The sequence below is a fragment of the Bradyrhizobium sp. BR 1433 genome, from assembly GCF_051547665.1.
Taxonomy (GTDB): domain Bacteria; phylum Pseudomonadota; class Alphaproteobacteria; order Rhizobiales; family Xanthobacteraceae; genus Bradyrhizobium; species Bradyrhizobium australafricanum.
Genome location: NZ_JBPUGG010000001.1, coordinates 3855635 through 3912362, shown reverse-complemented (window position 1 = coordinate 3912362; position 56728 = coordinate 3855635). Strand labels below are relative to the sequence as shown.

49 protein-coding genes and 4 pseudogenes (2 of these 53 cut by a window edge) are annotated in these 56728 nt (G+C 65.3%); 38 read left to right on the top strand and 15 right to left on the bottom strand.

Features of this window, described 5'->3' with window-relative positions; genetic code table 11:
• Window positions 1–554, bottom strand: partial view of an acyl-CoA dehydrogenase family protein gene (locus ACSKB9_RS19180; protein WP_438074933.1) — the beginning only. The gene continues 619 nt to the left of window position 1, outside the view; only the first 554 of its 1173 coding nucleotides appear in the window; it begins with the start codon at window positions 552–554; the stop codon falls past the left edge of the window.
• An 89-nt stretch (window positions 555–643) separates the two neighbouring features.
• Between ACSKB9_RS19180 and ACSKB9_RS19175 the strand changes: the two genes are divergently transcribed.
• Window positions 644–1060: an AMP-binding protein gene (locus ACSKB9_RS19175; protein ID WP_438074931.1), complete on the top strand. Its 417-nt coding sequence runs from the start codon at window positions 644–646 to the stop codon at window positions 1058–1060.
• Between the two features lie 112 nt (window positions 1061–1172).
• Window positions 1173–2267, top strand: coding sequence for an asparaginase (locus ACSKB9_RS19170; protein WP_438074929.1), 1095 nt, complete (start codon window positions 1173–1175; stop codon window positions 2265–2267).
• On the opposite strand, the gene ACSKB9_RS19165 is transcribed toward ACSKB9_RS19170, so the two are convergent.
• Entirely contained in the window at window positions 2246–2776 is a 531-nt protein-coding gene (locus tag ACSKB9_RS19165; protein ID WP_438074927.1) for a sigma factor-like helix-turn-helix DNA-binding protein, read from the bottom strand. The genes ACSKB9_RS19170 and ACSKB9_RS19165 overlap by 22 nt on opposite strands.
• A gap of 185 nt (window positions 2777–2961) precedes the next feature.
• Between ACSKB9_RS19165 and ACSKB9_RS19160 the strand changes: the two genes are divergently transcribed.
• From ACSKB9_RS19160 to ACSKB9_RS19140, 5 genes and pseudogenes are all read left to right on the top strand, one after another.
• Window positions 2962–3942: an AraC family transcriptional regulator gene (locus ACSKB9_RS19160; protein ID WP_438074925.1), complete on the top strand. Its 981-nt coding sequence runs from the start codon at window positions 2962–2964 to the stop codon at window positions 3940–3942.
• Window positions 3943–4002: 60 nt separating this feature from the next.
• Window positions 4003–4809, top strand: coding sequence for an MBL fold metallo-hydrolase (locus ACSKB9_RS19155; protein ID WP_438074923.1), 807 nt, complete (start codon window positions 4003–4005; stop codon window positions 4807–4809).
• A 91-nt stretch (window positions 4810–4900) separates the two neighbouring features.
• Window positions 4901–6765, top strand: a pseudogene (gene htpG / locus ACSKB9_RS19150) (molecular chaperone HtpG).
• Between the two features lie 261 nt (window positions 6766–7026).
• Entirely contained in the window at window positions 7027–8232 is a 1206-nt protein-coding gene (gene zigA / locus ACSKB9_RS19145) for a zinc metallochaperone GTPase ZigA (RefSeq protein WP_438074921.1), read from the top strand.
• A gap of 171 nt (window positions 8233–8403) precedes the next feature.
• Window positions 8404–9552, top strand: a complete 1149-nt coding sequence (locus tag ACSKB9_RS19140) for a DUF3095 domain-containing protein (RefSeq protein ID WP_438074919.1) — start codon at window positions 8404–8406, stop codon at window positions 9550–9552.
• Between the two features lie 246 nt (window positions 9553–9798).
• Here the strand turns inward: ACSKB9_RS19140 and ACSKB9_RS19135 are convergent, their stop codons facing one another.
• From ACSKB9_RS19135 to ACSKB9_RS19125, 3 genes are all read right to left on the bottom strand, one after another.
• Window positions 9799–10242: a DUF2147 domain-containing protein gene (locus tag ACSKB9_RS19135; RefSeq protein WP_438074917.1), complete on the bottom strand. Its 444-nt coding sequence runs from the start codon at window positions 10240–10242 to the stop codon at window positions 9799–9801.
• 261 nt (window positions 10243–10503) lie between these two features.
• Window positions 10504–11874, bottom strand: coding sequence for an MATE family efflux transporter (locus ACSKB9_RS19130; protein ID WP_438074915.1), 1371 nt, complete (start codon window positions 11872–11874; stop codon window positions 10504–10506).
• A gap of 136 nt (window positions 11875–12010) precedes the next feature.
• Entirely contained in the window at window positions 12011–12541 is a 531-nt protein-coding gene (locus ACSKB9_RS19125; protein ID WP_438074913.1) for a GNAT family N-acetyltransferase, read from the bottom strand.
• Between the two features lie 139 nt (window positions 12542–12680).
• Between ACSKB9_RS19125 and ACSKB9_RS19120 the strand changes: the two genes are divergently transcribed.
• The 14 genes and pseudogenes from ACSKB9_RS19120 to ACSKB9_RS19055 all read left to right on the top strand — a co-directional run bounded on the left by ACSKB9_RS19120 (window position 12681) and on the right by ACSKB9_RS19055 (window position 28535).
• The gene (locus ACSKB9_RS19120) at window positions 12681–13280 is read left to right on the top strand and encodes a superoxide dismutase (RefSeq protein ID WP_016846956.1); all 600 of its coding nucleotides are present in this window, start codon (window positions 12681–12683) and stop codon (window positions 13278–13280) included.
• Window positions 13281–13526: 246 nt separating this feature from the next.
• Window positions 13527–13913: a fluoride efflux transporter CrcB gene (gene crcB / locus ACSKB9_RS19115; protein WP_057018130.1), complete on the top strand. Its 387-nt coding sequence runs from the start codon at window positions 13527–13529 to the stop codon at window positions 13911–13913.
• Between the two features lie 573 nt (window positions 13914–14486).
• Entirely contained in the window at window positions 14487–15200 is a 714-nt protein-coding gene (gene tolQ / locus ACSKB9_RS19110; protein WP_016846954.1) for a protein TolQ, read from the top strand.
• A gap of 34 nt (window positions 15201–15234) precedes the next feature.
• Entirely contained in the window at window positions 15235–15702 is a 468-nt protein-coding gene (locus tag ACSKB9_RS19105; RefSeq protein WP_016846953.1) for a biopolymer transporter ExbD, read from the top strand.
• Window positions 15703–15732: 30 nt separating this feature from the next.
• Window positions 15733–16665, top strand: a complete 933-nt coding sequence (locus ACSKB9_RS19100) for a cell envelope integrity protein TolA (RefSeq protein WP_438074909.1) — start codon at window positions 15733–15735, stop codon at window positions 16663–16665.
• Window positions 16666–16702: 37 nt separating this feature from the next.
• A pseudogene (gene tolB / locus ACSKB9_RS19095) lies at window positions 16703–18062 on the top strand (Tol-Pal system beta propeller repeat protein TolB).
• A gap of 183 nt (window positions 18063–18245) precedes the next feature.
• The gene (locus tag ACSKB9_RS19090; RefSeq protein ID WP_438074907.1) at window positions 18246–20570 is read left to right on the top strand and encodes a putative bifunctional diguanylate cyclase/phosphodiesterase; all 2325 of its coding nucleotides are present in this window, start codon (window positions 18246–18248) and stop codon (window positions 20568–20570) included.
• Between the two features lie 172 nt (window positions 20571–20742).
• Window positions 20743–21477 carry an N-acyl amino acid synthase FeeM domain-containing protein gene (locus tag ACSKB9_RS19085; RefSeq protein ID WP_438074905.1) on the top strand — a complete coding sequence of 245 codons (735 nt, stop codon included), beginning with the start codon at window positions 20743–20745 and terminating at the stop codon, window positions 21475–21477.
• A gap of 271 nt (window positions 21478–21748) precedes the next feature.
• Window positions 21749–22231 (top strand): peptidoglycan-associated lipoprotein Pal, encoded by a 483-nt coding sequence (gene pal, locus ACSKB9_RS19080; RefSeq protein ID WP_016846948.1) that lies wholly within the window; start codon window positions 21749–21751, stop codon window positions 22229–22231.
• A gap of 250 nt (window positions 22232–22481) precedes the next feature.
• A complete protein-coding gene (gene ybgF / locus ACSKB9_RS19075; RefSeq protein WP_438074903.1) occupies window positions 22482–23522 on the top strand; it encodes a tol-pal system protein YbgF in 1041 nt (346 codons plus the stop codon).
• 52 nt (window positions 23523–23574) lie between these two features.
• Entirely contained in the window at window positions 23575–24609 is a 1035-nt protein-coding gene (tilS, locus tag ACSKB9_RS19070) for a tRNA lysidine(34) synthetase TilS (RefSeq protein ID WP_438074901.1), read from the top strand.
• Window positions 24610–24867: 258 nt separating this feature from the next.
• Window positions 24868–26790 carry an ATP-dependent zinc metalloprotease FtsH gene (gene ftsH, locus ACSKB9_RS19065; protein WP_018268750.1) on the top strand — a complete coding sequence of 641 codons (1923 nt, stop codon included), beginning with the start codon at window positions 24868–24870 and terminating at the stop codon, window positions 26788–26790.
• Between the two features lie 86 nt (window positions 26791–26876).
• Window positions 26877–27215: a DUF3052 domain-containing protein gene (locus ACSKB9_RS19060; protein ID WP_438074899.1), complete on the top strand. Its 339-nt coding sequence runs from the start codon at window positions 26877–26879 to the stop codon at window positions 27213–27215.
• A gap of 120 nt (window positions 27216–27335) precedes the next feature.
• Complete coding sequence (locus tag ACSKB9_RS19055; RefSeq protein WP_438074897.1) at window positions 27336–28535, top strand: ABC transporter substrate-binding protein; 1200 nt, start codon at window positions 27336–27338, stop codon at window positions 28533–28535.
• A gap of 206 nt (window positions 28536–28741) precedes the next feature.
• Here the strand turns inward: ACSKB9_RS19055 and ACSKB9_RS19050 are convergent, their stop codons facing one another.
• Entirely contained in the window at window positions 28742–30241 is a 1500-nt protein-coding gene (locus ACSKB9_RS19050; protein ID WP_438074895.1) for a hypothetical protein, read from the bottom strand.
• 372 nt (window positions 30242–30613) lie between these two features.
• Between ACSKB9_RS19050 and ACSKB9_RS19045 the strand changes: the two genes are divergently transcribed.
• Window positions 30614–31288 carry a TetR/AcrR family transcriptional regulator gene (locus tag ACSKB9_RS19045; RefSeq protein WP_026191806.1) on the top strand — a complete coding sequence of 225 codons (675 nt, stop codon included), beginning with the start codon at window positions 30614–30616 and terminating at the stop codon, window positions 31286–31288.
• Window positions 31289–31370: 82 nt separating this feature from the next.
• A complete protein-coding gene (locus ACSKB9_RS19040) occupies window positions 31371–31799 on the top strand; it encodes an OsmC family protein (RefSeq protein ID WP_438074893.1) in 429 nt (142 codons plus the stop codon).
• Window positions 31800–32086: 287 nt separating this feature from the next.
• Here the strand turns inward: ACSKB9_RS19040 and pyk are convergent.
• Both pyk and ACSKB9_RS19030 read right to left on the bottom strand, forming a co-directional pair.
• Window positions 32087–33524 (bottom strand): annotated as a pseudogene (pyk, locus tag ACSKB9_RS19035) (pyruvate kinase).
• Window positions 33521–34129, bottom strand: a complete 609-nt coding sequence (locus ACSKB9_RS19030) for a DUF1036 domain-containing protein (protein ID WP_438074891.1) — start codon at window positions 34127–34129, stop codon at window positions 33521–33523. The pseudogene pyk and the gene ACSKB9_RS19030 overlap by 4 nt, the downstream one beginning before the upstream one ends.
• A 196-nt stretch (window positions 34130–34325) precedes the next feature.
• Here ACSKB9_RS19030 and ACSKB9_RS19025 point away from each other — a divergent pair, with 196 nt between their 5' ends.
• The 3 genes from ACSKB9_RS19025 to ACSKB9_RS19015 all read left to right on the top strand — a co-directional run bounded on the left by ACSKB9_RS19025 (window position 34326) and on the right by ACSKB9_RS19015 (window position 37073).
• Complete coding sequence (locus ACSKB9_RS19025) at window positions 34326–34628, top strand: DUF1244 domain-containing protein (protein WP_438074889.1); 303 nt, start codon at window positions 34326–34328, stop codon at window positions 34626–34628.
• 248 nt (window positions 34629–34876) lie between these two features.
• Window positions 34877–35149: a DUF2312 domain-containing protein gene (locus tag ACSKB9_RS19020; RefSeq protein WP_016841616.1), complete on the top strand. Its 273-nt coding sequence runs from the start codon at window positions 34877–34879 to the stop codon at window positions 35147–35149.
• Window positions 35150–35309: 160 nt separating this feature from the next.
• Entirely contained in the window at window positions 35310–37073 is a 1764-nt protein-coding gene (locus ACSKB9_RS19015) for an adenylate/guanylate cyclase domain-containing protein (protein ID WP_438074888.1), read from the top strand.
• Between the two features lie 39 nt (window positions 37074–37112).
• Here the strand turns inward: ACSKB9_RS19015 and ACSKB9_RS19010 are convergent, their stop codons facing one another.
• From ACSKB9_RS19010 to ACSKB9_RS19000, 3 genes are all read right to left on the bottom strand, one after another.
• Window positions 37113–38708 (bottom strand): DUF882 domain-containing protein, encoded by a 1596-nt coding sequence (locus tag ACSKB9_RS19010; RefSeq protein ID WP_438074886.1) that lies wholly within the window; start codon window positions 38706–38708, stop codon window positions 37113–37115.
• A 265-nt stretch (window positions 38709–38973) separates the two neighbouring features.
• Window positions 38974–41271, bottom strand: a complete 2298-nt coding sequence (locus tag ACSKB9_RS19005; RefSeq protein ID WP_438074884.1) for a L,D-transpeptidase family protein — start codon at window positions 41269–41271, stop codon at window positions 38974–38976.
• Window positions 41272–41576: 305 nt separating this feature from the next.
• The gene (locus ACSKB9_RS19000; RefSeq protein ID WP_438074882.1) at window positions 41577–43067 is read right to left on the bottom strand and encodes a sigma-54-dependent transcriptional regulator; all 1491 of its coding nucleotides are present in this window, start codon (window positions 43065–43067) and stop codon (window positions 41577–41579) included.
• A 142-nt stretch (window positions 43068–43209) separates the two neighbouring features.
• Here ACSKB9_RS19000 and ACSKB9_RS18995 point away from each other — a divergent pair.
• The 10 genes and pseudogenes from ACSKB9_RS18995 to ACSKB9_RS18950 all read left to right on the top strand — a co-directional run bounded on the left by ACSKB9_RS18995 (window position 43210) and on the right by ACSKB9_RS18950 (window position 52231).
• Window positions 43210–45125, top strand: a pseudogene (locus ACSKB9_RS18995) (M3 family oligoendopeptidase).
• Between the two features lie 268 nt (window positions 45126–45393).
• Window positions 45394–45546, top strand: coding sequence for an aa3-type cytochrome c oxidase subunit IV (locus ACSKB9_RS18990; protein WP_092080774.1), 153 nt, complete (start codon window positions 45394–45396; stop codon window positions 45544–45546).
• A gap of 144 nt (window positions 45547–45690) precedes the next feature.
• Window positions 45691–46815, top strand: a complete 1125-nt coding sequence (locus tag ACSKB9_RS18985; protein ID WP_225162440.1) for a Re/Si-specific NAD(P)(+) transhydrogenase subunit alpha — start codon at window positions 45691–45693, stop codon at window positions 46813–46815.
• Window positions 46816–46826: 11 nt separating this feature from the next.
• The gene (locus tag ACSKB9_RS18980; RefSeq protein WP_016841609.1) at window positions 46827–47144 is read left to right on the top strand and encodes a proton-translocating transhydrogenase family protein; all 318 of its coding nucleotides are present in this window, start codon (window positions 46827–46829) and stop codon (window positions 47142–47144) included.
• Between the two features lie 43 nt (window positions 47145–47187).
• Entirely contained in the window at window positions 47188–48585 is a 1398-nt protein-coding gene (locus ACSKB9_RS18975; RefSeq protein ID WP_028335992.1) for an NAD(P)(+) transhydrogenase (Re/Si-specific) subunit beta, read from the top strand.
• Between the two features lie 10 nt (window positions 48586–48595).
• On the top strand, window positions 48596–48766 hold the full coding sequence (locus ACSKB9_RS18970) for a hypothetical protein (RefSeq protein ID WP_438074879.1): 171 nt from the start codon (window positions 48596–48598) through the stop codon (window positions 48764–48766).
• A gap of 15 nt (window positions 48767–48781) precedes the next feature.
• Window positions 48782–49600, top strand: a complete 819-nt coding sequence (locus tag ACSKB9_RS18965; RefSeq protein WP_438074877.1) for an alpha/beta hydrolase — start codon at window positions 48782–48784, stop codon at window positions 49598–49600.
• 53 nt (window positions 49601–49653) lie between these two features.
• On the top strand, window positions 49654–50751 hold the full coding sequence (locus tag ACSKB9_RS18960; protein ID WP_438074875.1) for a calcium:proton antiporter: 1098 nt from the start codon (window positions 49654–49656) through the stop codon (window positions 50749–50751).
• A 37-nt stretch (window positions 50752–50788) separates the two neighbouring features.
• The gene (locus tag ACSKB9_RS18955) at window positions 50789–51073 is read left to right on the top strand and encodes a cupin domain-containing protein (protein ID WP_028340624.1); all 285 of its coding nucleotides are present in this window, start codon (window positions 50789–50791) and stop codon (window positions 51071–51073) included.
• 264 nt (window positions 51074–51337) lie between these two features.
• The gene (locus ACSKB9_RS18950) at window positions 51338–52231 is read left to right on the top strand and encodes a hypothetical protein (protein WP_438074873.1); all 894 of its coding nucleotides are present in this window, start codon (window positions 51338–51340) and stop codon (window positions 52229–52231) included.
• Between the two features lie 48 nt (window positions 52232–52279).
• Here the strand turns inward: ACSKB9_RS18950 and ACSKB9_RS18945 are convergent, their stop codons facing one another.
• Entirely contained in the window at window positions 52280–52942 is a 663-nt protein-coding gene (locus ACSKB9_RS18945) for a tetratricopeptide repeat protein (RefSeq protein ID WP_438074871.1), read from the bottom strand.
• Window positions 52943–53055: 113 nt separating this feature from the next.
• A complete protein-coding gene (gene rpsU, locus ACSKB9_RS18940; protein WP_021078544.1) occupies window positions 53056–53352 on the bottom strand; it encodes a 30S ribosomal protein S21 in 297 nt (98 codons plus the stop codon).
• 264 nt (window positions 53353–53616) lie between these two features.
• On the opposite strand from rpsU, the gene aqpZ reads away from it, so the two are divergent.
• Complete coding sequence (aqpZ, locus tag ACSKB9_RS18935) at window positions 53617–54339, top strand: aquaporin Z (protein ID WP_283067983.1); 723 nt, start codon at window positions 53617–53619, stop codon at window positions 54337–54339.
• Window positions 54340–54508: 169 nt separating this feature from the next.
• Here aqpZ and ACSKB9_RS18930 read toward each other — a convergent pair whose 3' ends face one another.
• Together ACSKB9_RS18930 and purE are read right to left on the bottom strand one after the other, a co-directional pair.
• Complete coding sequence (locus ACSKB9_RS18930; protein WP_438074868.1) at window positions 54509–55615, bottom strand: 5-(carboxyamino)imidazole ribonucleotide synthase; 1107 nt, start codon at window positions 55613–55615, stop codon at window positions 54509–54511.
• Window positions 55612–56100, bottom strand: a complete 489-nt coding sequence (purE, locus tag ACSKB9_RS18925) for a 5-(carboxyamino)imidazole ribonucleotide mutase (RefSeq protein ID WP_438074866.1) — start codon at window positions 56098–56100, stop codon at window positions 55612–55614. The genes ACSKB9_RS18930 and purE overlap by 4 nt, the downstream gene beginning before the upstream one ends.
• 145 nt (window positions 56101–56245) lie before the next feature.
• Here purE and ACSKB9_RS18920 point away from each other — a divergent pair, with 145 nt between their 5' ends.
• Window positions 56246–56728: the 5' portion of a GGDEF domain-containing protein gene (locus ACSKB9_RS18920; protein WP_438074864.1), read on the top strand. It continues 243 nt past the right edge of the window; the window shows 483 of its 726 coding nt (coding positions 1–483); its start codon is at window positions 56246–56248; its stop codon lies beyond the right edge, outside the window.

Sequence of the window (56728 nt, the reverse complement as noted above, 5' to 3'; positions counted from 1 at the left end):
ACAAAGGCCGCGATGCCCTTGGCGCCGGCGGAGGGATCGAGCGTGGCGAACACGGTGAAGACGCCGGCTGCGGGCGCATTGGTGATGTAGGTCTTGCGGCCGTCGAGCACGTAATGATCGCCGTCCCGCCGCGCCCGGGTCTGGATCCGGGCGGCATCGGATCCGGCATTGGGCTCGGTCAGCGCGAACGCGCCGATCACCCGTCCGCTGGCGAGCTCCGGGAGCCATCGGTCGCGAACCGCCGGCTGGGCGTAGAACTCGATCGCCTTCGAGCCGATGTGAACGTTGACCCCGCTCAGATAGTAGAAGGCGGTGTGGGCCTTCGCGAGCTCCTCGATCGCGATGCAGCTGCCCAGCATCGAGAGGCCGACGCCGCCGAATTGCTTCGGCGTGTTGGTGCCGAACAATCCCATCCTGCGCAGGCCGGCGATGGCGCTGTCCGGCACCTTGCCGGTCGCCTCGATCGCGGCATCGTACGGCTGCAGCTCGCGGCGCACGAATTCGCGCACCCGGCCTTGCAGAACGCGGAGGTCGTCGGGAAGCTCAAAATGCATGGCGCACCAAAAGTCGAATAATCTTCGAAAAATGTTGCGCCGCCTTCCGGCAGATGTCAAGGTTTTGCGGAAGTTCCGGAGGACACGGCATGCTCGCAGGCTTGATGCAGCAGGTCCCGCTCACCCTCAATCTGATGAGGGAACGGGTCGCGGATCTCTATCCGAACAAGACAGTGATGACGCGGTATTGCGACCGCATCCATGTCATCAGCTATGCGGAGCTGCTCGGCCGCGCGGGCCAGCTCGCCAACTTCCTCGCCGAGATCGGCGTCGAGCGCGGCATGCGCGTTGCCACGCTGGCCTGGAACTCGCACCGTCACCTCAAGCTTTATGTCGCCGTGCCCTGCATGGGCGCGGTGCTGCACACCATCAATGCGCGCCTGCACGCGCTTGATATCGCAAGACTGCTCCCCCACGCCGAGGATCGGGTGCTGTTCGTCGATCGTTCGATCTGGCGAACCGTCGGGACGGAGATCGAGCTGCGCAACACGTTTGAAGCTCACTAAACGCTTCAACCCAGCTTCCGACCATCGCATCTTCCGCCGCAACTTTGTCCACTTGTTACGGGACAAAACCACGAGTTGTGGACTGGTGACCTGTCGCTTTGGGGAGAAGATCATGCCACGTTCGTTTCAATCCAATTATTCCGTTCGGCTCTTCCTTGGCCTCGCCGCCGCCCTCACGATCGGGCTTGCCTCGCCGGTATCAGCACAACAGGCCACCGGCACCGCGCTGGCCCGCGTGCTCGTGCTCGGTACCGGCGGCACCATCGCCGGGCAGGCCAGCGCACGCGCCGGCAACGCCTATGACTCAGGCAAGGTCAGCGCAGCGAACCTGGTCGCGGCGATCCCGGGCATCGACAAGCTCGCCCAGATGTCGGCCGAGCAGATCTCGTCGATCGGCTCGCAGGACATGAACGACAACGTGTGGTTCGACCTCGTCAAGCGCATCCGCGCGGCCACTGACAACAAGGAGGTCGACGGCGTCGTCATCACCCATGGCACCGACACGATGGAGGAGACCGCGTTCTTCCTGCAAAACGTGCTCGACACCGACGTCCCGATCGTGCTGGTCGGATCGATGCGGCCCTCGACCGCGATCGGCGCCGACGGTCCGGCCAATCTCTACGAGGCGATGCGGGTCGCCTCCGCGCCGGAATCCCGCGGCCGCGGCGTGCTCGTGGTGCTCAACGACACCATCCATGCCGCGCGCTGGGTGCAGAAGACCAATACCACCAGCGTCGAGACCTTCCGCTCGCCCGACGCCGGGCCGGTCGGCTATGTCGACACCGGCTCGCTGCGCTTTCTGCAGCCGGCCGCTCCAGCCAGGGGTACCAAGCTGAAATTGCCGGATGCGCCGCCCTTGCCGCGGGTCGACATCATCTATTCGCACGCCAACATGGACGCCGCTGAGGTCGAGGATGCGGTCAAGCGCGGCGCCAAGGGCATCGTGCTGGCCGGCGTCGGCGACGGCAATTCATCGAAGGGCGCGATCGATGCGCTGGCCGTCGCGGCGAAGCAGGGCGTCGTGGTGGTGCGTTCGACCCGGGTCGGCTCAGGCTTCGTGAACCGCAACGTCGAGGTCGAGGACGACAAGCTCGGCTTCGCGGTCTCGCTCGATCTCAACCCGCAGAAGGCGCGGGTATTGCTCGAGCTGCTGATCGCGAACGGCATCACCGAGCCGTCGGCGGTTCAACAGGCGTTCGCGCGGTAGACCACCGGTTTTGAGGCGCCTGCCGGCTTCGCCTGCGCGGCCTTTTTCGCCGCGCGCCGCGCCGCGAGCAGCAGGGCGCGCGCTTCCGCGATGCGCGACATCACGGTAGTGACGGGAATGCCGGTGACTTCGGCGATCTCCTTGTAGGAGAGATCGATCATTTCGCGCAGGGCGATGACTTCGCGGAGCGGCGCGGGCAGGTCGGCGACCAGTTGCCGGATTGTTGCGCTGTCGCGCCGTTCTGGCGCTGCATTCTCGCCGGCTGGTTCTTCGAGTTTCTCCTGGCAGACGGCTTTGAGGATCGCGAGCAGCCACGGCCTGATGGCCGGGCCGCGAAGGCCGTCGAACCGGCGCAGTGCGCGCCGATAGCATTCCTGCACGGCCAGTTCGGCGTCCGCCTCGGTCCGCATCAGCACCTGGGCGAACGCATAGGCATCGTCGAGACACGGCAGCGCCGCGTCGCGAAACTGCTGCGCCGTTTTATTCCCGGCTTTCGCACTTCGCATCATAGGGTTGCATCTCGTGAATAGCTTTACCGGCAATCGGCGCAGTGGTATCAGGCTCCGCGCCGGAGTCGTGGACCGTCGCGCCAAGCGTAGGGACAGGAACGACGTGCGCACACGACATGCGCGCGGCGGGCAGCAAGCGAGCGATCGTGTCAGCCTTGATCGATCGGGCGTTCGGAGCACGGATCATGTCCGAGACACAGGTGCCCAACCGGTTCTCGATCTTCCATCATGGGCTGGCGAAAGGGCCGGCCTATGAGGCTTGGCGCGAAGGGATTTGTCGCGGCTTTTGCCGGCTCGACGTCGGACCGACCGACGACAACCGCATTGACTGCCACAACGAGTTCACGCTGCTGCATACCGTCGCCATCGCGACGCCGCGCGGCGGCTCGGCCCGCTTCGCCCGCACCCGCGCGCTTCTGAATGACGGCTGCGACGATCTTGTCCTGATCTTCGCGACGCGCGGCACGGTGCAGGTCACGCAGGCAGACAAGGCGATCGAGCTTCAGCGCGGCCAGATGTGCCTCACCGAAATGAATATCGTCGGCACCGCCGATCTCACCCGGTCGGGCAGCTTTACGACGACGCGGTTTCCGCGGCGCCTGCTGCTCCAGGTCGCACCATCGGCGGAGACGCAGCTGGCGCGGGTGCTCGGGCGCGAGCCGACCCTGGGCGCGATGATCGAGCGCTATTCCGCGCTCTGCACCGAGCTTGCCGGCGATCTCGACGTGCCCGGCCAGCGGGCAGCGGCGCATCATCTTGCCGACCTGGTCGGTCTCGTGCTCGGCAGCAGTGCCGAAAGAAAGGAACTGGCGGGACGCGACGGCGCGGCGAAGGCGCGGCTCGATTTGATGAAGGCCGATGTCCTGAAGAATCTCGACAATGGCAAGCTCACGATCGAGGCCATAGCAAAGGCGAATGCGCTGAGCACCCGCCAGGCGCAGCGCCTGTTCGCGTCCGCAGGGACGACGTTCTCGGAGTTCGTCCTCGAGCAGCGCCTGCTGCGGGCGCGCCGGCTGCTGCTGCACGAAGAGGGCGCCGGCCGCAAGGTCAGCGACATCGCCTATACGGTCGGCTTCAACGACCTCTCTTATTTCCATCGCGCGTTCCGCCGGAAGTTCGGCATAGCGCCGGCGGAGATGCAGATGGAACTGGGTCGCAAGCATTGAACACCTGCTGCCGCGGCGCTAGATCAGCAGACCAGCTTCATCGCAACGAGGGCGCTGCCCATGCCTCTGTGGACCTGCGAACAATGCGGCGCGCAATTTCCTGAAACCGCGGCGCCACCGCCGGCTTGCCCGATCTGCGAGGATGAGCGGCAATATGTGAGCTGGAAGGGGCAGGCGTGGCTGACGCGCGAGGAGCTCGCAGAGCGGCACAGACTGGTCTGGCGCGACGATCTCGGTCTCGTTGGACTTGCGCTCGAGCCGTCCTTTGCGATCGGGCAGCGCGCGCTGCTGGTGCCGGACCGCGGCGGCTGCGTGATGTGGGACTGCGTGCCGCTGGCAACCGCCGAGGCGATCGCGCATGTCAGATCGCTCGGCGGGCTGAAGGCAATCGCGATCTCGCATCCGCATTATTATGGCGCGGTCGCCGACTGGAGCGCGGCGTTCGACAATGCCCCGGTCTATCTCCACGGCGACGACGCGCAATGGGTGACTCGGCCTTATCCGTCGATCGTGCCGTGGCAGGGCGACAGCCATCGCATCTCCGACGACATTCTGCTGGTGCGCGGCGGCGGGCATTTCGCCGGCGCCACCATGCTGCATTGGCGCAAGGGCGCCGACGGGCGCGGCGCGCTTCTGACCGGGGATATCGCGATGGTGGCGATGGACCGCCGCTCGGTCAGCTTCATGTATTCCTACCCGAACTATATCCCGCTCAATGCATCGGCGGTCCGCCGCGTCGCGCGGGTGGTCGAGCCGCTGGCCTATGATCGGATCTACGGCGCCTGGTGGGGCAAGAACATCGCCTCCGACGCCAGGGCGGCGTTCGACCGCTCGGTGCAGCGCTATCTCGCGGCGATCGCGGACTGACGGTTCCGGCCACTTTTGGCAACCTTGCCACGCGGCGCGATCGCGCTATATCAGGGCTTTCCCGCCCCTTACCGATTGTCCGAGTTTCCGCATGACCACAACTGCCGCTGCCGAATCCCAGCCGTTCCAGGCCGAGGTTGCCGAATTGCTGCACCTGATGGTGCATTCGGTCTATTCCGAGACCGATATCTTCCTGCGCGAGTTGATCTCGAACGCGTCGGATGCCTGCGACAAGCTGCGCTACGAGGCGATCGCCAATCCGTCCCTGATCACGGACGGCACGCCGCCGGAGATCAGGATCGTCCCGAACAAGGCGGCCAACACGCTTGCCGTGGTCGATACCGGCATCGGCATGGAGCGCCAGGAGCTGATCGACAATCTCGGCACCATCGCGCGCTCCGGCACCAGATCGTTCCTGTCGAAGCTCACCGAGGCCAAGGACGGCGCCAACCTGATCGGCCAGTTCGGCGTCGGCTTCTATGCCGCCTTCATGGTCGCCGAAAAGATCGTCGTCACCAGCCGCCGCGCCGGCCCGGACGAGGTGTGGGGGTGGACGTCGGAAGGCGGCAGCGGCTTCGAGATTGCACCGGCGGGCGAAGAGGCCGCCCAGCGTGTCGCGCGCGGCACCGAGATCGTGCTGCATCTGAAGAAGGACGCCGCCAAGTATCTCGAGGCCTACGAGATCGAACGCATCGTCCGCGAATATTCCGATAACATCCAGTTTCCGATCCTGCTGTTGCCGGAAGAGGGCGAGCCGCGCCAGATCAACTCGGCGAGCGCGCTGTGGCAGCGCTCGAAATCCGAGCTCAAGCCGGAGGATTACGCCCAGGCCTACAAGCAGATCGCCGGCGCGTTCGACGAGCCGGCGATGACGCTGCATTACCGTGCCGAGGGCCGGCAGTCCTACGCCGTGCTGCTGTTCGCGCCGTCGCAAAAGCCGTTCGACCTGTTCCAGGTCGAGCGCAAGGGTAAGGTCAAGCTCTACGTCCGCCGCGTCTTCATCGCCGACGATGCCGAGCTGCTGCCGGCTTACTTGCGCTTCATCCGCGGCGTGATCGACAGTGAGGATCTGCCGCTCAACATCTCGCGCGAGATGCTGCAGAACAATCCGCAACTCGCGCAGATCCGCAAGGCCGTCACCGGCCGCGTGATCGGCGAGTTGGAGACGCTCGGCGAGAAGGAGCCGGAGACCTTCGCAAAGATCTGGAACGCGTTCGGCCCGGTGATCAAGGAAGGCCTGTGGGAGGATTTCGAGCGCCGCGAACAAGCTGCTGGCACTGGCGCGCTTCACCACGACGTCGGGCGAGAACCGCTCGCTGAAGCAGGTTGTTCGACGACTTCAAGCCGAACCAGACCGAGATCTATTATCTGGTCGGCGACAGCGTCGAGCGGCTGAAGTCGAACCCGAAGCTGGAATCGGCGCGCGCCCGCGGCATCGAGGTGCTGCTCCTGACCGATCCGGTCGATGCGTTCTGGACCTCGGCGCCGCTCGATTTCGGCGGCAAGCCGCTGAAGTCGCTGAGCCAGGGCGATGTCGATTTTGGCCTGATCCCGCTTGCCGACGACAAGGACGACAAGAAGGACGAACCCGCGGCCGACGCGGCGACCACGATCGCCGTGATCAAGGACGCGCTCGGCGAGCGCGTCTCCGACGTCCGCGCCTCGCAGCGGCTGACCGCGAGCGCGTCGTGCCTCGTCGCAGGCGGCGATGCGCGCGACCGCGCGCTGGAGCGGCTGCTCGCCCAGCAGAACCGCGGCGCGATCACAAAGCCGGTGCTCGAGATCAATCTGCGCCACCCGCTGGTCGCAGCGCTCGCGACCGATACCGCGCAGGCGAAGGACCTGTCGCTGCTGCTGTTCGAACAGGCGCAGATCCTCGACGGCGAGATGCCCGACGATCCCGCCGCGTTCGCTGGCCGCATGAACCAGCTTGTGCTGCGCGGATTGGGGAAGTAGAGCGCGAACTCTGAACCCGTCATCCTGAGCCCGTAGCCCGGATGGAGCGAAGCGCAATCCGGGACAGGTGCATCCGTGGATAGCGCGGCCCCGGATTTCGCTGCGCGCCATCCGGGCTACGCATTCCTAAAACTGGCAGGCTGACTGCGCCGCCCAGGCGCTTGACAGGCCGCGCCTCATTGAGGTTATGTTATAACATAACATCAAGCGAATGCCCCATGTCCCGCCGCCGCCGATCCCTCCAGCAACTGTTTGATCTCGATGCAAAAACTCCCCGTCACCATCTTGTCCGGCTTCCTCGGGGCTGGAAAGACCACTTTGCTGAATCACGTCCTGAACAACCGCCGCGGCCTGAAGGTTGCGGTGATTGTGAACGACATGAGCGAGGTGAACATCGACGCCGACCTGGTTCGCGATGGCGGTGCGAACCTGTCCCGGACTGACGAAAAACTGGTCGAGATGAGCAATGGCTGCATCTGCTGCACCCTGCGCGACGATCTGCTGAAGGAGGTGCGCGCGCTCGCCGAGAGCGGCCGCTTCGATTATCTCCTGATCGAATCGACCGGCGTTTCCGAGCCGCTGCCAGTCGCCGCGACCTTCGAGTTTCGCGGTGAAGACGGCCAGAGTCTCTCCGACGTCGCGCGGCTCGACACCATGGTCACGGTGGTCGACGCCGCCAATCTCCTGAAAGATTACGCCTCGACCGATTTCCTCAGCCAGCGCGGGGAGGCGCTCGACGGCGACAAGCGCACGCTGGTCGATCTGCTGGTCGAGCAGATCGAGTTCGCCGATGTCGTGGTGCTGAACAAGATCGATGCCGCGACGCAGGCAGAGCGCGAGGCCGCCCGCACCATCGTGCGCGCGCTCAATCCCGAGGCCGACATCGTCGAGGCGAATTTCGCAAAAGTCCCGTTCGACCGCGTGCTCGACACCGGCCGCTTCGCCTATGAGCGCGCGCAGCAGCATCCGCTCTGGCACAAGGAGCTCTACGGCTCTGCCGGGCATGTGCCGGAGACCGAGGAATACGGCATCACGAGCTTCGTCTACCGGGCGCGGCGCCCGTTCGATCCGCTGCGCTTCCACGCCTTCCTGCGCGAGAGCTGGCAAGGCGTGATCCGCGCCAAGGGCCACTTCTGGATCGCGACGCGCCCGGATTGGTGCGGCGAGCTGAGCCAGGCCGGCGCCATCGTCCGCACCGAAGGCCTCGGTTCGTGGTGGGCGGCGATCCCGCGCGAGCGCTGGCCGGATCATCCGGACTGGCGACTGATGATGCAGCGGAGCTGGAACGATCTCTACGGCGATCGCCGGCAGGAGCTGGTCTTCATCGGCTCCGGCATGAACGAGGACGACATCCGCCCCAGGCTCGATGCCTGCCTCGTCACCGGCAGACCGGGCATGGACCCGCAAGCCTGGGCCGGGCTGCGCGATCCGTTTCCGCCGTGGAGCAGGGCAGGCGAGGCGGCGTGAGACAGTCACCGTAGCCCGAATGGAGCGAAGCGCAATCCGGGGTCTCCCGCCGCTTGAGAGGTCCCCGGATTTCGCTGCGCTCCATCCGGGCTACGCTTCTAAAACCGGTCCCAACCCGCGCCGTATCTGCTGAGAATCCCCGCATCAGGGCGGAAACGGCGCGGCGTTGCGATGGCTGGCGGCAGCGATATCTTCTACGGCGGCATTCCGGTGTTTCGCGGCTTCGCGCGGCTGATGGACCCCGCGCTGTATGCGCCGTTGCCGGATGACTGGACGGTCGGCGTCGCCGATATCGTGGAATCGACCAAGGCGATCGCGGCGCAGCGCTACAAGGCGGTCAACATGGCCGGCGCCGCGGTGGTCGCCGCCGTCACCAATGCGCTGGAGGGCCGCGAATTCCCCTTCGTGTTCGGCGGCGACGGTGCGGGTTTTGCGGTCGCGCCCGCCGATCTCGACAAGGCGCGCGAAGCCCTCGCCGCGACCGCGCGCTGGGTGCACGACGACCTCGATTTGGTGCTGCGGGTGGCGCTGGTGCCGATGGCGGCGATCCGCGCCGCGGGCGCCGATGTCCGCGTCGCGCGCTTCGGGCCGTCGGCCAATCTGTCCTATGCGATGTTCTCAGGCGGCGGTCTTGCTTACGCCGATGCCGCGATGAAGCGCGCCGAGTTCGCGGTCGATCCGGCGCCTCAGGGCACGCAACCCGATTTGTCCGGCCTGTCCTGCCGCTTCGAGGTGATGCCGTCCGCGCGCGGCGTCATTCTGTCGGTGCTGGTGCTGCCGGCGAAGAACGCCGATCCCGCGTCCTTCCGCAAGGTGATCGAGGATATCGTCGTCCGCGTCGAGAAGAGTCCCGACGCCGGCCGGCCGGTGCCCGCCAGCGGCCCGCCGCTGCACTGGCCGCCGCAGGGAATGGAGTACGAGGCGCGCGCACGGCGCAGCGGCCCGCTTGCGCTGCGGCGCGCCATGGTGCTCACATTCGCGCTGTGGGCCTATACGCTGATGCGGTTCAACATCCCGGTCGGCAAGTTCGCGCCGAAACGTTATCTGCAGCAGGTGGTCGAGAATTCAGACTTCCGCAAGTTCGACGACGGCCTGCGCATGATCCTGGATTGCACGCCGGAGCTCGCTTCCGACATCGAGCAACGCCTCGCCGCCGCGGCCGCGCAGGGCATCGTGCGCTATGGCCTGCACGAGCAGGATGCCGCGATGATGACCTGTTTCACTCCGTCGGTGATGCGCGCCGACCACGTCCACTTCATTGACGGCGCCCGCGGCGGCTACGCGTCGGCCGCGACGGTGCTGAAGGCGCGCGCGGTGTAGCAATTTTTCTAACCTCTCCCCGCTCTTTTGCGGGGAGAGGTCGGAAGCCACGCCTCGCGTGGCTTCCGGGTGAGGGGCAGGGCAATGCGTGGCCGCAAGGAGATATTCATCCGACTCGCGAGATCGACGGTGAGCTGACTACAATTCAGATATGGCTACGCGGATAGAGCCCCTCACCCCAACCCTCTCCCCGCAAGAGCGGGGCGAGGGAGCACGGTCCCGTCGCGGTTGCCGCTCGGCTCAGAATTACCGCCCCACCCGCGTCCAGGTCTCGCCGCCGCACAGCGCGCCGACGCAGCCTTCGACGCGCAGCGTGCTCTCGCCGGTCACGGAGATGCTGCTCGCATAGGTGCCGCCGTCGTCGGCGTTGTAGATCTGGCCCGACCATTTGCCTGCGGCGACAGGATGCATGCCGGAGAACAGCGACAGCCCAATGATCGGCCGGCTGGACAGCGACGGATTCGGATTCTTGTTGTCGACCTGGGGCTTGCCGGTCATCGGATCGATCGGGTCGCGCAGGCTCACCACCACGCCGCAGATGCCGCCGCCGCATTTGCTGATCTTGACGCGGGCATCGCCGGCCTGGGTCTGCCAAACGCCGACCGGCTCAGGCGCGCCTTGCCCATGCGCGACGGGCACGGCAAGCACCGTCGCAATGATTGCGATCATGAATTCGAATCTGCAGGCCATGGCTTATTCCCCCAGAGCATGATCCGGAAAAGTGCGAAGCGGCTTTCCGAAAAGATCATGATCAAACAACAAGCTAAAGCGCGATGACGATTCGACCCAATCTCATCGCGCTTTAGAGGTCGGCCTGCATAGCAAGCCGAAGAATTTCTGCAATGTCATATTCGCGCGATCAGGTGAGCGCGGTCCCGAAAAAAATCTGGTGCCTGTTTCTGGAGCAGTCATGCTCAGGCAACGCTCCGGTGCGAGGGCGCTGTGTCGTATTTATCCCCAGCGGGTCAGCCGGATCGAAATGATGCTGGCAAGGCCGAATGCCACCATTGCACCGCCGACCAGCGCAAACAGCGTCCACGCCGGGGCGCTCACGGTAGCGAGCCACCAGCCGCCGATGCCGACCAGCAGCAGGCGGATGGTGCCGGCCAGCACCGGTCCGCCGACCTTGGCCGCGCCCTGCGAGGAGAAATAGAGACAGACGCCGACGCCGAAGAAGCCGAAGCCCGGGCCGGCCAGCGCGAAATAGGACGAAGCCGCGGCGGTCACGCCGGGATCGGTGGTGAACAGCGCAATCCACAGCGTCGGCTTGAGCGCGACCACAAGTCCGACGAGGCCAACGACAAGTCCGGCGACGGTGCCGGCGGTCCACGCCACCTTGCGGGCGCGCGTCACGAGTCCCGCGCCGATTGCCATGCCGACCATCGGCACCGAGGCGACGCCGACCGCGAACGCGATCGGGATCAGCAAGAATTCCAGCCGCGAGCCCATGCCGTAACCGGCCAGCGTTTCGGTGCCGAAGCTGGCCAGGATCTTGGTGAAGATCAGGATGGTCAGCACGCTCTGCAGCGGCGACAGGCAGGAGATCGCGCCGACCTTGAGGATGTCGAGGAACATCGCGCGCTGGAAGCTGAAGGCGGCGAAGTCGAGCTTCAACCGGCTGCGGCCAGAGGCGAGATACCAGGCGAGGAAGATCGCACCACACGTGAAGGCCGTGAGCTGTCCGGCGGCGACGCCGCGCATGCCGAGACCGGGCATGCCGAACAACCCGAGACCCAACACGCCGCCGACCGCGATCTGGATCATCGAGACCGTGATCAGAGTCATCGAGGGAATCCGCATGTCGCCGGTGCCGCGCACCACGGAGGCGAGCGTGTTGACCAGCCAGATCGAGATCGCGCCGGAGAACAGCACCTGCGAGTAATGCATCGACTGCTCGAGCACGCCGCCATGTCCGCCGAGCAGCGCATAGAAGTTTCGGCCGAAGCCCAGCATCATCACGGTGAAGAACAGTCCGGCGCATCCGCCGATGATCGCCGCATGCAGCGCCAGATCGGCGGCGCGGTCGCGGTCGCCGGCGCCGAGCGCGCGGCTGATCGCCGACGAGACGCCGCCGCCCATCGCGCCGGCCGACATCATCTGCGTCAGCATCGCGAACGGAAACACCAGCGCAATGCCGGCCAGCGGCTCGGTGCCGAGCCGGCCGATGTAAGAGGTCTCGGCCACCGCGACCAGCGTCGAGCCGAACATGGCGATGGTGTTCGGGATCGCGAGGCGAAGCAGCGTCGGCAGGATCGGCGCGGTCAGCAGGTCATTGACCGGCGTGGCCGGCTGCACGTCGTCGATCGAGGCATCAATGGTCATGCGTCACGGCTCACTTCGCAAGCGGGAGAGGGGCGCACTGCAATCCAACGCCAGTGAACCGGGCTCGCAATCAATAAATGATGATCGACATGTTACGATGTTGCACCGATCATCGCCACCGCCGCCGATGCAGGGGTCACCACGGCAGGCCGCATAGGTCGATCTTGCCCTGGCGCGGCGCGCGGACGATGTCGTTGACGAACGGCGCCATCGCCTCAAAGCGGATCTGCCCGGAAGTCTGTTCGCAATAGACTTCGCCGCTGAAGGGATGCCAGCCGCGTGCCTGGTAGAACGCGAAATTGTGCGGCTCGCAGAATAAGATTGCAAATTTCACCGCGTCGTTGGCACGAATGGTGTGCACGGCGGCATCTAACGCCAGTGACGCATAGCCGCGCCGCCGGCAGTCCGCACGGGTCGAGACTCCGCCGATGCCGCCGACATGCACCTTGTGGCCATTCCAGGTGATGGTCCGGAAATAGATACCGACATGGCAGGCCAGCCCGCTGTCGTCGGGCGCATCGAGCAGTACGCGCAAATCCGCGTGGGCCCATTTGATGTCCGCCCAGACCGGCTTCTCGGCGGCATCCGGGCTCCAGACCGCCTGGAGCAGCGGCTCGGCGCGCCGCCACGACGCATCTCCGTTGAGAATGTCGATTTCGATGCTCATCGTCTGGGTCCTTGGTCTTGGTTCGGGCTGTGCCGATCTGTCATGGGCGATCCGAAAATGCGGTGTTTCTCCGCCATGGAACCTTCTATAAGGGGGGCCCGTTAAGTGTAGTCTCCCACCCTCTGTTGGACATTACCCCATGACCTTCACGCTACCCGATCTGCCCTACGCCCACGACGCCCTTGCTCCCTACATGTCCAAGGAAACGCTGGAGTTTCACCACGACAAGCATCATCAAGCCTACGTCACCAACGGCAACAACGCGATCAAGGGGACCGAATTCGAAGGCAAGTCCCTCGAGGAGATCGTGAAGGGGTCGTTCGGCAAGAACGCGGCCGTCTTCAACAATGCCGGTCAGCACTACAACCACATCCATTTCTGGAAGTGGATGAAGCCGAATGGCGGCGGCAGCAAGCTGCCCGGCCGGCTCGAGAAGAAAATCAACGAGGACCTCGGCGGCTTCGACAAGTTCAAGGCCGACTTCGCCGCTGCCGGCGCCGGTCAGTTCGGCTCCGGCTGGGCCTGGCTGCAGGTCAAGGGCGGCAAGCTCGAGGTCGCCAAGACTCCGAACGGCGAGAACCCGCTGGTCCACGGCGCGGTGCCGATCCTCGGCGTCGACGTCTGGGAGCACTCCTACTACATCGACTACCGCAACCGCCGTCCGGACTATCTGAAGGCGTTCGTCGAAAACCTCGTCAACTGGGACTATGTCGACGAGCTGTTCGGCAAGGCCGGCTAAGCGCGGCTTCGACCGTCGCATATTTCTTCACCCTCCCCTGAAAGGGGAGGGGCGTTTCGCATGCAGCGAAGCGAAATGCGAAACGGGGAGGGGTCATCTCTCAACACGAGCAGTCTCTCAATGGAGAGACTGTGACCCCGCCCCGCCGCTCATTTCATTCGCGTCGACCCTCCCCTTTCAGGGGTGGGTGATTTGAGTGTGCGGCAAGATGCGCCCTCACTCGACACACACCAGCGGGGGGCATTGGTGGGTAACGCGGCAAGCTATCTCCTCGTCTTCTTCGGCGGCGGTCTCGGTGCCACGTTGCGCCAGCTGATCAACGTCACCTGCGCGCGCTGCATCGGCACCGCGTTTCCCTACGGCACCTTCATCATCAACATCACGGGCTCGACCGTGATGGGCCTGATCGCCGGCTATCTCGCCTTCAAGGGCGACGCCTCGCAGCCCTGGCGGCTATTTTTGATGACCGGCATCCTCGGCGGCTACACCACCTTCTCCGCCTTCTCGCTCGACACCGCGCTGCTCTATGAGCGCGGCGAGCTCGGCCTTGCGGTGCTGTATGTCGCGGGCTCAGTGGCTCTCTCGATCGCCGGCCTGTTCGCCGGGCTCGCGATCATCAGGCATTTGACGTGAGATGCACTCGGCACCGCCATCTCTGGAATACTGGATCACCCGCATGCGGGTGATGACACCGCGTGGTGTGGCAACTTGAATCGAGAACCATCCTTCCCGTCGTCCCGGCGAAGGCCGGGATCCATTACCCCAAGTCTCAAATGTTGCGCGCGCTGGGGCCGCGATCCCGTTCATCACTGAGTGCGGTGGTTATGGATCCCGGCCCCCGTGCGCAATGGCGCACTAGGCCGGGACGACGTGGGAAGGGGTCTCGTCACCTTCCATCCCGCGGAAACTGTTCATCTGTGGAACCCGCCAACCTCCTCCGCCGGCGGCATTTCCCGCCTCCAAATTTCCCTTTGGTAACCTCGCCTTAACCATGATTAGCGTTTGGTTAGGGTCGGAATGACGCGTGAAAAGCCCTCGTTTTGACATGTTGGCAGGGGAAGCAGGGCCCGGCTTTGGACGGGCCCCCCCATGCGACAGATGTAAGAGGCTCTCGCGCAGTTTTGCCGCGCCGGGCGCGCGGCCGTGGAAGGGGTGCCGATTGGCGGCCCGCCGAATTGGGACACTTGCGTTGAGAGGATATTGCCGATGAATCCCGCCGACGTGGCTCAGTCAACTCTGCCACTGGCATCGAGCGACGTGTCGCTGATCGCGCTGTTCTGGCAGGCCCATTGGGTCGTCAAATGCGTGATGTTGGGACTTCTGTCCTGCTCGGTGTGGGTCTGGGCGATCGCAATCGACAAGATCCTGCTCTACGCCCGCACCAAGCGGGCCATGGACAAGTTCGAGCAGGCGTTCTGGTCCGGCCAGTCGATCGAGGAACTCTACCGGGCCCTCTCTGCCAAGCCGACCCAGTCGATGGCGGCCTGTTTCGTCGCGGCGATGCGGGAGTGGAAGCGCTCCTTCGAGAGCCAGTCGCGGTCCTTTGCCGGCCTGCAGGCGCGGATCGAGAAGGTCATGAACGTCTCGATCGCCCGGGAGGTGGAGCGACTGGAACGCCGGCTGCTGGTGCTCGCCACCGTGGGCTCGGCCGGTCCCTTTGTCGGCCTGTTCGGCACCGTCTGGGGCATCATGTCGAGCTTCCAGTCGATCGCGGCCTCCAAAAACACCTCTTTGGCGGTGGTGGCGCCCGGTATCGCGGAAGCGCTGTTTGCCACCGCAATCGGCCTGATTGCCGCAATTCCGGCGACTATTTTCTACAATAAGTTCACTTCGGAGGTGAACCGGCAGGCCGCGCGCCTGGAGGGGTTCGCCGACGAGTTCTCCGCCATCCTGTCCCGTCAGATCGACGAGCGGGGTTGAGTTAGATGATGGTCACTTTTGCGGGTGTGCGATCATGGCGATGAGCATGGCAGGGTCCGGCGGTGGCAGACGCCGCCGCGGCGGGCGCAAGCCGGTCATGGCCGAGATCAACGTCACGCCGATGGTCGACGTGATGCTGGTGCTGCTGATCATCTTCATGGTCGCGGCGCCGCTGATGACGTCGAACATCGACATCGACCTGCCGGTGGCGAGCGGCGGCAAGTCGATCTCGTCGAACCAGCCGCCGCTGACCCTGTCGGTCAAACGCACCGGCGGCGGCTGCAACTCGAATGTCGAGCTCTATCTGGGTGACGCGCCGGTCACGGCCGCCGATTTTCCGGCCAAGATCAAGGCGATCGGTGACGCCCGGTCGGATGCCGAAAAAGTGGTCTATCTGCGTGGCGACAAGGACGTCTGTTACACGGATATGATGAAACTGCTCGGGGAGGTCCGGGCCGCGGGATTCAAGGCGAATATCGTCATCATCCCGGAAGGCGGATAACCACCATGCCAAGGCACGGGGAAGCCTGATTTGAAGGTCAAGGTCGACAAGACTCTGGCGGCATCGATTGTCCTGCACGTCCTCGTGATCGGGTGGGGCCTCGTGTCGTGGTCGACCAAGGCGTACGTGATGCCCGAAGAGGAATCGGTTGCCGTCGACGTGATCTCGCCCGACCAGCTCTCGCATGTCATGGCCGGTCAGAAGGACGGCAAGAAGGAAAATCCCAAGCCGCTGGTCGACAAGGTCGCTGAAGCCAAGCCGGTCGACGACACCGTCGGCAAGGTCGAGGAGAAAAAGCCCCCGGTCGTGACCGACACCGCGCCGCAGCCGGCGCCGAAGGTGGAGAAGCCGGAAGACAAGAAGCCGGATCCGCCGAAGAAGGTCGAGAACAAGCCGAAGGAAGAGCCGAAGCCGGTCGACAAGAAGCCCGATCCGGTGAAGCCCGACCCGATCGCGGAAGCGATCAAGAAGGAAGAGAAGAAGCCGCCGCCGAAGCCGGTTGCGCAGGCCGCCAAGCCGCCGCCGGAGCAGAAGCCGAAGGATCGCGTGTTCGACCAGAGCAAGATCGCAGCCCTGCTCGACAAGCGCGACCCGACGCGCGCCGCGGCGACCGGCGATACGCTCAATGCCAATGCGGCGCTCGGCACCGCGAAGGGCAAGGCTGCCGACAATTCCGCGACCTGGGGCGCGATGTTCCGGCAGCAGGTCGAGCGCTGCTGGAAGAAGCCTTACGGTGGAATAGAGGCACAAATGGCAGAAGCCGTGTTCTCCATCCATTTGAAGCGCGACGGTACGCTGGAAGGCATGCCGGTCGTGGTAGGAAACGCGAAGACGCCTTATCTTCGGGTGTATCAGGAGAGCGGCTTGCGCGCGATCATCGAGTGCCAGCCCTATCGATTGCCTCCAGCATTCTTTGAGGAGTGGCAGTTCTTCGAGCCGGCCTTCACCGAGAGGCAGAGCTGAAATTGCACGCTACCGTTTACGAGCATGAGTTCGAACGATGATTGACAAGACCCGCTTGCCTCACACGCTATTTCGTCCGAGCCGCCGGCAGATCCTGGCCGGAATGGCGTCCGCCGGCGCGATGCTGGGTGGCCTCACCGGCCCGGCATCCGCCCAGAAGCGGATCACCATCACCGAGGGCGAGTTCGCGCCGGTGCCGATCGCGATTCCGAACTTCGCCGCCGGCACGCCTGGCGATGCCGAAGTCGGTGTCGGCGTCACCCAGGTGATCACCAACAACCTGAAGCGCAGCGGATTGTTCGCGCCGATCGATCAGGCCGCCTATCTCGAGAAGCAGATCAACATCGACGCGGCGCCGAACTTCAACAACTGGAAGAGCATCAACGCGCAGGCGCTGGTGACCGGCCGCATGACGCGCCAGGGCAACGGGCGGGTGAAGGCGGAATTCCGGCTCTGGGACGTCAACACCGGCCAGCAGCTCGCCGGTCAGCAGTACGACACCTCGGCCGAATACTGGCGGCGCATCGCGCACATCATCTCCGATCAGATCTACGAGCGGATGACCGGCGAGAAGGGTTATTTCGATACCCGCGTCGTGTTCGTCGACGAGAGCGGCTCGGCGGATCGCCGCGTCAAGCGCCTCGCGCTGATGGACCAGGACGGCGCCAATGTGCGCTACCTGACCCGCGGTTCGGATCTCGTGCTGACGCCGCGCTTTTCGCCGTCGACCCAGGAAATCACCTATATGGAATTCGGGCAGGGCGACCCGCGCGTCTATCTGCTCAACATCGAGACCGGCCAGCGCGAGATCGTCGGCAACTTCCCGGGCATGTCGTTCTCGCCGCGCTTCTCGCCCGACGGCCAGCGCGTCATCATGAGCCTGCAGCAGGGCGGCAACTCCAACCTGTTCGTGATGGATCTCCGCTCGAAGTCGATGACGCGGCTGACCGACACGCCGGCGATCGACACCTCGCCGTCCTACGCGCCCGACGGCACGCGGCTGTGCTTCGAGTTCGGATCGCGGTGGCAAGCCGCAGATCTACGTGATGCCGGCAACCGGCGGCGGTGCACAGCGCATCTCGTTCGGCGACGGCACCTATTCGACGCCGGTTTGGTCGCCGCGCGGCGACTACATCGCCTTCACCAAGCAGGGCGGCGGGCAGTTCGCGATCGGCATCATGAAACCCGACGGTTCGGGCGAGCGCATCCTGACCTCGGGCTTCCACAATGAAGGCCCGACCTTTGCGCCGAACGGGCGCGTCGTGATGTTTTTCCGCGATCCCGGCGGCAACAGCGGCCCGTCGCTGTTCACCATCGACGTCTCCGGCCGCAACGAGCTGCGGGTACCGACCCCGGGCTTTGCCTCCGACCCGGCCTGGTCGCCGCTGTTGTCGTGAGGTGGGTGCAGACTGCTCCGGGAACCTCGGCGGCGGTCAGCGCTTCTCACCTAGCGCACTGAATTTTATAGTGAATTCCGGTCGTCGCCTGGGCGCGGCAAGGACTTGCTAACGATGTTCGCTCAGAAAGACTTCACCTGCGATCAGTAAGAGTGCGAGCTGAAAAGGACGCGCGCTCTCACAATGCAGTTTGCAAGTCAGACGGGTGAACCGGACCGGTCGATGTCGCCGACGATTTCGGCGGCACTGGTCGATTCCCTGTTCATGAACCCAGCGCCCATGATTTTCGGCGCCTTCGGTCCCGCCATTGCGGGCGCCGTGATTGCGGCTGTCACGAGCAATCTGTTGTGCTGGCTATGCGTGCCGCTGTTCATCGTGGTGGGGCTGGCGCGCGCGCTGCAGATGTACCGCTACCAGCAGCGCAATTCCCGGCTCACCGTCGAAGAGTCCGTGACCTGGGAGAAGCGTTACCGGATCGGCACCATCGCCTACGGCATCTCGCTCGGCATCTGGGGCGTCACCGTGCTGCTCACGACCAATGATGCCGCCGCGCACATGCTGTGCGTGACCACGGTGGTCGCCTACACCTCGGCGGGGGTAGGGCGGACCTTCGGCCGGCCGCAGATCTTCCACCTGCATCTGTTGATGTCGATCGGTCCCCTGATCCTGGCGCTGATGTATGTCGGCGGCCCCTATCACATCGCCCTTGCACTGCTCAGCCTGGTGTTCTTCAGCGCCATCCGGCATCTGACCTCCAGCCTGCAGCGCATCTACGTCAACGCCTGGATCGCCAAGGAGCGCGAGGCCGCGCTGGCGGGCCAGTTCGATACCGCGCTGAACAACATGCCGCACGGCCTGTGCATGTTCAGCGCCGACGGCCGCGTTGCGGTGATGAACCACCGCTTCATCGAGATGATGCAGCTGTCGGACGATTTCGTGCAGCGCGGCGCCAGCGCGACCGACATCTGCAACGCCTGTGTCCTGTCCGGCTCGATCTCGGCCGCGGCCGCACAGCAGATCCTCTACGAGATCGAGAGCTCGCAGCGCGGCGATATCGTCACCAGCGATCCCGACCCAACCAAGAACCGCTCGCTCGACTGGACTTTCCAGCCGATGGCCGGCGGCGGCACGGTGGTGCTGGTCGAGGACATCACCGAGCGCAAGGACGCCGAGGCCCGGATCAGCCACCTCGCTCGCTACGACGAGCTGACCGCGCTGCCCAACCGCGTCAATTTCCGGGACGAAATCGGCCGGTTGCTCGCCATGCAGCACGGCGATCATCGCTCCGCATTGCTGTTCGTCGACCTCGACCAGTTCAAGCAGGTCAACGATACGCTCGGTCATCCCTGCGGCGACCAGCTGCTCTGCGCGGTCGCCGAGCGGCTGCGCGAGATGCTGCGGCCGGAGGATTTCGTGGCGCGGTTCGGCGGCGACGAGTTCGTGGTGGTCCAGCAGAACATCCACTCGCACGAGGACGCTGCGGCGCTGGCTCGGCGCATCGTCGACCGCCTCAGCGAGCGCTACAAGATCGACAACCATTTGGTCGAGATCGGCGCCAGCGTCGGCATCGCGATGACCGCGCCCGGCGTCGGCGCCGACACGCTGCTGAAGAACGCCGACATGGCGCTCTACCGCGCCAAGGCCGACGGCCGCGGCACCTTCTGCTTCTTCCGCGACGAGATGGCGCAAACCGTCGAGGCCCGCCGCATCCTCGAGCTCGACCTGCGCAAGGCGCTCGCCAACGAGGAATTCGAGCTGTTCTACCAGCCGCTGATCAACCTGAAGTCCGGCAAGGTGAGCACCTGCGAGGCGCTGCTGCGCTGGAACCATCCGGCACGCGGCACGGTCTCTCCGGTCGACATCATTCCCGTTGCCGAGGACATGGGCCTGATTGTCGATCTCGGCCGCTGGATCCTGCGCAAGGCCTGCATGGAATGCATGAAGTGGCCCGAGGCGGTCAGCGTCGCGGTCAACTTCTCGCCGCAGCAGTTCCACCAGCGCGACGTGCTGAGCGAGGTTCGCTACGCTCTCGAGGTCTCCGGCCTGCCGGCGCACCGGCTCGAGATCGAGATCACCGAATCCTCGCTGCTGCACAACACCGAGCTGACCCACGACTTGCTGTCCCAGTTGCGCTCGCTCGGCGTGCGGATCTCGCTGGACGATTTCGGCACCGGCTACTCGTCGCTCAGCTACCTGCACAATTTCCCGCTGCAGAAGGTCAAGATCGACCGCTCCTTCCTCGAAGGCATCGACAGCGACCGTCCGCTGACCCTGCTGCGCGGGGTGGCGCGGCTGTCGGCGGATCTCGGTATGTCGGTCGTGGTCGAGGGCATCGAGACCAATGAGCAGCTCGAACTGATCAGCGCCGATGGCGCGGTGACCGAAGCACAGGGATACCTGTTCAGCCGGCCGGTTCCCTCCGTCCGCATCCGCCAGCTGCTCAATGCCTCGCACGGCCGGCGGACCGACGAGCAACTGCACGTGGTTCCCTCGCGCTCGATCGCTTGACCCGGCACAATACCCTCAATCGATAGTTGTGAGAGCCTTCGGCTGCACCATTCGTAGTGTGCCCTTGCGGTCGGAGGTTAACTGTATTGCCTCGATTGCTTTGACGGAAATTAAGAAGCTGTTAATCTTTTGGCCGCGCGTTGAAGTTGTTGCGTTGTTCAGGGAGTACCAAATGAGGTCCGCGGCCGAAGCCATCAAGCCCGCGACAGGAAGGCTTGCGGACCCTCTGGATCAAGTCGATTACCGCCTCGCTCAGACCCCGGAACAGAAAGACGAGATCTACCGGCTTCGCTATCGCGCCTATCTGCGCGAAGGCGCGATCCGGCCCTCGGCGGACGAGCGGGTTGTCGATCAGTTCGATGATGCGCCGAATGCCTGGGTGTTCGGTGTCTATCTGCAAGGCGAACTCTGCAGCTCGATCCGCATCACCGTGGTGACGCCGGAATGGCGTACCTCGCCGACGCTCGAGGTGTTCGGCGACGTGCTGCTGCCGAAGCTTGATCAGGGTCTGGTCTTCATCGACTCGACGCGCTTCGTCGCGGATCCCGAGAAGGCCCGGAACGTCCCGGAACTGCCCTATGTCACGGTGCGCCTCGGCTCGACCGCGGGCGTGCACTTCAACGCCGATTACGGCCTCGCGCCGGTCCGGCCCGAGCACATGGCGTTCTACCGGCGTGTGTTCCTGCACGAGACCTGGTCGGAGCCGCGGCTTTATCCCGGGCTGGTGAAGCCGGTCGGCTTGATGGCGTCGCATCTGCCGACGGTGCGGGAACGCGTGCTGGCCCGCTATCCCTTCCTGCGCTCCAGCGCCTTCGAGCGGCGCATGCTGTTCGACCGCGAAGGTCAGTTGCAGCCCGACGGCGTCGTGCAGCCGTTCGAGCGCGCTTCGATCGTGCCGAATCCCTGAGGGAAACGGCATTCTCATCGATTCAGTGTCGATCGACTGTTGCGCGCAGGCCAAATTGTCCTGCAAAAGCGGCCGGTTCCCGCGAACCTTGCCTTCCCTTCACCATCGCGCCACATTTGCCACCCATTAACCATCGGGGGCGCTTTTCGCCATTGCCTGGCATTTGATGGGGTTCAGCAAGGTCTCGTCAAGGTTGACGGAACGTTCGCTTAACCATCGCCCTGTAGACCGATTGGGTAGTACGAAGAGCGCGAGCGTGGAGGCTCCGGGAATGAATTATCTCCAGGGTATGAAGCTGGTTGCGGTTCTGGCGGTGGCGCTGTCGATGGGCGCCTGCGCCAACAAGAACCCGTTGGACGCCAATGGCGCGATTGGGGGCGCCGCGACCCCGGGCAGCCAGCAGGATTTCGTGGTCAATGTCGGCGACCGCGTGTTCTTTGAGAGCGATCAGACCGATCTCAGCCCGCAGGCGACGGCGACCCTCGACAAGCAGGCGCAGTGGCTGCAGACCTATAACCGTTACTCCTTCACCATCGAAGGTCATGCCGACGAGCGCGGCACGCGCGAATACAACATCGCGCTCGGTGCCCGCCGTGCCCAGTCGGTCCGCGCTTACCTCGCCTCGCGCGGCATCGATCCGAGCCGCATGCGCACCATTTCCTACGGCAAGGAGCGTCCGGTCGCGGTCTGTAACGACATCTCCTGCTGGTCGCAGAATCGTCGCGCCGTCACCGTGCTGAACGCCAGCTCCTGACGCGAACCTGAATGAGTGTTTTCAAGCCGGCGCCTTCGGGCGCCGGCTTTGTTTTGGCCGCGCGAAGGCCCGGCCCGCCGTCATCAAGATGAACGAAGCTGCGCGCAATTGGCCGCTTGCTTGTTCCAGCGTCCGTACTAAACCGGTATCCCGCGACGCTGTCCCGGATTTGAAGTGCCAGTCACAATTCCGGCGTACTCCGTCTTTCAATGTCGCTCGCTTTTCACGTCGATCTCGTCGTCAGGGCAAAATGTCATCCAGGATTCATTTTCTTTCCTCCGCCGCGGCGATCGCGGCGTTGCTCGCCGTTTCCTCGCCAGTGTTTGCCCAATCCGACGATTCCGATGCTGAAATGCGGATCGAGCGGCTCGAGAACCAGCTGCGGCAGCTGACCGGCCAGAACGAGGAACTGCAATACCGTAACCGCCAGCTCGAGGAGCGGCTGCGGCAGCTTGGCGGGCAACCGCCCGGCCCAGCTGGACAGGCTCCGGCGGGCCAACCCGTTGCGGCGGCGCCACCGGCGCAGCCGCCGCAGGCCTACCCGCAAGCGCAGCCGGGCTACGCCCAGCCCCAGCAAGGCTACGGCCAGCCGCAGCAAGGATATGGCCGGCAGCCGCAGGGCGGCTATGACCAGCAGCAGCAGATCGCGGCGCCCGCACCGATCGCGCAGGAGCCGGCGCCGGCGGCTTCCGGCCGCCGCGGCCGCGGCGATGCCTTCGATCCGAACCAGAACCCGAATGCCCCAGGGGCGCCGCGCGCACTTGGCGGCGGCGGGATGCCGATGTCCAGTGAGGCGGCGGTTGGCGCGCCCGGCGGCCGTGGGGCAGGCGAGCCGCTCAATCTCGGCAACACCAGCCCGCAGCGTGCGCCCGGCGCGAGCGCAGCCCTGACCACGCTGCCGCCGTCGGCGACGTCGAAGGACGAGTTCGACCTCGGCATCGGCTATATGCAGCGCAAGGACTATGCGCTCGCCGAAGAGACGATGAAGAACTTCGGCCAGAAGTATCCGAACGATCCCCTGGTGGCGGACTCGCAATACTGGCTCGGCGAAAGCTATTTCCAGCGCCAGCAATATCGCGATGCTGCGGAGACCTTCCTCGGCGTGACCACCAAGTTCGACAAGTCCGCGAAGGCGCCCGACGCCCTGCTGCGGCTCGGCCAGTCGCTGGCGGCGCTGAAGGAGAAGGAAGCGGCCTGCGCCGCGTTCGGCGAGATCACGCGGAAGTACCCGCGCGCGTCCGGCGGGGTCAAGGCTGCGGTTGACCGCGAGCAGAAGCGCGTGAAGTGCTAAACCAGATGCGGGAAGGCCGCTTCCGGCCTCTCCGCCAGCAGCTGGTTTTGCGATGCCCGACGATCAATCCGCCATCCCGGCAAGGGACGCCAAGCGCCTGTTCGCAGGCCTTGCGGGCGCGCCGGCGCTCCTGCTTGCGGTGTCCGGCGGTCCCGATTCAGTCGCGCTGATGTGGCTCGCCGCGCGCTGGCGCCGCGCGCTCGCGCAGGGACCGCGGCTGGTGGCGGTCACGGTCGATCACGGCCTGCGTCCTGAAGCGGCTCGCGAGGCGCGCGACGTCAAGCGGCTGGCGCGAAGTCTCGAGCTGCCGCATCACACGTTGCGTTGGACTGGACCAAAGCCTGGAACCGGCGTGCCGGCAGCGGCGCGCGCGGCCCGCTATCGACTGCTCGCGCAGGCCGCACGCAAGCATGGCGCCACGCATATTTTGACCGCGCACACCCGTGACGATCAGGCCGAGACGCTGTTGATGCGGATGCTGCGCGGCAGCGGCGTTGCGGGCCTCTCGGCAATGGCGCGCGAGACCGAGCGCGATGGCGTCTTGCTGACACGGCCGCTGCTCGACATCTCCAAGGCCCAGCTGATCGCGACGCTGCAGAAGGCGCGCATCCGCTTTGCCGACGATCCGACCAACCGCGATCGAACCTTCACGCGTCCGCGGCTGCGCGCGCTGATGCCGATGCTCGCGGCGGAGGGCGGCAACGCGCGGAACCTGGCGCGGCTTGCCGCGCGGATCGCGCGCGCCAACGCCGCCCTGGAGGTGCTGGTCGACGGCGCCGAGCACTATCTTGCGTTGAAGAGCGAGGATAACTCCGGCACGGGCTTCGATGCTGCACTGTTCGCAGTAATGCCCGAGGAAATCCGCGTCCGTCTGCTCAAGCGCGCCATCGACCGCGTCGGACATGAGGGCCCGGCCGAGCTCGGCAAGGTCGAAACCCTGCTCGCCGCGATGGACGAGGCCTTGGATGGGACTTTGGGAAAACGCGAATCCAGGCTGAAACAGACCCTTGCCGGAGCGGTCATCAGCATCGCCGCCGGCCGGATCAGGATCGGCCCGGCACCGCCCCGCCGGGCGCGCTCCCGCTGAGCCGGGTTCGATTGTTTCAATCGCTGTCATAATCGGGCAAAGAGGCTTAACCACCCCGGAAAAACACCGGATTCAGCGCCATTTTTTGACCGGGAATCGCGCTAGGATGCGGTAAATAGTCGTGCGTGGTTCCCTTGGCATCTACCCCAGCGGCACCTAAATTGTATGCCATCGACGGGATGGATTCCCTGGGGATTCCCACAGAGCCTGCCCAAGGATAGAGAGAGGCCGCGATCCGCGCGACCACGAAGGAAGACCATGAACGCCAATCTGCGGAATTTCGCCCTCTGGGTCATCATTGTCCTGCTGTTGCTGGCGTTGTTCACGCTTTTCCAGAATCCCGGCCAGCGCTCGTCGTCCTCGGACATCTCGTTCTCGCAGCTTCTCACTGAGGTCGATCAGGGCCATGTCCGCGACGTCGTGATCCAGGGGCCCGAGATTCACGGCACCTTCAACAACGGCACGAGCTTCCAGACCTACGCGCCGAGCGATCCGTCGCTGGTGAAGCGCCTGTACGACGCCAAGGTGCAGATCACCGCGAAGGCGCCCGGCGACAACGTGCCGTGGTTCGTCTCGCTGCTCGTCTCCTGGTTGCCGTTCATCGCGCTGATCGGCGTCTGGATCTTCCTGTCGCGGCAGATGCAGGGCGGCGCCGGCAAGGCGATGGGCTTTGGCAAGTCGCGCGCCAAGATGCTGACCGAGGCGCATGGCCGCGTCACCTTCGAGGACGTCGCTGGTGTCGACGAGGCCAAGCAGGACCTGCAGGAGATCGTCGAATTCCTCCGCGACCCCGGCAAATTCCAGCGGCTCGGCGGACGGATTCCGCGCGGCGTGTTGCTGGTCGGCCCTCCCGGCACCGGCAAGACGCTGATCGCGCGCGCGGTCGCGGGCGAAGCCAACGTGCCGTTCTTCACCATCTCCGGTTCTGACTTCGTCGAGATGTTCGTCGGCGTCGGCGCGAGCCGCGTCCGCGACATGTTCGAGCAGGCCAAGAAGAACGCGCCCTGCATCATCTTCATCGACGAAATCGACGCGGTCGGCCGTCATCGCGGCGCCGGCCTCGGCGGCGGCAACGATGAGCGCGAGCAGACGCTGAACCAGCTGCTGGTCGAGATGGACGGCTTCGAGGCCAATGAGGGCGTGATCCTGATCGCGGCGACCAACCGTCCCGACGTGCTCGATCCCGCGCTGCTGCGTCCCGGCCGCTTCGACCGCCAGGTCGTGGTGCCGAACCCGGACGTCGTCGGCCGCGAGCAGATCCTCAAGGTTCACGTCCGCAAGGTACCGCTGGCGCCGGATATCAACCTCAAGACCATCGCGCGCGGCACCCCGGGCTTCTCGGGCGCTGACCTGATGAACCTCGTCAACGAGGCTGCGCTGACCGCCGCCCGCCGCAACAAGCGGATGGTGACGCAGGCCGAGTTCGAAGAGGCCAAGGACAAGGTGATGATGGGCGCCGAGCGCAAGTCGCTCGTGATGACCGAGGAAGAGAAGTTGCTGACGGCCTATCACGAGGGCGGCCACGCCATCGTCGGCCTCAACGTCGTCGCGACCGATCCGATCCACAAGGCGACCATCATTCCGCGCGGCCGTGCGCTGGGCATGGTGATGCAGCTGCCCGAGCGCGACAAGCTGTCGATGTCGCTCGAGCAGATGACTTCGCGTCTTGCCATCATGATGGGTGGCCGCGTCGCCGAAGAGCTGATCTTCGGCCGCGAGAAGGTGACCTCGGGCGCCGCCTCCGACATCGAGCAGGCGACCCGCCTTGCCCGCATGATGGTGACGCGCTGGGGCCTCTCGGAAGAGCTCGGCACCGTCTCCTACGGCGAGAACCAGGACGAGGTGTTCCTCGGCATGTCGGTCTCGCGCACGCAGAATGCGTCCGAGGCGACCGTGCAGAAGATCGACTCCGAGATCAGGCGTCTGGTCGAGGAAGGCTACAACGAGGCGACCAAGATCCTCACCGAGAAGCGCGAGGACCTCGAGGCGCTCGCCAAGGGCCTGCTCGAGTTCGAGACGTTGACCGGCGACGAGATCATCGACCTCTTGAAGGGCAAGAAGCCCAACCGGGAGTCGGTGCTGGAGCCGTCGACGCCGCGCGCCTCCGCCGTGCCGCCGGCCGGCAAGCCGCGCCCGCGTCCCGATCCGGACACCGGCATGGAGCCGCAGCCGCAGGCGTAAGCCTCGCCCGCGATGGCCGGCACGTCCGGCAAACCAGTTGTGCAAAAGCTCGGCCTCGAGCCGGGCTTTGTATTTTTGTCGACGGGTTGTCCGTTCCCTACGGCGACGTTGTCGGCAAACTGCCCGCCGATGTGCTGGTGGCGAAGACCGCACGGGCACCGCTCGATGTCGTGCACCTGTTCGCCGCCAAGGCCGAGGGGCTTGCGGCCAAGCTGAGGCGTTACCGTCAGGCGATCGCCCCTGACGGCATGATCTGGGTGTCGTGGCCGAAGAAGAGTTCGCGCGTCGCGACCGATCTTACGGAGAGACAGGTCCGCGAAACCGGGCTCGCGAACGGCCTGGTCGACGTCAAGGTCTGTGCGGTCGATAACGTCTGGTCGGGGCTGAAATTCGTGATCCCGGTCAGGGACCGCGGCAAGCGCTGAAATCGCGCCTTTCGAATATCCGTGGCCTCCGCTGCAACGCCGTGGCATCCTCCCGCCAAGCCGTCAAACGGCACAGCCGCGTTGTCTGAAGGCGCGGCAAGAAAAGGGGAGGGGAGGCCGATGCGCAAGGCATTCGGCGCGCTTGGCGCCATTTCGTTCCTGCTGCTGCCCACGTCTTCTCTCGCCGCCGAGATGCGCGGCGTCACATCAACCGAAATCAGGATCGGCCAGACTATGCCCTATAGCGGGCCGGTGTCGGCGTTCGGCGCGCTCGGCAAGGGCGAAGCCGGCTATTTCAGGATGCTGAACGAGCGCGGCGGCATCAATGGCCGCAAGATCAACTTCATCTCGTTGGACGATTCCTACGCGCCGCCGAAGACGGTGGAGCAGACGCGCCGCCTCGTCGAGAGCGACGAGGTCGCACTGATCTTCTCCTCGATCGGCACCGCGCACAACACCGCGATCGCAAAGTACCTGCAGGGCAAGAACATCCCGCAGCTGTTCCTGGCCTCCGGCGCCTCGAAATTCGGCGACGTCACGCAATTCCCGCAGGCGACGATGGGCGTGCAGGCGCCGTTCCGCTACGAGGCACGGCTGTATGCGCGCTATGCGCTGGCGAAGAATCCGAATGCAAGGTTCGCCGTCATCTCGCAGAACGACGACTACGGCCGTGACTATCTCGCCGGCCTCAAGGACGTGCTCGGCGAGAAGTATGATGCCGTCGTCACCGTTGCGACCTATGAGATCACGGACCCGACGATCAACTCCCAGATCGTCAAGCTGAAGGCCACCAATGCAGACGTCTTCGTGATTGCGGCGACGCCGAAATTCGCGGCGCAGTCGATCCGCAAGGCCTTTGAGATCGGCTGGCGGCCGATGACGTTCCTGTCCAACACCGCGGTGTGGATCTCGACCGTGATGCAGCCTGCCGGCGTCGAGGCCGGCACCGGCATCATCTCCACGGCCTATGTGAAGGATCCGGACGACCCGGCATGGAGCGACGATCCCGGCATGAAGGGCTGGCGCGAGTTCATGACCAGATACGTGCCGGAAGGCGACCAGCACGACACCAACTACGTCAACGCCTACAACAGCGCGATGGCGCTGGAGGCGGTGCTCAAGGCCTGCGGCGACGATCTCTCGACCGAGAACATCCTGCGTCAGGCATTCGCGATCAAGGGCCTGGAATTGCCGATGTTGCTGCCGGGCATCAAGGTCAACACCTCGCCGGCCGACCACGTGCCGGTCGATCAGATGCAACTGATGCGCTTCAACGGCAAGACCTGGGATCGCTTCGGCGAGCTTCAGACAGGGAATTGAGGGTGGGGCTGATCGCGCTTGAACTGTGAGCGCCGGGGATCAAACCCGTCATCCTGAGGAGCCGCGCAGCGGCGTCTCGAAGGATCGACGGCCCGACTGGTGGCCGATTCATCCTTCGAGGCTCGCCCAGCGGCGCAATTGCGCCGCAAGGCTCGTACCTCAGGATGACGGGACGACGATGCGATTTTGGACTTATGCAGCGTCGGTTAGTTCGTGCTCTGACCCGCCGCCGCGCCGGCTCTCTTCTCGTCCGAGCGCACATGGATCACGGCGATGTCGTCCTTGTACAGCCGTTTCCAGCCCTTCAGGTGATCCAGCGCGTTGCCGGCGGGCGAGTCCGAGCTCAGCAGCGTGGCATCGATCCGGTATTTGTCGAGCAGGCCCAGCAGCCGGCCGACGTCGCGGGCGTCGAGCGCATCGTAGTAGTCGAGCACGAATTGCTCGCCATAGAGCTCGGCGCGACCGTCGATGAACACCTTCATGTCGCGGCTCACCATGTAGCCGCCGAACGGCGCCGTGCTGAACACGCGCTGCGCCTTGTGCTGTTGCAGCACATCGACCGCGGCAACGGGCGAGAACATCGGCAGGAATTTGAACTGATGCTGCGCGACGAACATCGCCGTCGTCACCCATGCGCCGATCACCATCGCGATCACAGCCAGGATCGTGACGACGGGTAATGCGCGCGTTTCTCCGAAGCGGGCGGCGGTGGCGCCTGCTGTTCCCCATTGCTCGGCGATCGGCTTGGCGAGCACCAGCGGTGCGATGAACGCGAACACCTCGATGTTGCGGACATGGCTCAGCGCCATCCAGATCAGCCCGAGCAGCAGCAGGATCCGCGGCACCGACAGCGTCAGCCTGCGATAGCAGATCAGGCCGATCAGGCCGAGCAGCGTGGCTTCGAAGAAGCTGGGCTTGCTGAAATCCGCCGGCTTCCATTCCCCGATCAGCGTCAGCAATTTGCCGAGGCTGAGGATCTTGGTCGCGCCCAGCAGGCTGTTCCAGCCATAGGGCGTCAGGCAGCTCGCGCCCAGCGCGGCGAGGCCGAACAGGCCCCATCGCACGACAAGCCGACGGCGGCGGCCGGGCTCCGCGTTCCACACCGCCTCCAGTCCGATCGGTCCGATCAGCGCCAGGCCAAGAACGAAGCCGCCATGCAGATTGGCCCACAGCGTCATCAGCGGCAGCAGCCACCACGACGGTGAGGTGCGGCGATCCGCGGCCACGAGCAGGCCGCCGATGAACGCCAGCAGCACCGGCAGCGCCAGCACATGCGGGCGCGCCAGAAAGTGGATCGTCGACAACAGCAGCGCCAGCGCCGCGATCAGGAGCGCGCGCGCCGGATCGAAATACGGGCTCAACAGATGCAGGAAGATCGCGACCGTCGCGCCGATCGCCATCGACGACAGGATCACCGGCCCGGCCCAATCGCCGCCGTATACGAGCGCGTACACCACCTGCGACAGCCACGAGCTCGAGATCCAGGGCTCGCCGAAACGGGTGAACGAGAACACGTCCGATGTCGGCATCGCGCCGTGTTCGAGGATCCACTGTCCGACCCTGATCTGCCACATCGTGTCGGAATCGCGCAGCAGGATTTCGCCGGCCGAGAGATAGAACAGATAGGCGCCCACGGCGGCGCACAGCGGCACCAGTCCTCGCGCCGCGCTACGGCTGCTCACGCTGCTGGTGATGGAGAGTGACATGCGCTTTCTTGCTTGTTTCGGCCGGGGCATCCAGGGCCAACGCCACGCGTGACGCCAGCGCACACTCGACCACGGCTTCCGATAAATTCGGGTAAATGCCGCAAGCTCAGATGTGTCGCTTTCGAGCGATTGCCTTAGCCGGCGATTTACCATCGCGGCCATGATCCGGTCGGGGAGGGGGCCGCAGTGCCGCCGGCTCAATCAGAGGTGGTACCGGAGGTTGCAAAAAATCCTTACAATTCCAGCTTGTCATTCAGTCTGAATAGTTGTTCACTTCTTCAGACGATTGCGGGATCAATCGTTCAAAACGTTGAAGACTCGTGTGTTCTGCCGGTGGGCGCCGGCCGGGCGCACGGCGGGGGACGGAACGCGATGGTCTACCGGCGAACTCATCAGGTCGTGAAACGGCTGGCCGCGCGGCGCAGCGCCATCCTGTCGGCTGCGCGGGACGCGGCGGCGGCGGGCGGCATGGCAGCGGTCCAGATCGCACCCGTCGCGGTGCGGGCCAATGTCGCGGCCGGAACAGTCTACCGCTATTTCCCGTCGAAGGCCGAGCTGATCTCGGAATTGATCACTGAAGTCTCGCGCGACGAGCTCACGGCGATCCGGCGTGCCGCCGATGCCGCGCCAGGGCCGTCATCGGCGCTTGCCGCCGCGGTGACGACGATCGCGGTCCACGTGCTGTCGCAGCGCAAGCTCGCCTGGGGCATTTTGGCCGAGCCGGTCGACGTCGACGTCACCGCCTCGCGCCTCGCCAGCCGCCGCGATATTTCCGGCGAGCTGGCCATGCGCATCGATGCCGCGGTGCGCGCCGGCCACCTGCCGGCACAGGACACGGCGCTGGCCGCCACTGCCTTGCTCGGCGCGCTGCATGAAGCGCTGGTCGGCCCGCTGGCGCCGGCCAATCTCGACGATCCGATCAAGCTGCGTGACGCGGTGCAGACCGTGACGCTGCTTGCGCTGCGCGCGGTCGGCGTGATGGACGCACGCGCGCGGGGCCTCGTGGTGCAGGCGACGACTCCGGCGAAGGCGCTGGTCGGCGCCTGAGGCCAGCGCGCGCGAAGAACACTTCTGTCGCAATGGCGTTGTAGGTTTCGGGGCTGGGCTCAACCACCTCACGGAGCAACCCATGACGACGACCCATGGCTCGGCCAAATGGCAGGGCGGCATCAAGGACGGCAAGGGCGCGATCTCGACCAAGAGCGGCGCGCTCTCGGATTACCCCTACGGCTTCGCCAGCCGTTTCGAGGGCAAGCCCGGTTCGAACCCGGAGGAGCTGATCGGCGCTGCGCACGCCGCCTGCTTCACGATGGCGCTGTCGCTGATCCTGGGCGAAGCCAAGCTCACGGCGGAGCATATGGAGACCAAGGCCGATGTGACCCTGGAGAAGGTCGCCGACGGCTTCGTCATCACCGCGGTGCACCTGACGCTGTCGGCGAAGATCCCGGGCGCCGACGACGCGACGTTCCAGGAACTGGCCGGCAAGGCGAAGGCCGGATGTCCGGTGTCGAAGCTGCTCAACACCAAGATCACGCTCGACGCGTCGCTGCAGGGCTGATCGCGGCGCCTGAGTGTCCGGGGCAGGCCAACGCGTGGCCGCACGACACGTTGGCGCATGATGAGATTAGGTCCGATAGGAGCGCGTGATGGCGCTGCGCTCCCTCTCCCCGTTCTTCACGGGGAGAGGGTTGGGGTGAGGGGCCGTTTCCGCGTATTCGGTGATAGCTGTGTTTGCGGAGACTCCCCCTCACCCGGAACGCATCTAACGATGCGCTCCGACCTCTCTCGCACGCGGGGCGAGGTGAAGCGGAGCCGGTCGTTCGAATCCGAAGAAGTCGTTGTGTGTCAGAGCTGCGCGTCGCCCTTCGGGCCGACCGAGGCGATGCGCAGCATGTTGGTGGTGCCGGGCGCGCGCAGCGGCACGCCGGCAACGATGATGACGCGCTGGCCGGCCTTGGCAAAACCGTCGCGGAACGCAATCGAGCCGGCGCGGTCGACCATGTCGTCGAGATCGTGAGCGTCCTCGGCGACCACGCAATGCACCCCCCACACCACCGACAGCTTGCGGCCGGTGACGAGGTTCGGCGTGATCGCGACCACCGGCACCTTGGGGCGCTCGCGCGCCACGCGGATCGCGGTCGAACCTGATGACGTCCAGCAGATGATCGCCGACAGGTCGAGCGTCTCGGCGATCTGCCGCGCGGCGTCGGCAATGGCGTCACCCACCGTCGCTTCGGGATCGACGCGCTGCGCGTTGATCACGTTGCGATAGGTCGGGTCGCGCTCCACCTCCTCGCCGATGCGGTTCATGGTGGAGACCGCCTCCACCGGGAATTTGCCGGCGGCGGATTCCGCCGACAGCATGATGGCGTCGGCGCCTTCGTAGACGGCGGTGGCGACGTCGGAGACTTCGGCGCGCGTCGGCACCGGCGCCTGGATCATCGATTCCAGCATCTGGGTTGCGACCACCACCGGCCTGCCGGCGCGGCGCGCCATCCGGATCATCTGCTTCTGCAGGCTCGGCACCCGCTCCAGCGGCAGTTCGACGCCGAGATCGCCGCGCGCCACCATCAGCGCGTCCGACGCATCGATGATGTCGGCGAGGCGGTCGATCGCCTGTGGCTTCTCGATCTTGGCCATCACGGCGGCGCGGCCGCGGATCATCTTCTTCGGCCTCGATCACGTCCTCGGCACGCTGCACGAAGGACAGCGCGACCCAGTCGATCCCCTCCGGCAGCGCGGCTTCCAGGTCGGCGCGGTCCTTTGCGGTCATCGCCGACACCGGCAGATCGGTATCGGGCAGGCTGACGCCCTTGCGGTCCGACATCTTGCCGCCGATCACGACGCGCGTGATCGCGCGCTCGGGCGAGGTTTCCTCGGCGATCAGCCGCACCTTGCCGTCGTCGAGCAGCAGCGCATGGCCCGGGCGGAGCGCCGCGAGGATCTCCGGATGCGGAAGCTGGACGCGGCTGTTGTCGCCCGGCGTCTTGTCGGAATCCAGAATGAAGCTCTGGCCATTCTTGAGCTGGGTCGCGCCTTCCACGAACGAGCCAAGCCGCAACTTCGGCCCTTGCAGGTCGACCAGGATGCCGATCGGCCGGCCGTAGCTCAATTCGACATTGCGGATGGTCTTGACCAACTCCCGCATCTTGTCATGCGGGGTGTGGCTCATGTTGATGCGGAAGACGTCGGCGCCCGCCTCGAACAGCTTGCGGATCATCGCGCTGTCTGAGGAGGCCGGGCCGAGCGTTGCGAGGATCTTGATTCGACGCAGTCGTCTCATGGTTTGTTTCCGGGTGGTGCGGCTGGCGGCAGACCAGACGCGCCCGGAGGCGCTGCGCCCGGCGGCGGGTTGGGCAGGCCCGGCATCGCCCCGGGACTTCCTGGACCCACGCCGCCCGGCATTCCCGGTACTTTCTGCGGCTGTTGTTCGTTGGCTTCGGTCAGCTGGACGGTCCATGCACGCTGCTCGCCGGTGTCGACCTCGAAGAAGCCGGTGCGGTCGAACCCGCGCGCCAGGCAATTTTCGGTGCCCTTGATGGTGAATTCCTTGTCGCGCGAGCACATGAAGGCCTGGCCGGACCATTCGCCGCCGCGATCATAGTCGAGAGCGTAGATGTAGTAGTAGCGCGCCACAAGGTTGCCGCGCAGCAAGGTCTCGCAGGTGCGCGACGATACGTTCCACCAGCCCTCGGTGGTCCAGCCCTCGGCGTCCTTATAGCCGAGCGCGATGCCGACGCGGCTCGAGGTGTTGTTGCAGAGCCGGAAATCGGCGGCCGCCGGGCTCGTCCACAGGCTGGCCGCGACAAGCGCCAGCACCGGCAGGAGGCCGGCCAACGTCAGACGGATATTGCGGGGAGCTGAGGCGAGGGAATCTGTTGGGCTCATGCAGCGAAGCTATATCAAATCAAGGACGATTTCGCGTGCCCGGCCGGCACTGTCAACGGGCGGGCGCCCGTCTGCGATGCTGTCGGACCATGGCCGGGGTGGCCGAACCGGTCCGTTTTGCGCGCCGATATGGCAAAATCTGTGACAATTCCCACCTGATATCAATATGGTGAGCGCGACACACGGGATCACGATCATGAGCATTGACGACAAAACCAGAACGGAACTCGAGGCCGCGGTCTTCCGGCGTCTCGTCAGTCACCTGCGCAACCGCACCGATGTGCAAAACATCGACCTGATGAACCTCGCCGGCTTCTGCCGCAACTGCCTGTCCAACTGGATGAAGGAAGAGGCCGACGCCAAGGGCCTTATCGTGAGCAAGGACGAGAGCCGTGAGGCGGTCTACGGCATGCCGTATGAGGAATGGAAGGCGAAGTATCAGGGCAGCGCGACGCCAGAGCAGCTCGCGGCGATGAAGAAGGCCCAGAGCGGGCATTAAACCGACGGTGTCATTCCGGGCTGGTGCGCCAGCACCAGACCCGGAATCTCGAGATTCCGGGTTCGATGCTGTCGCATCGCCCCGGAATGACGTTTATGTGTGGAACGTCCGCATCTCCTGTGGGCGCGCTGTGGATGAGCGCGATGTTTCCTTGACGGAAGGCGCGCCAAAATCGAGGGTCGCCCGCAGCAAGCGGTGCGCAAGGCGCGTATTCGCGTAACATTTTGATACCTGTTCAGGAGTGCGCGATGGCCACCACGTCTGCCGCCGTCAAGGAAGAGCCCGCAACGCGATTTGCCAAGGACCAGCTCAAGTCCATCATCGAGCGCATCGAGCGGCTGGAAGAAGAGAAGAAGACGATCTCGGACGACATCCGCGACGTCTATGCCGAGAGCAAGGGCAACGGCTTCGACGTCAAGGCGCTGCGCGCCATCATCCGTCTGCGCAAGCAGGATCCGAACGAGCGCCAGGAGCAGGAGACCATCCTGGAGACTTACATGCAGGCTTTGGGGATGCTCTGAGGCGGCCAGCGGTCACTCCTCCGGGCGTTCGCCAAGGGCGCCCCCCCAAAGGCTCTCCTCAAGGCTCAGGTCAAAGCCGCTGGAAGACCTCCTGTCGAGGCTTGGGTGAAATCCCGGGATTTGCTACACTGCCGGCGAGGTAACCGGGCAGATCGTTCAGATGGACGTGCCAGGACCAGAGCGCCGGCTCGCTGCGGTCCTCGCCGCCGACATGGTCGGCTATAGCCGCCTGATGGAGGCTGACGAGACGGGCACCCTTGCGCGCCTCAAAACCCATCGCATCGAGCTGATCGATCCGGCCATCGCCAAGAATCGCGGCCGCATCATCAAGACCACTGGCGATGGCCTGCTGGTCGAATTCCACAGCGTCGTCGATGCGGTGCTGTGCGCGGCCGAGGTCCAGAGCCGGATGGCCAAGCGCAACGCGGACGTCGCGCCGGCGCGCTGGATGCAGTTTCGCATCGGCATCAATCTTGGCGACGTGATCGTTGACGGTGCCGATATCTTCGGCGACGGCGTCAACGTCGCGTCCCGTCTGGAGACGCTGGCCGAGCCCGGCGGCATCTGCATTTCCGGCGCGGTCCGCGATCAGGTCGGCGATCGCCTGGACGATCTGAGCTTCGAGGATCTCGGCGACCAGACCGTCAAGAACATCGCGCGTCCGATCCGGGTTTTCCGCGTTCATCTCGAATCCGGTGCCAGGCCCGTTCCGGAGCACCCGAGTGCTATGGCCGCCCCTGTCGTCGCCAAGAAGCCCTCCATCGCCGTGCTGCCGCTCGTCAACATGAGCGGCGATCCCGAGCAGGAATTCTTCGCCGACGGGCTCACCGAGGACATCATCACCGAGCTGTCGCGCTTCCACGATCTGCTGGTGATCTCGCGCAACTCGACCTTCGTGTACAAGGGCAAGGCCGTGAAGGTGCAGGACGTCGGGAAGGAATTCGCCGTCGACTATGTGCTGGAAGGCAGCGTGCGGAAGGCGGGCGGCCGGATCCGCGTCACCGTGCAGCTGATCGACGCCGTGGCCGATCGGCACGTCTGGGCCGAACGCTACGATCGCGAGCTTGCCGACATCTTCGCCATCCAGGACGAGATGACGCGCGCGATCGTAGCGACCTTGCCGGGGCGCGTCGAGGCTGCCGCGCATGACCGCGTCAAGCGCAAGCCGACCGACAACATGGCGGCCTACGAGTGCGTGCTCGCCGCCAAGGTGCTGCATCATCGCTCGGCACGCGACGACAATGCGGAGGCGCAGCGTCTGCTCGAGCGGGCCATCGTGCTTGACCCGAACTATGCCCATGCCCACGCCTGGCGGGCCTGCGTGCTCGGCCAGACCTGGGTCTACAACTGGTGTACCGACCGCGACGCGACCATGGCGCAGGTCGCCGCAGAGCTCGAGGTCGCGCTCAAGCTCGACGACAATGACAGCGACGTGCACCGGATCCTCGCCGCGCTGAACCTCAACCGCGACGACCACGACAAGGCGGCCTTCCACCAGGAGCGCGCGCTCGCGCTGAACCCGAATTACGACCTCGTCGTCGTGCAGCAGGGCGAGCTCCTGACCTGGCTCGGTCGGCCCGAGGAGGGCATCGACTGGATCAAGCGCGCGATGCGCCTCAATCCGTTCCATCCGGAGCGCTTCTGGAGCCATCTCGGCCGGGCCTGCTATTGCGCCGAAAAATACGCTGACGCCGCCGAGGCGTTCTCGCGGATCACGCGGCCCGATCACACCCATCACGCCTTCCTCGCGGCGACCTTGGCGCAGATGGGCGACGCGGTGGCGGCCTCCGCCCACGCCGCCGAGGTGCTGAAGCGCGAGCCGACCTTCTCGGTGTCAGCGCATCTGGCAACCCAGCACTACAAGCGCGAGCCCGATCGGGCACGCTTCGAGGCCGGCCTGCTCAAGGCAGGGCTGCCGGCGTGAACCGGCGCAAAGTTATCTTGTCGGCAGAGGTGCAGCGGCTCAGCGCAGCGAGGCGGTGCGGAGCACGAAGGACTGGGTCGTCAACAGGGCGGTCGCCGAGCCCGAGAAGCGGTCGCAGGTCATGCCCATCATCGGATCTTCCGAGAAGGTCATGACGACGGCGGCCTGCGGCTTGACGAAATGGGTCCGCATCATGGTCATGTCGGTGTCGCCAAGCACCGTGGTCAGCATGGCATTGCTCGCGCTCGGCGCCAGCATCACCACGCGCATCCAGATATCGTTGCCCTTGGCAGCCGAGATCCGCGCGGAGGTGGTGATCACGCCCTGGCTCGGTGCGCCCTTGGCAACGACGGTGTTGATTTCGGTGCTGGGAGCCGCGGCATTGCGCGTCGGGCGCACGTTGCGCGGGATCGGCGCGGTCGCTGCGACGATGTTGGCCCGATCGACCGGCGAGGCCGCGGGCGCATAGGCCAGCGCCTTGTTGAAGTTTTCGGTTGTCGTGCTCGCAGTGGTCTGCGGATCGCTACCGCCGACCGCCTCGCGGGCCTTCAGCGCGGCAATCTGCGCCGCCGACGCCTGCTTCGGCGCCTCACCCTCGTCACCCCAGAAGCCGCGGGCATTGATGATGTCGGCAGGGGATTGCGGCGCGGTGTTCTCGGCCACCTGCACCACTTGCACCGCCGGCTTCGCCTTCGGCATCGGCACGAGCTGGGCGTCGGCGGCGGCGAGCTGGATGGCGGCGGCGAACTGCGGCTTGGCGCGCGGCAGCGGAACCGGATCGGCGGCTTTGGCGGGCGCGGCGGCAGCCACCACGGTGTTGGCGGCGGGCTTGTCGTTCACGCTGGCCGCGCCTTCGTCTTCATCGTCACTCGACTTGCCGCCACCGAACAGCTTCGCGAACAGGCTCGGCTTGCCGATGGTCGCGGCATCGTCACCATTGCCGCGGCGCTCGATATCGGCCTTGGCAAGCTCATAGCCCTTGAGCGGCGTGCCGTCGGTCGGGACATGGACGGTGCGGCCGTCGGGGAACACCCTGACCAGCTGATCGCGGGTCATGCGCGGCCAGTGGCGGATGCTGCCGGTGTCGAGATGGACGAACGGCGAGCCCGAGGTCGGATAGAAGCCGACGCCGCCGCGCTGCAGGCGGAGGCCGGCGTAGCGGATCTGCTCCAGCGGCACGCCCGGGATGAAGAAGTCCATCGCATGCCCCAGCACGTGCTGGCTGTGGCGCGCAACGCCCGAGGAGCGGCGGCGGAGCATGGCGTTGGTGGCAGGGGCGCGATAGGCGGAGATGATCTGGATCGGCTGCTTGCCGCCGACGTCGTTATAGACGTCCCACAGGATGTCGAAGAGGTGACGGTCCATCACCGTTTCATCCTGGGAACGCCAGTCGCGCAGGAAGTGGTTGAGCTGCTTCAGCGCGCCTTCGTCGTAGCGGCCCTCGCGCTTGAAGGTGACGGTGAGGTCTTCGCCGGAATGGGTGTGGTGGAAGGAGAGGGTGCGGGTCTGGTTCAGCGCGGTGGCATCGTGCACCGATCCTGCGCCCGCCAACAGCAATAGCGCAGTCAGGCCGACTTGGTATCCGGCCTTAGGCAACGACAGCGGATTGCAGCGGCGTGCGAAGACAGCCAGCACTATGAGCCCACCCAGTCGACGAGCGTTCGGTCGGCATCTTTCGCAGACCCCCTGCGGAAGACGGTGAACGCTTTCTTAAAGCGGGAGGGTTAACCGAGGTTTACCGACCCGCCCCCAAGTTAGGCTTAACTAACTGGGCGACTGTGGCAAAAGATAGCCCTGCTCCCCGGCCGAGACCCGAAATGGTTAACGTAAACGATCTCACCTTTTGAGCGAGATCGTTGATTTTGCTTCAAAATTTATCCCAATCGGGCCGAAATGCAGATTAGCGGGTGATCACCCGGCGCTGCTGCTGGGCCTGCCCACGACGGATCGGCTGCGGCTCCGGCTGTCCGAATCCCCCGAACAGGCGCTCGAAGAAGTTTGGTCCGGAGGAGCCAAAGCCGTTGTCGCCGGCGACATTGACGCCGGCGGGCAGGCTGCTGCTCGGCGGACGCGAGTAGCTCGGCTGGGCGTGCGCCACCACCGTCTCGAGATCCTTGCCGCGGTTGTTCCTGAGCAGCGACAGCATGCTGGCATCGCGGCCGTAAACGTCCCTGCGCAATTGCAGCTTGCCGGCATCGTCCACGAACGCGGTCTGGTAGGTGATGTTCACCGGGATCGGCGTCGGGAATTTCAGGTCGACCTCGCTCGAACCGTACATGCTGCGGATCCGCTCCGGCGTGTAGTGCTGGTTCGGCTCGGTAATGTTGAGCAGGACGGCGGCGTACTGATCGGGATTCTGCACGCGCATGCAGCCGTGGCTGAAAGCGCGCTCGTCCTTCGCGAACAGGTACTTGTCCGGCGTGTCGTGCTGATAGACCAGGAACTTGTTCGGGAAGTTGAAGCGGATGCGGCCGAGCGCGTTGGCTTCACCCGGCGGCTGCGAAATGTGGATCGAGCCATCGCGGTTGCGCTCGAGCCTGAGGCCCATGCGCTGCAGCACCGTCGGATCCTGCTGCAGGGCCGGCAGATACTCGTTGTAGATGATCGACGGCGGCACGTTCCAGGTCGGATTGACCGTGATGTACTTCATCGTCTCGGTCAGAAGCGGCGTGGCATGCTGGCCGGGCTTTCCGGTGACGACGCGGGTGGTCCAGACCGGCGCGCCGTTCTGCATCACCTTCAGCGTGTAGTCTGGGATGTTGAGGATCACATAGGCATTGCCGACACTGGCGGCGCCGAGCTGGCGCGGCAGCCAGCGCCAGCGCTCCATGTTGACGATCACGGTGTCGATCTGCCGGTCGCGCTTCGGATTGTTCAGCGCCTTGACCGTGCGCTCGTCGAGAACGCCGGTCGGCTTGAGGTCGACGCTGCTCTGGAATTTCTCCACCGCCCGCGCGACCGTCGCGTCATACTTGGTGCTTTCGGCATTCTCGGTGACGCCGAGCTTGTTGCGCAGGTCCGGCACGCGCGGATCGTCCATCTCGACCGCGGCCTCCTTCTTGCGCGCCGGCAAATATTTCAGCGTCGGGCCGTCCGCGATAGTGATGACCGGGCCGTCGCCCTGGCCGCGCAGCTCGGCGAGCTTCTGCTTCAGCTCCTTGTAGAGCTTCTGCGGCGGGTTGTAGCCGTCGAGCGCGGCGGAGGCGTCTTTCGCGGAGGTCACATTGGCGAACACTTCCGCCGGATCGATCGGGTGCTCCGGATAGAGAATGTCCGCCGACACCTGCGACCAGTGCATGCGGCCGCTCTGGGCCTGGCGGGCGTAGTCCAGCATGCTGGCGGCGAGCTTCAGCTCGGCATCGGCCAGCGCGTCCGGCGAGGTCGCCGCGGCGAAATCCGGCACCGGATAGTCGGCGGCATCGAGGCCGTCGGCGGCCGCGTCCTTCAGGCGGGCGATGACGCCCTTGCCGGCGTCGGTCAGCTTGCCGGCCTTGGTGAACACCGGCGCGTATTCGCGAGCGGAATAGAATTTCTCGGCCGCCGCGCGCTCGTTCTTGCGGTCGAAGCTACGCAGCGACTTGCTGGCGAGCAGTTCGCGCAGCTTGTCGGCAACCGGCTGGTCCTCGGCGGCGACGTTGCTCGCCGCCTTCGCCGGTTCGCTCGCCGGCGCTGCGGCGGTCGCGGGGGCAGGAGCTGTGGCCGGCGCCGCTGCCGTTGCAGGCGCGGGGCTTGCGGCAGGCGCGGTGGCCGTTGCAGGGGCGGGGGTGGCCGCCGCCGGCGCGACGGCGGTATCGGTCTTCGGGGCATCGGCGGGCTTCGTCGCCGGCGCGGTCGCGACATCGGCGGGCTTCGGCTCGACGGCCTTTGCAGTCGCGCTCGGCTCCGCCGGCTTGGCGTCGACCGGTTTTGTCTCAGCGGGTTTGGCCTCGGTGGCGTGCACATCCGCTGGCTTCACGTCGGCCGGCTTGGCTGCATCGGGCGGCGCGGCGGTGGTGTCGGCCTTGAAATCGCTTGCGGTGGGGGGCGGCACGTTGGCCGGTTCGGGGCGCGGGATCGCCGCGTCGATCGCGAGTTCCGAGGCGCTGGAGTGCGGCGTGTCCTGCGCGAAGGCCGCGGTCGCGGACACCGTGAGGAAGGTTGCCGCGACGGCCATCAATACGCGGTCAAATCCTCGACGGTTGTTCGAACAGTCACGCATCGTCACACCCCCTGGGTGAAACTGCCCCTCATCAAACTGGAACAGTTCAAATCAGAATTTGGTTTCATAGCTTGCGCGAAGCGCCGGCCTCTCGATCGACTCGCACGCCTGCACACAACGAACGCAGACGATACCTTTGCCCCTCTCATGCAGCCAGCGCCATGCGGGGCAACTCACGACAAACTGACCTCGAAGCAGCTGATTTCACTCCGGGCTGTGCGTTTTTGCCACGCGGCACAGCCTTTGTCTGTCACCGCCACGACACGGTTCAAAAGGTTCCCTGGTGCGCCTGTCGGCCTTGAGAGCTAAGTGGCGTCGCTTGCGCGCGCGCCGGCCGCGGCTTCGTCGAGCTTGCGGTAGAGTGTCGAGCGGCCGATCTTGAGGCGGCGCGCGACCTCCGACATCTGTCCGCGATAATGCGAAATCGCGAAGCGGATGATCTCGTTCTCGAGATCTTCCAGGGGGCGCACCTCGCCCGCGGCACTGAGCATGGAAAGGCCGCCGGCGGTGGGCAGGGAGGTGGCAACCGGTATTTCATTACCGGAAATCATAGCGGGGGCCGTGGAAGGCGACACCACCAGCGGCTCGCCCTGCAGCGATTTGCCATCCGGCGCCGGATGCGCCGTTCCTTGCGGGAAATCGGCGAGCCCGAGCTGGTCGCCGTCGCTCATCACCACGGCGCGATACACGGTGTTCTCGAGCTGGCGGATGTTGCCCGGCCAGTCGAGCTGCGAGAGGTGAGCCATCGCCTCGCCGCTGATGCCGGTGATGTTGCGGTTCTCCTCGGCGCAGAACCGCGCCAGGAAATGCCGCAGCAGATGCGGGATGTCTTCGCGCCGCTGCCGCAGCGCCGGAATGGTCAGCGGCAGCACGTGCAGGCGATAGAACAGGTCCTCGCGGAACTGGCCGCCTTTCACGAGATCGAGCAGCTTGCGGTTGGTCGCCGAGATGATGCGAACATCGACCTTGACCGGCTTGCGGCCGCCGACCGCCTCGACGGTGCCTTCCTGCAGCGCGCGCAGCAATTTCACCTGCGTGGCCAGCGGCAATTCGCCGACCTCGTCGAGGAACAGCGTGCCGCCATGCGCTTCGACGAACTTGCCCTGATGGCGCTCGGTGGCGCCGGTGAAGGCGCCCTTCTCGTGGCCGAACAGGATCGATTCGACGAGATTGTCCGGGATCGCGCCGCAATTCACCGCAACGAACGGCCTGGCCTTGCGCTCGCTGCTGCCGTGAATGGCGCGCGCGAACAGTTCCTTGCCGACGCCGGATTCGCCCTCGATCAGCACCGGGATCGTCGAGGACGCGGCCTTTTGCGCGGTGCGCAGCACCCCGGCCATCGCCTCGCTGCGGGTGATGATGTCGGAGAAGGTCAGCCGGCCCTCGCGGCTGTGACGGATCCGCTGCAATTCGCCCTTCAGCGCCGAGGCGTTGAGGGCGTTGCGCAGGGAAACCTGCAGCCGCTCGAAGCCGACCGGCTTGACGACGAAATCCTGGGCACCGGCGCGCATCGCCGACACGACATTGTCGATGCCGCCATGCGCGGTCTGCACGATGACCGGGACGGTCAAACCAGCTTCACGAATTTTTGCGAGGACTCCAAGACCGTCGAGGCCCGGCATCACGAGGTCGAGCACGACGGCGTCAATCGCCTGCGTCTCGGATGCGGTCAGGGCCGCGATCGCCGCGTCGCCGCTGTCCACGACGAGGGGCTCATAGCCGCACTTCTGCACCATGTTTTCAACCAAACGGCGCTGTACTGCGTCGTCATCGGCGATCAAAATGGTGGCAGCCATGGTTTTCCCCGCACGCTACGTTTATTTGTCTCGAATCGGGGCAATGTCGCCGATGCCGATTAACGCACTCTTAAATGTTGCAAACCCGCATTCATTCCGCCGCCGCCGACATCTTTCCGACTGAACTAAGGTTACGAACAAGATGACCTCGCGCTCCAAAACTGCATCCAACAAGTCTGCCCTCAGCAAGGCCGCTCTCCGCAAGGAAGCCGCGTTGCGCAAAACGGCCGCGCAACGCAAATCGTCCGCAGGCGGTCCGGCGGCGAAAAAGGCAGCCAGCAAGACCGGCAAGCTTCCGGAATGGAATCTGGCAGATCTCTACTCCGGTATCGATGCGCCGGAGGTCGCACGCGACTTGCAGAAAATGGACGCAGATTGCGTCGCGTTTGAGACCGACTACAAGGGCAAGCTTGCCGAAAATACCGCCAAGGAAGGCGGCGGGAAATGGCTGGCCGAGGCGATCAGGCGCTATGAGGCGATCGACGATTTGGCTGGCCGTCTCGGCTCTTACGCCGGCCTGGTCCATGCCGGCGACAGCGTCGATCCCGCGATTTCGAAATTCTACGGCGATGTCTCCGAGCGGCTGACCGCCGCGTCGGTGCATCTGTTGTTCTTCTCGCTCGAGCTCAATCGCGTCGACGACGACGTGATCGAGCGCGCGATGGCCGAACCGGAGCTCGGCCATTACCGGCCGTGGATCGAGGATCTGCGCAAGGACAAGCCGTACCAGCTCGAGGATCGCGTCGAGCAGCTGTTCCACGAAAAGGCGCAAAGCGGCTACGCGGCCTGGAACCGGCTGTTCGACCAGACCATCTCCGGTCTGCGTTTCAAGATTGGCGGCAAGGAGCTCGCGATCGAGCCGACGCTGAACCTGCTGCAGGACAAGGCGGGGACAAGCGCAAGGCTGCCGCGCAGGCGCTCGCCAAGACCTTCAAGGACAATGAGCGCAGCTTCGCGCTGATCACCAACACGCTCGCCAAGGACAAGGAAATCTCCGACCGCTGGCGCGGCTTCCAGGATGTCGCGGACTCCCGCCATCTCAACAACCGCGTCGAGCGCGAGGTGGTCGATGCGCTGGTCGCCTCGGTGCGCGCGGCCTATCCGAAGCTGTCGCACCGCTATTACGCGCTGAAGGCCGGTTGGTTCAAAAAGAAGAAGCTGCCGCACTGGGACCGCAACGCCCCACTGCCGTTCGCGGCGACCGGCACCATCGCCTGGCCCGAGGCGCGCAACATGGTGCTGTCGGCCTATAGCGGCTTCTCGCCCAAGATGGCCGAGATCGCGGAGCGCTTCTTCAGCGATCGCTGGATCGATGCGCCGGTCCGTCCCGGCAAGGCGCCCGGTGCGTTCTCGCATCCGACCACGCCGTCGGCGCATCCCTATGTGCTGATGAACTATCAGGGCAAGCCGCGCGACGTGATGACGCTGGCGCACGAGCTCGGTCATGGCGTCCATCAGGTGCTGGCGGCGAAGAACGGCGCGCTGATGGCGCCGACGCCGCTGACGCTGGCGGAAACCGCAAGCGTGTTCGGCGAGATGCTGACCTTCAAGCGGCTATTGTCCCAGACCAGGAACGCCAAGCAGCGCCAGGCGCTGCTCGCGGGCAAGGTCGAGGACATGATCAATACCGTGGTGCGGCAGATCGCGTTCTATTCATTCGAGCGCGCGGTTCATACCGAGCGCAAGAACGGCGAACTCACCGCCGAGCGGATCGGCCAGATCTGGCTCAGCGTGCAGGGCGAGAGCCTGGGGCCGGCGATCGAGATCAAGCCGGGCTACGAGACGTTCTGGATGTACATTCCGCACTTCATCCACTCGCCGTTCTACGTCTATGCCTATGCGTTCGGCGATTGCCTCGTGAACTCGCTCTATGCGGTCTACGAGCACGCGTCCGAAGGCTTTGCCGAGCGCTATCTCGACATGCTCGCCGCCGGCGGCACCAAGCACTACTCCGAGCTGCTGCGGCCGTTCGGGCTCGATGCCAAGGACCCGAAATTCTGGGACGGCGGCCTGTCCGTGATCGCCGGCATGATCGACGAACTGGAGGCGATGGGCTGAGGCCCATCGGCGTTCCGGCCGGGCCGGGCGGCAGCCGGTCCCGTGCCAGTTTCGTTCGGCGTTTTTTGCGCCTGGCGGCATGATCGTTCCATGATGCCTGCGTTTGGGAGGGCGATCCTGCCGAGGGGCTGGCGCGGCGTCGTCGCTCGAACGTGGATCGGGGACGATTTGCGCTTCAAATCGCCCGATCGGGACCGCGCCGTTGCCCTGCCTATCCGTTTGCGGTAATGGCTCGCGGAGGAACGCGAATTTCTGACTGGGGACAGCGATGGCAGACCATAGCGAAGTGGCCTACACGACCGCCGACGGCAACGATTACGTGGCGCATGAGCAGACCTATGAAGGGTTTCTCATGCTGGTCAAATGGGGCACCATCAGCGTCGCCATCATTCTCGCCTTGATGGCCTATTTCCTGGTCTGATCCTTAGATCGGCTAGCGGCGCCGCCGTCCCGCGGCGGTGCCGGAATTGCTGTCGAAACCCGGATGTAAAAACCGGGTATCCAAATCTGGCGAAAATAACGCTAGTTTGAAGACGCGTGCGCCGCTCGCGCCGCCGGAGGGCCCATGAAGATTGCCGTTGCCAAGGAAATTGATCCGTCCGAGCCGCGGGTTGCGGCCTCGCCCGATACCGTGAAGAAGTTCAAGGCACTCGGCGCCGAGGTCGCGGTCGAGCCGGGCGCGGGCATCAAGTCGGGCCTTCCCGATTCGGAGTTCACCGCCGTTGGCGCCACCGTCAGCGCGGACGCGCTCAAGGACGCCGACATCATTATCAAGGTGAAGCGGCCGGAAGCCTCCGAACTGTCCAAATACAAGCGCGGCGCGCTGGTCATCGCGATCATGGATCCCTATGGCAACGAGGCCGCGCTGAAGGTGATGGCCGATGCCGGCGTGTCCGCCTTCGCGATGGAATTGATGCCGCGCATCACCCGCGCGCAGGTGATGGACGTCTTGTCCTCGCAGGCTAACCTCGCCGGCTACCGCGCCGTGATCGAGGGCGCCGAGGCCTTTGGCCGCGCCTTCCCGATGATGATGACCGCCGCCGGCACCGTTCCGGCCGCCAAGGTGTTCGTGATGGGCGTCGGCGTCGCCGGCCTGCAGGCGATCGCGACCGCGCGGCGGCTCGGGGCCGTCGTCACCGCGACCGACGTGCGCCCGGCCACCAAGGAACAGGTCGAATCGCTCGGCGCGAAATTCCTCGCCGTCGAGGACGAGGAATTCAAGAACGCGCAGACCGCCGGCGGCTACGCCAAGGAAATGTCCAAGGAGTACCAGGCCAAGCAGGCCGCGCTGACCGCCGAGCACATCAAGAAGCAGGACATCGTGATCACGACCGCGCTGATCCCGGGCCGTCCGGCACCAATGCTCGTCACCGGCGAGATGGTGAAATCGATGAAGCCCGGCTCGGTGCTGGTCGATCTCGCGGTCGAGCGCGGCGGCAATGTCGAGGGCGCGAGGCCCGGCGAAGTGGTCGAGACCGATGGCATCAAGATCGTCGGCTACACCAATGTCGCGGGCCGCGTCGCCGCATCGGCCTCGGGGCTCTACGCGCGCAACCTGTTCTCGTTCATCGAGACGATGGTCGACAAGGCCAACAAGGCGCTCGCGGTCAATTGGGACGACGAGCTGGTGAAGGCCACCGCGCTGACCAAGGACGGCGCCGTCATCCATCCCAACTTCCAGCCGAAGTAAGGAGAGAAGCCATGGAGCATCTCGCGCAGGCCGTCGATCCGTTCGTGTTCCGGCTGTCGATTTTCGTCCTCGCCGTGTTTGTCGGCTATTTCGTGGTGTGGTCGGTGACGCCGGCGCTGCATACGCCGCTGATGAGCGTGACCAACGCGATCTCGTCGGTGATCGTGGTCGGCGCGCTGCTCGCGGTCGGCGTCGGCATGGTCTCGAGCGGTTCGGGCTGGGCCCGCGGCTTCGGCTTCGTCGCGCTGATCTTCGCCTGCGTGAACATCTTCGGCGGCTTCCTGGTCACCCAGCGCATGCTCGCGATGTACAAGAAGAAAGCCAAGTGAGCGGCAATCACCTCGGGGTGATGAGGATTTTGGGGGACCTGAGATGAGCGCCAATCTCTCTGCACTGTTGTATCTCGTGGCGGGGGTGCTGTTCATCCTGTCGCTGCGCGGCCTGTCGAGCCCGGCGTCGTCGCGCCAGGGCAACATGTTCGGCATGATCGGCATGGCGATCGCCGTCGGCACCACGCTCGCGAGCCATCCGCCGGCCGACGGCGTGGCCTGGCTGCTGGTGATCCTCGCGGTCGCGATCGGCGGCGGCATCGGCGCCGTCATCGCGCGCCGGGTGCCGATGACCTCGATGCCCGAGCTCGTCGCCGCGTTCCACTCGCTGGTCGGCATGGCCGCGGTGCTGGTCGCCGCCGGTGCGTTCTATGCGCCCGAGGCGTTCGACATCGGTACGCCCGGCCACATCCATCCGCAGAGCCTGGTCGAGATGTCGCTCGGCGTCGCGATCGGCGCCTTGACCTTCACCGGCTCGGTGATCGCGTTCCTGAAGCTGTCGGCACGGATGAGCGGCGCGCCGATCATCCTGCCGTTCCGCCACGTCATCAATATCGTGCTGGCGCTGGCGCTGGTGTTCTTCATCGTCGGCCTCGTGATGAGCGGCAGCGCGCTGGACTTCTGGCTGATCACCATCATCGCGCTGGCGCTCGGCGTGCTGATGATCATTCCGATCGGCGGCGCCGACATGCCGGTCGTGATCTCGATGCTGAACTCCTACTCCGGCTGGGCCGCGGCCGGCATCGGTTTCACGCTCGGCAATTCGGCGCTGATCATCACCGGTGCGCTGGTCGGCTCGTCGGGTGCGATCCTGTCCTACATCATGTGCCACGCGATGAACCGCTCGTTCATCTCGGTGATCCTCGGCGGCTTCGGCGGCGAGACCGCCGCAGCCGGCGGCGGCAGCGGCGAGCAGAAGCCCGCCAAGCTCGGCTCGGCGGACGATGCCGCCTTCATCATGAAGAACGCCTCCAAGGTCATCATCGTGCCCGGCTACGGCATGGCGGTGGCGCAGGCCCAGCACGCGCTGCGCGAGATGGCCGACATCCTGAAGAAGGAAGGCGTCGAGGTGAAATACGCCATTCACCCGGTGGCGGGCCGCATGCCCGGCCACATGAACGTGCTGCTGGCCGAAGCCAACGTGCCCTATGACGAAGTGTTCGAGCTCGAGGACATCAACTCCGAATTCGCGCAGGCCGACATCGCCTTCGTGATCGGCGCCAACGACGTCACCAACCCGGCGGCGGAAGAGGACAAGACCTCGCCGATCTACGGAATGCCGGTGCTGCAGGTCTGGAAGGCCGGCACCGTGATGTTCATCAAGCGCTCGCTCGCCTCGGGTTATGCCGGCATCGACAATCCGCTGTTCTACCGCGACAACACCATGATGTTGCTCGGCGACGCCAAGAAGGTCACCGAGAACATCGTCAAGGCGATGTAAGGCGGTAGCGATGGCGCTGAACCGGGAGTGGCATCGAGCGCATCGCATGCCGCCCCGGGCGACGCGCGAGCAGCGCATCAAGTGGCACGTCGCGCATGCGGCGGCATGCGCGTGCCGGCCGGCCCCCGACAGCATCAAGGCGGACGTCGAGAAGCTGCTCAAGCTCCGCGGCAAGACATAGCCGCGGCCACCGCTGATGGCACTGGCACTCGCAATCCTGAAATGGTTCCTGATCGCCGCGGTCGTCGTCTATCTCGGCGGGCTCGCGATGCTGTACGTCAAGCAGCGCGAACTGCTGTTTCCGATCCCGCCGGTCGGACGGACTGCGCCGGCAGCCGCGGGCCTTCCCGAAGCGGAAGAGCATGTCCTGGCCACCGGCGACGGCGAGAAGGTCATCGTCTGGCACGTGCCGGCGAAGCCGGGCCGGCCCGTCGTGCTGTTCTTTCATGGCAACGGCGATTTCCTTGCCGGGCGCGTGGCGCGCTTCAAGGCCATCACGGCCGACGGCACCGGGCTGGTGGCGCTGTCCTTTCGGGGTTACGCAGGGTCGAGCGGGTCTCCGAGCGAGCAAGGACTGCTGCAGGACGCCGCGGCGGCCTACGCCTTCACCACCGCGCGCTACCGCGCCGAGCAGATCGTGGCCTGGGGATTCTCGCTCGGCAGCGGCGTTGCGGTCGCGCTCGCCGCCGAACATCCCCTCGGCAAGCTGATCCTGGAGGCGCCCTACACATCAACGGCTGACGTCGCCGGCGCGCATTTCTGGTATGTGCCGGTCAGCCTCCTGATGCGCGATCAATTCCACTCCGACCGGCTCATCGCGCAGGTTAAGGCGCCGCTCCTGATCATGCATGGCACCGACGATCCGGTGATCCCGATTCGCTTCGGCGAGCGCCTGTTCGATCTCGCCCATGAGCCCAAGCAATTCGTGCGACTGCCCGGTGGCGGGCACGACAATCTCGACGATTTCGGTGCGATGGCGACGGCGCGGCGGTTTATCGGCGCCGCAAGAGGCTGACGGCGGCGATTGTCTGTCGCATAATCGCGCCACCGAAGTGAGGGGACCCCACGATGAGTGCACACGGACCGATGCCGCGGTCGGCCTGGCTGTATCCCGTTTTGGCGGTGCTGTTGTTTGCCGCGGTCACGGCCACCGGTTACAGCTTCGCGCCATCGGCCGGGGGCTGGGTGTTTGCGGCGGTGCTGCTGGTCATTCTGTTCGGCACCGTGTTCGCGGCGGTCCACCATGCCGAGATGATCGCCGAGCGGATCGGCGAGCCGTTCGGCACATTGCTGCTGACGCTCGCGGTGACGATCATCGAGGTGGCGCTGATCTCGACCATCATGCTGGGCGAAACGCCGGCGCCGACCTTGGCCCGCGACACGGTGTTTGCGGTGGTGATGATCGTCTGCAACGGTCTGGTCGGGCTCTGCATCTTCATCGGCGGCCTGCGCTACAAGGAGCAGGATTTCCAGATCACCGGGGCGAACCTTTACCTCAGCGTGCTGTTCGTGCTCGCGACCATCACGCTCGATATGCCCAATTTCACGCTGACCTCTCCGGGCCCGGTGTTTTCCACGGCCCAGCTCGCCGTGGTCAGCGTCGTGACCGTGCTGCTCTATGCGGTGGTCCTCTACACCCAGACCATCCGTCACCGCGATTATTTCGTCAGCGGCGCCAATGAGGCAGCGGCGCATGGCGAGGTGATGTCGGACCGCATGACGGCGATCAGCGTTGCACTGCTGCTGGTCTCGCTGCTGGCGGTGGTGCTGCTGGCGAAGAAATTCTCGCTGGTGGTCGATGTCGTCACCGTCAAGATCGGCGCGCCGCCGGCCTTTGCCGGCCTGGTGGTGGCGGCCCTGATCCTGTTGCCGGAGAGCGTTGCCGCTGTGTCGGCGGCGCGCAAGAACGACCTGCAGAAGAGCATCAACCTTGCGCTCGGCTCGTCGATCGCCACCATCGGGCTTACGGTTCCCGCGGTGGCCGTAGCCGCCTATGCGCTCGACAAGCAATTGGTGCTCGGGCTCAGCAACCAGCATATGCTGATCCTGCTGCTCACCTTCATGGTCAGCATGCTCACCTTCGGAACCGGCCGCACCAACATCCTGTTCGGGCTGGTTCACATGGTGGTGTTCGCCGTGTTCGTGTTCATGGTTTTCGTGCCGTAGAGCATGATCCGCTTAAAAAAAATTGGAGAAAATGACGATGCTCAGTGCCAAATCGGATGTGCAGGTGGATACGGCGGAAGTCCGGGTGACCGAATGGCGCCTCGCGCCGGGCAGCGCCACCGGCCACCACACCCATGAGATGGACTATGTCATCGTTCCGATCACGGCGGGCGAAATGACGATCGTGGCGCCGAACGGCGAGCGCTCGAAGGCGCAGCTCGGAGCCGGCAAATCCTATTTCCGCAAGGCCGGGGTCCAGCACGACGTGCTCAACGAGACGGCCAGCGAGATCGTGTTCCTCGAGGTCGAACTCAAGCCCTGACGCGGCGCGAGAACCAAGCGAGGAACCCTGCACCCGCCGAATGGCAGGTCCGAGCCGGCGCGGCTGTGGAAATTCACGTCCCGTTAACGGCTGCGCGATGATCTAGAAGGCGGATGCGGCCTGCGCAGGGGACGCCTCCGGCTGAAACCAAAGCGACACCAAAGGTGACGTCGGAACGGGGGTTTGCCACCGATCCGACGCAGTTGATCCCTGAATGTGCCTCAAAGTTCCAGCATGTAATACCGGGGTGGGGAGTGGCAGGTCATGCTGAGTTACCTGAAGAAATTTGTGATGGACATCTTACCCTCGGTGGCAGCGACCATCATCGGGGCGTACATCGTTAATCACTACATCGTGGCCAAGCCGGAAGCACCGTCAGCCGCAGCCGTGACCGCCGCAGTCAATCCCAAGGCAGATCCGAAAGCCGCCGCCAAGCCCGCCACCGTCGTCAGCAGCCTCCCCGAAGCCGGTGTGAAGGCCAAGGGCATGTCCGAGCGCACGCTGATCGAGCGGTCGGCGTCCGAGAAGGCCACCGTCACCGAGAAGCCTGCCGAGAAATCGGCCGAACCCAAATCGGCCGACGCAAAGCCTGACGTGCCGGCCGATACCGCCAGCATCCCGGCCGACACCCGCCATCATCCGGCGGCGCCGAAGGCGGTCGCGAAGGTCGCGCCCGCCGCGCCGCAGCCGGCCGCGCCCGCGACGTCAGCCGCACCGGTCGAGGCTGCTGTGACGCCTGAGGAAAGCCGCGACGCCAACGACCTCGCGCGCGCCGCCATCGAGCGGCTGCGCAAGGAGCGTCCGCAGGAGGCAGCGCGGTCCCAGGATGCCACGCGCACCGATCTCGCTCGCCTGCCTGAGGCGCAGCGTCCGGCAGCCACATCGGCGATCCGGCCGTTGCCGCCGCCGATCATGGTGTCGAGCCCGTCCACTGACAATGTCGATCAATCCTCGCAGCCGCGTCCGCCCTATGCCGGCGGCGGCCAGGATTCCAACCGGCTGACGCCGCCGGCCGACATTCCGGTCCCGGTGGTGCAGGCCCCGCTCGACCTGCGCGCCGAGGCGATCATGCCGGCGCAGAAGAACGAGCGCACGTCGGTGACCGACGACATGTTCTCCGGCATGAAGTCGATGTTCCACGCCGTCCTGCCGAAGTAGCCGCAGCGCCGCTCGATCGTTCCTGACGGGTTGTCTTCACGCCAAGCGCTAGCCGCCGGTGCGCGCCAGTCCGCTGCGCGCATTGCCGTCGCCTGGCCGCAGCGCCAGCGCGCGATTGTAGGACGCCGCCGCCTTGGCCTTGTCGCCGAGCCGCTCATAGGCCTGGCCGCGCGTGCTCCACGCCGCAACATTGCCGGGATCGGCCTGCACGGCCTCGTCGAGATCGCTGGCGGCCTGCTTGGCCTTGTCGAGCGCGAGGTAGCTGGTGGCACGGCCGACCAGGGGCTCGGCCCTCTGCGGCGACAGCCCGCTGGCTGCCGTGAAATCGTCGATCGCCTGCTGATGCTGTCCGCGGCCCTGATAGATCAGAGCGCGGCCGTAGAGCGCTTGGATGTTGTAAGGGTCGGCCGCCAGCGCCTGTTCGAACTCCGCCATCGCCTCGTCGAGCTTGCCGGAGCGCGCCAGCACCTGAGCACGCGTGGTGTGATCCTTGGCGCTGTTGACGTCTTGCGGGGTGATGGTGTCGGCGGCGGGCTTGTCGGCGGTGGCAGCGGGCTTCGGCTTGTCGTCCGAGGAGCCCCATGAACCGAGGTCGAAGGAGCAGCCTGCGAGCGGCAGGCCGAGAAGCACTGCAATGATGACGAGATGCGGCGCGCAACGGCGCTGCGCGGGTCCTGGAAAGGGCGGGCGGGCTACCGGATCAGCCGTCATGCAAAATGCTCTTGCCGGTCGTTTTGCATGGGTACCCCGGAACGCGGCGTGCTTCAAAACGACAACGCGGGCCCGTGGCCCGCGCTGTTAGACTTCCATATCGGCAAAACGGTTCAGCGAGGGCCGCGACCAGCGCCTGCACCGCCCGGACGGCCGCCGCGGTCGCCACCGGGGCCAGCGCCGAACACCGGCTTCGGCTTCATCGGCAGCAGGCCTTCGCGCTGCAGCTTCTTGCGCGCCAGCTTGCGCGCGCGGCGCACGGCTTCGGCCTTTTCGCGGGCCTTCTTCTCAGACGGCTTTTCGTAATGACCGCGGAGCTTCATCTCGCGGAAAATGCCCTCGCGCTGCATCTTCTTCTTCAGCGCCTTCAGGGCTTGGTCGACATTGTTATCGCGGACGAGAACCTGCACGCGGCATCCTCTTTTGAATTGATCGGTTCGGAATTCTGGCGAGGTGAAGGGGCGGCAAAAGGCCTGCCTCTTAACCCTAGGCGCGCGCATGTATCAGACAAACGCGCAGATGTCCACCGGTCGAGTGACTTTCGGGCCTAGTAAAGCCACGAAATAGGGCGAAAATGCCATTGTGCGGCCCCGATTTGGGTGGTTTGGCGCCCAGATGAGGGCCGCTCCCGGCGTTTTGGATAACCCGGACATTGGAAATAGGGGAGATGCGAGATGGAGATGAAGAAATACGCTGCCGAGGCCATCGGTACGTTCTGGCTCACATTCGCTGGTTGCGGCAGCGCGGTGATCGCGGCCGGCTTTCCGCAGGTCGGGATCGGCCTGGTCGGCGTGTCACTGGCCTTCGGGCTGAGCGTGGTGACCATGGCCTACGCGATCGGCCATATCTCGGGTTGCCACCTCAACCCGGCGGTGACGGTCGGGCTCGCCGCGGGTGGGCGTTTCCCGGGCGGCCAGGTGCTGCCCTACATCATCGCGCAGGTTGTGGGCGCAATCATCGCGGCCTGGCTGCTCTATGTGATCGCGAGCGGCGCGCCCGGCTTCGATGTCAGCAAGGGCTTTGCCTCCAACGGCTATGACGCGCACTCACCCGGCCAGTACAACATGGTGGTGTGCTTCATCACCGAGGTGGTGATGACCATGATGTTCCTGTTCATCATCATGGGATCGACCCATGGCAAGGCGCCCGCCGGCTTCGCACCGCTCGCCATCGGCCTCGCGCTGGTGATGATCCATCTCGTCAGCATTCCCGTCACCAACACCTCGGTGAATCCGGCGCGCAGCACCGGACCGGCGCTGTTCGTCGGCGGCTGGGCGCTGGGGCAGCTCTGGCTGTTCTGGGTCGCGCCTTTGATCGGCGGTGCGCTCGGCGGCGTGATCTATCGCTGGCTCAGCGACGAGCCGACCGGTGTCGTCGCCGGCGCGAAGACGGCGTGATCGGCGAGAGCGTTTTCGAGCGAAGTGGACGCCGGTTCGCGTGAAGAAAACGCGCAAACAAAAATCCAGAGCATCGGTTCTGATTCAATCAGAACCGATGCTCTAATCGTGGTTGCCACGATCCCATTTCCATCGATACGACGAAGGCGGCTATGGGCCGCGTGTGGAATTATCGCTTGCGGGCCGGCGTCACTTCGGTGACGTGTCCCATCTTGCGGCCGGGGCGCGGCGTGCCCTTGCCGTACAGATGCACCGTGGCGCCGGGAACGGTGAGCCACTGCTCGTAGCTCAGGATGTCGTCGCCGATCAGGTTGGTCATGACGACCTCGCCGTGGCGCACCGGCTTGCCCAGCGGCCAGCCGGCGATCGCGCGGATGTGCTGCTCGAACTGTGAGATCGAGGCGCCGTCGAGCGTCCAGTGACCGGAATTGTGCACGCGCGGCGCGATCTCATTGACCAGCACCGTCGCCTTGCTGCCGTTGCCGGGAACCGCGAACATTTCCACCGCGAGCACGCCGACATAGTCGAGCGCCGCGGCGATCTTTTCGGCGATCGCGCGCGCCTGCGCGGCAAGCTCATCGGGGATTGCGGCCGGCGCGCGGGAAATTTTCAGGATGTGGTCGCGATGCTCGTTCTCGGTGACGTCGAAGCATTCGACTTCGCCGGACGCGGAGCGGGCCGCGATCACCGAGATCTCGCGCTCGAACGGCACGAAGGCCTCGAGGATCGCCGACTTGGTGCCAAGGTCCTCCCAGACCTGTTCGAGGTCATCGCCCTCGCGGATGATGGCCTGGCCCTTGCCGTCATAGCCGAAGCGGCGGGTCTTGATCACCGCGGGCAGGCCGATGCGTTCGATTGCCGTGCGCAGCGTGCCGACCGAGGACACGTCGGCATAGTCGGCGGTGCCGATGCCGAGCTTGCTGATGAAATCCTTCTCGATCAGCCGGTCCTGCGTGGTCTCCAGGATCTTGTAGGCCGGCAGCACCGGGCGCCGCGCGGCGAGCACCATCGCGGTCGCGGCCGGGACATTCTCGAATTCATAGGTGACGACGTCGACGTCGTTGGCGAACAGTTCGAGCGCCTCGACGTCGGCATATTCCGCGCAGGTCGCGTTCTGCACCACGTCGAACGCCGGGGAGTCCGGATCCGGCGAAAACACCTGGCAGCGGAGCCCGAGGCGCGCCGCGGCCATCGCCAGCATCCGGCCCAATTGTCCGCCGCCGAGGATTCCAATGGTGTCGCCCGGCTTCAGCTTCACTGGGTTCGAAGCCGTCACGCCGCGCCCTCCGGATGCTCGTTGACCGCGTCGGTCTGCTGCTTGCGCCAAGCCGCAAGGCGGGCCGACAGAGCCGGATCGTCGAGTGCGAGCACGCTCGCCGCGAGCAACGCGGCATTGATCGCGCCGGCCTTGCCGATCGCCAGCGTCCCGACCGGGACGCCGGCCGGCATCTGCACGATCGAATAGAGCGAATCGACGCCCGACAGCGCCTTCGACTCGACGGGAACCCCGAACACCGGGAGCTCGGTCAGCGCGGCCGTCATGCCCGGCAAATGGGCGGCGCCGCCGGCGCCGGCAATGATCACCTTGTGGCCGGCTGCCTTGGCGCCCTTGGCAAAGGCATAGAGCCGATCCGGGGTGCGGTGGGCCGAAACGATGCGCGTTTCGCAGGCGACACCGAGCGCAGCCAGCGTGTCGGCGGCATGGCGCATGGTTTCCCAGTCGGACTGACTTCCCATGATGATGGCGATCGGAGCGGTCATCTCTTCAATTCTGTGCAGGAATCCAAAAGCATAGGCCGATTATAGGGACGGCCCGGGCGTCATCCAAGGCGTGGCAAGGGAGTTAGAATGGACTATCCTGTCTTGGTGAATCCCGGCAAGCCTTCATAAGCAGGCCTCAACAAGGATGCGCATGAAGAAGAAGACGACGTCGGCCGCCTCCGGGGCCGCGAAACGACGGAAAGGCGCGCCCGCCGCGCGCAAATCCAGGCCGGGCAAGACTGCAGCCAAGCGGGCTGGAACCAAACGGGCTGGAACCGGAGCTTCCACGCGAGGCGCGGTCGCATCCGGCGACAAATCGACCATCCGCAGCTTGCGGGCGCAGCTGGCGCGGGCGCAGGCCCGGATCGAGGAGCTGCAGGCCTCCGCCGAGACCGACTTCCTGCTCGACATCCTGAACCGGCGCGGATTCGAGCGGGAGCTCGCCCGTTCGCTCTCCTTCATCAAGCGCTATCAGGCCTCCGGCGCGCTGATCTTGCTCGACGTCGATCGCCTCAAGCCGATCAACGATGCCTTCGGCCACGCGGCGGGCGACGAGGTGCTGAAGGCGATCGTTGCCGCGATATCGGATCAGGTGCGCGCTTCCGATGTGATCGGCCGTCTCGGCGGT

Excerpts from the sequence above, each read along its gene's own strand:
- ACSKB9_RS19175 (WP_438074931.1), top strand. The coding sequence starts at position 644 with ATGCTCGCAGGCTTGATGCAGCAGGTCCCGCTCACCCTCAATCTGATG.
- ACSKB9_RS19170 (WP_438074929.1), top strand. The coding sequence starts at position 1,173 with ATGCCACGTTCGTTTCAATCCAATTATTCCGTTCGGCTCTTCCTTGGC.
- ACSKB9_RS19165 (WP_438074927.1), bottom strand. The coding sequence starts at position 2,776 with ATGATGCGAAGTGCGAAAGCCGGGAATAAAACGGCGCAGCAGTTTCGC.
- ACSKB9_RS19160 (WP_438074925.1), top strand. The coding sequence starts at position 2,962 with ATGTCCGAGACACAGGTGCCCAACCGGTTCTCGATCTTCCATCATGGG.
- ACSKB9_RS19155 (WP_438074923.1), top strand. The coding sequence starts at position 4,003 with ATGCCTCTGTGGACCTGCGAACAATGCGGCGCGCAATTTCCTGAAACC.
- zigA (WP_438074921.1), top strand. The coding sequence starts at position 7,027 with ATGCAAAAACTCCCCGTCACCATCTTGTCCGGCTTCCTCGGGGCTGGA.
- ACSKB9_RS19140 (WP_438074919.1), top strand. The coding sequence starts at position 8,404 with ATGGCTGGCGGCAGCGATATCTTCTACGGCGGCATTCCGGTGTTTCGC.
- ACSKB9_RS19135 (WP_438074917.1), bottom strand. The coding sequence starts at position 10,242 with ATGGCCTGCAGATTCGAATTCATGATCGCAATCATTGCGACGGTGCTT.
- ACSKB9_RS19130 (WP_438074915.1), bottom strand. The coding sequence starts at position 11,874 with ATGACCATTGATGCCTCGATCGACGACGTGCAGCCGGCCACGCCGGTC.
- ACSKB9_RS19125 (WP_438074913.1), bottom strand. The coding sequence starts at position 12,541 with ATGAGCATCGAAATCGACATTCTCAACGGAGATGCGTCGTGGCGGCGC.
- ACSKB9_RS19120 (WP_016846956.1), top strand. The coding sequence starts at position 12,681 with ATGACCTTCACGCTACCCGATCTGCCCTACGCCCACGACGCCCTTGCT.
- tolQ (WP_016846954.1), top strand. The coding sequence starts at position 14,487 with ATGAATCCCGCCGACGTGGCTCAGTCAACTCTGCCACTGGCATCGAGC.
- ACSKB9_RS19105 (WP_016846953.1), top strand. The coding sequence starts at position 15,235 with ATGGCGATGAGCATGGCAGGGTCCGGCGGTGGCAGACGCCGCCGCGGC.
- ACSKB9_RS19090 (WP_438074907.1), top strand. The coding sequence starts at position 18,246 with ATGCAGTTTGCAAGTCAGACGGGTGAACCGGACCGGTCGATGTCGCCG.
- ACSKB9_RS19085 (WP_438074905.1), top strand. The coding sequence starts at position 20,743 with ATGAGGTCCGCGGCCGAAGCCATCAAGCCCGCGACAGGAAGGCTTGCG.
- pal (WP_016846948.1), top strand. The coding sequence starts at position 21,749 with ATGAATTATCTCCAGGGTATGAAGCTGGTTGCGGTTCTGGCGGTGGCG.
- ybgF (WP_438074903.1), top strand. The coding sequence starts at position 22,482 with ATGTCATCCAGGATTCATTTTCTTTCCTCCGCCGCGGCGATCGCGGCG.
- tilS (WP_438074901.1), top strand. The coding sequence starts at position 23,575 with ATGCCCGACGATCAATCCGCCATCCCGGCAAGGGACGCCAAGCGCCTG.
- ftsH (WP_018268750.1), top strand. The coding sequence starts at position 24,868 with ATGAACGCCAATCTGCGGAATTTCGCCCTCTGGGTCATCATTGTCCTG.
- ACSKB9_RS19055 (WP_438074897.1), top strand. The coding sequence starts at position 27,336 with ATGCGCAAGGCATTCGGCGCGCTTGGCGCCATTTCGTTCCTGCTGCTG.
- ACSKB9_RS19050 (WP_438074895.1), bottom strand. The coding sequence starts at position 30,241 with ATGTCACTCTCCATCACCAGCAGCGTGAGCAGCCGTAGCGCGGCGCGA.
- ACSKB9_RS19045 (WP_026191806.1), top strand. The coding sequence starts at position 30,614 with ATGGTCTACCGGCGAACTCATCAGGTCGTGAAACGGCTGGCCGCGCGG.
- ACSKB9_RS19040 (WP_438074893.1), top strand. The coding sequence starts at position 31,371 with ATGACGACGACCCATGGCTCGGCCAAATGGCAGGGCGGCATCAAGGAC.
- ACSKB9_RS19030 (WP_438074891.1), bottom strand. The coding sequence starts at position 34,129 with ATGAGCCCAACAGATTCCCTCGCCTCAGCTCCCCGCAATATCCGTCTG.
- ACSKB9_RS19025 (WP_438074889.1), top strand. The coding sequence starts at position 34,326 with ATGAGCATTGACGACAAAACCAGAACGGAACTCGAGGCCGCGGTCTTC.
- ACSKB9_RS19020 (WP_016841616.1), top strand. The coding sequence starts at position 34,877 with ATGGCCACCACGTCTGCCGCCGTCAAGGAAGAGCCCGCAACGCGATTT.
- ACSKB9_RS19015 (WP_438074888.1), top strand. The coding sequence starts at position 35,310 with ATGGACGTGCCAGGACCAGAGCGCCGGCTCGCTGCGGTCCTCGCCGCC.
- ACSKB9_RS19005 (WP_438074884.1), bottom strand. The coding sequence starts at position 41,271 with ATGCGTGACTGTTCGAACAACCGTCGAGGATTTGACCGCGTATTGATG.
- ACSKB9_RS19000 (WP_438074882.1), bottom strand. The coding sequence starts at position 43,067 with ATGGCTGCCACCATTTTGATCGCCGATGACGACGCAGTACAGCGCCGT.
- ACSKB9_RS18990 (WP_092080774.1), top strand. The coding sequence starts at position 45,394 with ATGGCAGACCATAGCGAAGTGGCCTACACGACCGCCGACGGCAACGAT.
- ACSKB9_RS18985 (WP_225162440.1), top strand. The coding sequence starts at position 45,691 with ATGAAGATTGCCGTTGCCAAGGAAATTGATCCGTCCGAGCCGCGGGTT.
- ACSKB9_RS18980 (WP_016841609.1), top strand. The coding sequence starts at position 46,827 with ATGGAGCATCTCGCGCAGGCCGTCGATCCGTTCGTGTTCCGGCTGTCG.
- ACSKB9_RS18975 (WP_028335992.1), top strand. The coding sequence starts at position 47,188 with ATGAGCGCCAATCTCTCTGCACTGTTGTATCTCGTGGCGGGGGTGCTG.
- ACSKB9_RS18970 (WP_438074879.1), top strand. The coding sequence starts at position 48,596 with ATGGCGCTGAACCGGGAGTGGCATCGAGCGCATCGCATGCCGCCCCGG.
- ACSKB9_RS18965 (WP_438074877.1), top strand. The coding sequence starts at position 48,782 with ATGGCACTGGCACTCGCAATCCTGAAATGGTTCCTGATCGCCGCGGTC.
- ACSKB9_RS18960 (WP_438074875.1), top strand. The coding sequence starts at position 49,654 with ATGAGTGCACACGGACCGATGCCGCGGTCGGCCTGGCTGTATCCCGTT.
- ACSKB9_RS18955 (WP_028340624.1), top strand. The coding sequence starts at position 50,789 with ATGCTCAGTGCCAAATCGGATGTGCAGGTGGATACGGCGGAAGTCCGG.
- ACSKB9_RS18950 (WP_438074873.1), top strand. The coding sequence starts at position 51,338 with ATGCTGAGTTACCTGAAGAAATTTGTGATGGACATCTTACCCTCGGTG.
- ACSKB9_RS18945 (WP_438074871.1), bottom strand. The coding sequence starts at position 52,942 with ATGACGGCTGATCCGGTAGCCCGCCCGCCCTTTCCAGGACCCGCGCAG.
- aqpZ (WP_283067983.1), top strand. The coding sequence starts at position 53,617 with ATGGAGATGAAGAAATACGCTGCCGAGGCCATCGGTACGTTCTGGCTC.
- purE (WP_438074866.1), bottom strand. The coding sequence starts at position 56,100 with ATGACCGCTCCGATCGCCATCATCATGGGAAGTCAGTCCGACTGGGAA.